This window comes from Brotaphodocola sp., assembly GCF_983179755.1.
The window spans coordinates 1-57671 of record NZ_CFAHBC010000004.1 but is presented as its reverse complement, the minus strand read 5'-3'; the positions used below and the strand labels follow the sequence as shown (position 1 = coordinate 57671).

The window sequence follows — 57671 nt, the reverse complement described above, 5'->3', positions numbered from 1 at the left end:
GATCGCAGACTGGAGGAGGGAAAATGTCAATCAGCTGATTCGCAGTGTCTATCAGACTGTGAAGTCCGTAAAACCGGCAGTTCAGTTTGGAATCAGCCCGGCGGGCAATCTCGAACATCTGCGGAGCAATGAACAGTACTTTACGGATATTGACACCTGGATGAGCCAGAGCGGATATGTGGATTATATCATGCCTCAGCTCTACTGGGGATTTGAGCAGAAACTCAAGAATGGTTCCCTTGCTCCTTATGCCTATACGGAAAACCTGAACAGCTGGATTGCGCTGAAAAAGAAGGGAAATGTGAGACTCTATCTCGGTCTTGCAATGTATCGCACCGGCACGGATTCCAAGGACAACAATACCGTTTCCGAGTGGTTGCGATCCGATGACATCATCGCGCGTCAGGTACAGGCGGGACGGACGAGTGGTCAGGTGGCGGGCTACTGTTTCTACTCCTATGCATCGTTTCAGGAGAGCACTTCCCAGAAGGAAGTTCAGAATCTGATGAAGATTTTGCAGTGATGGCAGTAATGCAAGAATCGATAAAGAAATCTGGTTTCACTAAAATTGGAAATATGAAAACGAAAAGAAAAAATTAAGAAAGAGAAGAGGAACGATAATGGCAAAAAAATTGGAAGAGTATGTAGTGAGCATTCCGGATTTTCCGGAGCCGGGAATTATTTTTCGTGATGTGACCTCGATCCTTCAGGACCCGGAGGGACTTCATCTGGCGATCGACAAGATCCTGTGCATGCTCGACGGTGTGGAGTTCGATGTGGTTGTAGGACCGGAGTCCCGCGGATTTATCTTCGGTGTGCCGGTTGCTTACGCAAAGAACAAGGCATTTGTGCCGATCCGAAAGAAGGGCAAACTGCCGAGAGAGACCGTGAGCGCAAGCTATGATCTTGAGTACGGCTCCGCAACGATCGAGATGCACAAGGATGCGATCAAGCCGGGTCAGAAAGTTGTCATTGTGGACGATCTGATTGCGACCGGTGGCACAACCGAGGCGATGGTCGGTATGATCGAACAGCTCGGCGGAGAGGTAGTCAAGATCTGCTTCGTGATGGAGCTTGCCGGACTCAAGGGAAGAGAGAAACTCAAAGATTATGAGGTGGAGTCCGCAATCGTCTACGAGGGAAAGTAGGAAAATTTGGACTTAAAATAAATCGTGGAAATGATTGACAAATCATTTGGAAAGTGCTAAGATTGCACCAACAATTAAATGAAAAAACCGATGAGAAAGAGTAAGTAGTCTGGATATTGGGAGACACAGAGAGTTGCCGGTGGTGGGAAGGCGATACTTGCAGACCAGATGAATGGACTTTTGAGGGCGCTCCGGAACAAGGAAATAGAGTATGGAGCGACGATAGCCACGATCGTAACAGGGTGGCGCATATGTTTGTATGCGGAGTGAGAGAGCCGTGAGGCTAAAGCGGGTGGTACCGCGGATATTGAGAATGATATTCGTCCCGGATGGAGAGTGATTTCTGTCCGGGGCGTTTTTTATTGTTCCAAGTGATGATTTTCTATCGCTTTACCGATCAGAAATGTGCAACTTAAGAAAATTCGATCAACACAGAAAGAGGAGGCAGACAGATGAAAGGATACAGCATTTATCTTCCAAGTTATACGATTGGAGAGGGTGTCTATGAGAGCATCGGATCAATCTGTACCCCGTATGGAAAGACGGCGGTTGTGATTGGTGGACATCGTGCGGTGGAGTCAGCGCGGAAGGCGATCTGCGAGGGTGCAGAGAGCGGAAAGATTGAGATTCTTGATTTTGTCTGGTTCGGCGGAGAGTGCAGTTACGAAAACCTTGAGCTTCTCAAGGCGAATGAGACGGTTCAGAAAGCGGACATGATTTTTGCAGTCGGTGGCGGAAAGGCGACTGACACGGCAAAGGCTCTCGCAGAGGAGACCCAAAAGCCGGTCTTCACATTTCCGACAATTGCTTCTAACTGTTCCGCATGCACGAGCGTTTCGATCATGTATCATGCGGATGGAAGTTTCTTAAAGCCGTATTTCTTAAAGAAACCTCCGGTGCATGCGTTCATTGATCTCGGAATCATTGCAAAGTCTCCCGAGCGCTACATGTGGGCGGGAATGGGCGATACTTACGCCAAGTATTTTGAGAGCACGGTTTCCTCGAGAGGAGAGCACTTGAACCACTATGTCGGACTCGGTGTAACGATCAGCCAGATGTGCTTAAATCCGATTCTTGAGTACGGTGAAAAGGCGATGGAGGACAACCGGGCAGGACGGGTTTCCGAAGAACTTGCTCAGACGGTTCTCGCGATTGTTGTGAGCACAGCGCTTACCTCGATTCTTGTGACTCAGGATCGAATCATTGACTACAACACGGGACTTGCCCATGCGATTTTCTACGCGCTAACCTCGTTCCCGCAGATTGAGGAGGGACATCTTCACGGCGAGGTTGTCGGCTTTGGCGTTCTGATCCTTCTCCTTGTGGATGGTCAGAAAAAGATGTTTGAGAAGATGTACGAGTTTAACAAGAGCATCGGTCTTCCAACCTCGCTTGCGGATGTGGAGATCACCGAGGAAGCACTTCCTCAGGTCATTGAGAAAACGATGCAGATGAAGGACATCGACCACAATCCGTATCCAGTCACCGCAGATCTGCTTGAGAAGGCATTTGCAGAGCTTGCAGAGAGAAACAAGAAAGAAAAATAGGAATCCATAAATCCAGTTTATATATAATTTCAGTTTATATGAGGAGGAAACAATTATGAGAAAGGCATTTATGAAACGTTCTTTGGCAATGGCAGTGACCGCAATGATGATGGGAGCACTTGCAGGTTGTGCTTCTGGAAGTTCTTCCCAGACGGAGAACGCACAGACAACGGCTCAGGCTTCTGAGGCAGAGAGCAAGGCAGACGGAGAGACAACGGCAGAGGGTGCTGTCTCTCCGAAGGATGGCAAGGCGTACAAGGTTGGCGTGATCCAGATGGTCGAGAATGGCGCATTCAACGATATGAGAGAGGGCTTCATCGAGGAGCTCCGCGCAAAGGGTTATTCCGAGTCGGATCTCGTAATCGATTACAAGTGTGCGCAGGGAGATGCGACAAACCTTCAGACGATCGCTCAGGGTATGGCTGGTGGAGATTACGATCTCGTTGCAACGGTTGCAACCCCGCCGACTCAGGCGATGGTGAACTTAAAGACGGAGACGCCGGTGATCTTCGTCGCTGTTTCTGCTCCGCAGGCAGCGGGTGTTATTACAGAGATGGAAAAGCCGGATAAGAATGCAACCGGTACTTCCAATGCGATTCCGGTCGGTGACATCTTCGCTCTGAGCGAGAAGCTGACACCGGATGCAAAGACATTTGGTCTTCTCTACTGCACGAGTGAGGTCAACTCCGTAAACACCGCAGAGTCTGCAAAGAAGTACTGCGAGGAGAATGGTCTTGAGTACAAGGAAGCAGTTGTGACGAACTCTTCTGAGGTTCAGCAGGCAGCACAGTCTCTCGCAGACAGCGTGGATGCAATCTTCATCCCGAATGACAGCGTGATTCAGTCTGCAATGCCTCTCGTAACGGAAGTTGCAAGAAGCGCGAAGATCCCGGTATATGGAAGCTCTGCTACGATGGTTGACTCCGGTGCATTTGCAACAATTGCAATCAGCGATAAGGAGATCGGCGCACAGTCTGCTGATATGGCAATCGAGTACTTAAGTGGAACTGCAATTGCAGACATCCCGGCAATCGTTGTTCCGGCAAGTGAGACCGTAGTCAACAAGACGACGATGGAAGCTCTCGGAATCGAGGTTGCAGAGGAAGACGGAATTCGTTTTGTGGAGGATAAGAACTAATGACATTACTGATTGGCTCTCTTCAGCTCGGACTGATTTACGGAGTCATGGTGCTCGGAATCTATATCAGTTTCCGCATCCTGAATATTCCGGATCTGACCGCAGAGGGAAGTTTTACATTCGGACTGGCGACGGCAGCGATTTTCACGACTGCCGGTCATCCGTTTCTTGGAATTCTTGCATCTCTCGTAGCGGGCGCACTTGCAGGCTGTGTGACCGGACTTCTCCAGACGAAGTTGAATATTCATCCGGTTCTGACCGGAATTCTGACGATGAGTGGTCTCTACTCGATCAATACCGTTGTACTCGGTGGAACGCCGAACCTGACGCTGATCGGAAAGGAGACGATCTTCACGCTCGCGCAGAGTGCATTTCCGATGCTTGAGAGAGAGGCAGTGAAGCTCTTGATGGCAGTTCTCGTTTCCGTGGTGTGCACAGTGGCGCTTGTTGCATTCTTCCGCACCCGACTTGGACTTTGCATCCGCGCAACCGGCGACAATACCGATATGGTCAAGGCTTCCTCGATCAATGTGGATCGGATGAAATGCATCGCGCTTGCACTCAGCAACGGACTGATCGCTCTGTGTGGTGGATTGATCGCCCAGTATCAGAGCTTTGCAGATATCAACTCCGGTGTCGGCATCCTCGTTGTAGGACTTGCATCTGTAATCATCGGGGAGGCATTCTTTGGAAAGCGCTCCGTGACGATCGGTTTTATCTCCGCAATTTTTGGCTCGGTGGTTTACCGCTACATCATCGCAATGGCGACGAAGGCAGACTGGTTCCCGGCTTACATGCTCAAGCTCGTGTCGGCAGTTATTGTTACGCTCGCGCTTGCGATTCCGGCGATCAAATCGATGATGGAAGTACAGAAAATTCGGAGAGGAGGGAAATAAAATCATGACATCCATGACACCAATGCTTGAAATTCAGTCGGCATGCAAGAAGTTCAGCAAGGGAACGCCGAATGAGCATACCGCTCTCGATCAGTTGAATCTGACGCTTGCACAGGGCGATTTTGTGACGGTTCTCGGCTCAAACGGAGCCGGAAAGTCAACGATGTTCAATGCCGTCTGTGGAAATTTCCTTCTCGATTCCGGAAAGATTCTTCTCGACGGGAAGGACATCACATTTGAGCCGGAGTACCGCAGAGCACTCAGCATCGGAAGACTGTTTCAGGATCCGATGAAGGGAACGGCGCCGAGTCTCACGATCGAGGAAAATTTAGCCCTCGCCTACTCAAAACAGAAGAAGCGCAGTCTCGCGTTTGCACTGACGAGAAAGGATCGGGATTATTTTAAGACAGAGCTTGAAAAGTTCTCGATGGATCTTGAAAACCGAATGAAGACGAAGGTTGGACTGCTCTCGGGCGGCCAGCGTCAGGTCGTGACACTTCTGATGAGCACACTCGTTCCGCCGAAACTTCTTCTCCTCGATGAGCACACCGCGGCTCTCGATCCGGCGACTGCCGAGAAAGTGATGGAGATCACGAATCGGATTGTGAAAGAAAACAAGATCACGACGATGATGATCACCCACAACATGAAGCAGGCGCTTGAGACTGGAAACCGCACGATCATGCTCGACTCGGGATCGGTGATGTTTGACATCGATGCAAGGCAGAGAGAAGAGCTGAGTGTGGAGCGTCTTGTCGAGATGTACTCCGAGAAGAAAAAGGAAGAGTTTGCGACGGATCGCGTGCTTTTATCTGTGTGACTTGGAATCACGCGCCAAGTCTTTGCGAGCGTCAACTTGAATTCAAAAAGATTAGAGAAAAAGTGGTCCGGCAGTTGTCCTTAGAAATTTTTTGTGTTCTGGGAGCGATTGCCGGATTTTTCATTTTTTGGGAGAAAAATTCGTGCGTACTTAGAAAAATATGAGAATTTTCGGAAACTTTGTCGAATGAGTGATTTACACCGGGCGGAAATTGTGGTACATTATTGAACGGTAGTGGCAAAGGGTGAAGTCTGTCTGCCTGTCGAAGAGGGCGCAGACAGGAATAAAACCGCCACGTACGAGGATTTATGTGAACAATCAGGAGGAAGAATCATGAAAAAATCGATTTCCAGAATTCTGGCTGCAGCTATGTGTATGACACTTGGACTGGCAGTAACCGGATGTGGAAGCAGTGCAGGCAACACGACAACAACCGCAGGAAATGACAGCGCAAATGCTGGCAGTGAAGCATCAGGAAATAAGGAAATCAAGAAACTGACCGTAGCTTTTGTACCGTCCCGTGATCCGCAGGATATCATCACGGCGACCGAGCCGTTAAAGGGTCTTCTTCAGACCGAGCTGGCTAACGAGGGATACGATGTAAAAGATGTAGACATCAGCGTAGGAACCAGCTTCGAGGCAGTTGGCGAGGCTCTTTCCGCAGGAACGACCGATGTCGGATTTATTCCGGGTGGTACCTATGTTCTGTACGACGACGGATGTGAGGCAATTGTAACCGCAACGAGAGACGGTCTTTCCGTTGACTCCGACGATCCGAAGGAGTGGAACGACAACGAGCCGATCGAGGGAACCGATAAGCAGGTAACTTTCTACCGCGCTCTGATCGTAGCTGGTCCGTCCGAGAAGGGTAAGGAGCTGGCAGAGAAGGTCAACGCAGGAGAGGAGCTGACCTGGGAGGATCTCGACAGTGCAAACTGGAGCGTAATGGGTTCTTCTTCTTCCGCAGGATATATTTATCCGTCTCTGTGGATGCTTGAGAACTATGGCAAGAACATCACAGATTTAAGCCATGCCGTTCAGTCTGATTCCTATGCAAGTGCATTTGCACGTCTGGCTTCCGGTCAGATTGATGTACTGTGCACCTACGCAGACGCACGCCGTGACTATGAGAGCAAGTGGAACGACGAGTATGCAATGAGCAACAGCATCTGGGAGGATACCGATCTGATCGGCGTAACTCCGGCGATCTACAACGATACGATCAGTGTCAGCAAGACTTCTCCGATCATGGATGATGATTTCAAGACAGCTCTGACAAACGCATTCATCAACATCGGAAACACCGAAGAGGGTAAGGAGGTCATCTCCATTTACACGCACCAGGGTTATCAGAAGGCAAAAGATTCTGACTATGATTCTGAGCGCGATGCACAGGAAATGATCAAGAAGCTCAACGGAGCGTCATAAGTAAGACATTACGGGAAAAAGAGATGGGCTGTTACATGGACAACAAGGAGCTGTTTATGTGGCAGTCCTTTTCTGCGCATGTGTGTATGAGCGTATCTGCAAAAAATCCGCAAAAATCCGTGAAAAAAGGCGGGAAAATATTGAGAAAGGAACGCTATTATAAGAAACAGAATTTATTATAATGGGGTTTATAATAGCAGAAAGAAATGATTGAGTTTAAAAATGTGGGAAAGAAGTATCCCAACGGCTTTGAGGGTCTGAAACATGTGAATCTGACGATTGATCAGGGAGAATTTGTTGCAATCATTGGCCTGTCCGGCGCAGGAAAGTCAACACTGATCCGCACCATCAACCGCATGCATGACATTACAGAGGGAACTCTGACTGTGAATGGAACTGATGTCATGAGTTTGCAGGGAAAGAACCTGCGCGCATTTCGTCGTAAGATCGGTATGATCTTCCAGTCGTTCAATCTTGTGACGAGAACAACGGTAATCAAGAACGTTCTGACTGCGTTTGTTCCGGATCTTCCGTGGTGGCGTGCTTTCTTTGGCGTATTCACAAAAGAGGAGAAGCTCAAGGCACTTGAGGCGCTCGATAAAGTAGGAATTCTTGACAAGGCATTTGTCCGCACCGATCAGCTCTCCGGTGGTCAGCAGCAGAGAGTTGCTCTGGCAAGAACGCTTGCACAGAATCCGGAGATCATTCTTGCGGATGAGCCGGTTGCAGCCCTTGACCCGGTAACTGCAAAGCAGGTTATGGATGACTTTGACCGCATCAACAAGGAGATGAAGATCACGGTTCTGATCAACATCCACCATGTCGATCTGGCACTCAAGTACGCTTCCCGTGTAATCGGTGTTCGCGCTGGTGAGGTGGTATACGACGGACCGTCTGCAAATGTGGATCAGGCTGTTCTGGATAAGATTTATCAGGGAAGACAGGAGATGGAAGCATGAGTATCTACGACAAGATTTTTCGACCGAAGACCTTCACGATCTCAAACGGAAAGAGCGTTTCCCAGAAGCGTTCCCGTGCTCCGCTTGCTGTGGTGATTCTTCTGGCGATGACGATCCTCTCCGTGAAGATCACTGGCTTTAGCATGGTGGTGCTCACGACGAGAATCAAGGAGTTTTTCGTTATTCTCGGACAGATGTTCCCGCCGAAGTGGGACTACATGCCGTCTGTATGGCAGCCACTGTTTGACACGATCAAGATGTCGCTTCTCGGCTCCTTTATCGGTTCTGTGCTGGTTGTTCCGTTTGCGATGCTCGCTTCGACAAACGTCATTCCGAGCCGTGTGATTGTCAGCCTGATGCGCCTGTTCTTAAGTATCGTGCGTACCCTGCCGACTCTGGTTACCGCGCTGATTGCAACTTACATTTTCGGACTCGGAACGCTTGCAGGTACGACCGCAATCGCAGTCTTTACGTTTGCATACATCGGAAAGATCCTCTATGAGGAGATCGAGACCGTGGATATGGGGGCATTTGAGGCGATGGAGGCAATGGGTGCGACGAAGGTGCGCGCATTCATCTCCGCAATCGTTCCGCAGGTTCTGCCGTCCTATCTGTCGAACTGCCTGTTCTGCTTTGAGGGAAATGTGCGTTATGCATCAATCCTCGGTTATGTAGGTGCAGGTGGACTTGGACTGATTCTGAATGAGAAGATCGGTTGGAGAGAGTACCCGAGCGTTGGTATGATCCTGATTGCCCTGTTTGTAACGGTATTTATCATTGAAACCATCAGCCGTGCAGCACGCCGGCATCTGGTATAAGGGAGGACCGAAAAACGATGAATAAGAGAATTGAAACTGCTTATGAGGCACGCCCGAAAAAGTGGATGTTTGAGCTTGCTGTCGCAGTCGTTGTCGTTGGACTTCTGATCTGGAGTGCCTCCGGTGTTGAGACGAGCGGAACGACTCAGAACGGCGGAAAGATTGCAATGAATATCTTATCCGGTATTTTTCATCCGGATACGGCGATGTTGTTTGGATTCACGACAAAGGGAGTTCCGTACCTCCTGCTTGAGACGGTCTGCATCGCCTTCCTTGGAACAATTGTCGGAGCGATCATCTCGATCCCGCTCGCTTTCCTGTCTTCTGTGAACCTGACTGGAAAAGTGATTGCCTTCATTGGTCGTATCATCATCATGATGATCCGTACTGTGCCGGCATTTGTCTATGGTCTGATGTTCATCCGTGTGACTGGACCGGGTGCATTCGCAGGTCTTCTGACGATGTCCCTGTGCTCTGTCGGAATGATCACAAAGATGTACACCGAGGCGATTGAGGATCTCGATACGAGAATTCTTGAGTCTCTCGACGCGTCCGGATGCACGACCTGGCAGAAGATCCGCTACGGAATTCTTCCGCAGTTACTGCCGAACTTTGCTTCCACTGCAATCTACCGCTTCGATATCAACCTGCGTGATGCGACCGTCCTCGGTCTTGTAGGTGCAGGCGGAATCGGTGCACCGCTGATCTTTGCGATGAACAGCTATCGTTGGAGTGAGGCAGGCGCAATCCTTGCCGGTCTGATTGCGCTCGTTCTGATCGTGGAGTTGATCTCCACCCAGATTCGTGTAAAGCTGACGAGAGGATAGGAGTGAGAGTAAGAAGGATGAAAAAACTGGAAATTATTTTCACATCCGATACCCACGGCCATATTTTCCCGGTCAATTATCCGGCAGGAAGAGCGGATGCATCCGGACTCTTAAATATGGCATCTCAGGTGGAGAAGGATGGAAATACACTGATGATCGATGGAGGAGATTCTCTTCAGGGAACTCCGTTCGTTCAGTATTACCGTGAGCATCAGCAGGAGTGCAAGGCTCTGCTTGCTGATGGCAAAGGCGGATTTTTCCACCCGGTTGCCGAAGCCTTCCGTGCACTCGGATGTGATTATTTTACACTTGGAAATCACGATTTCAATTTCGGATATGACTTTCTCTCTGAGTATGTGAATGCGATGGGAGTTCCGTGCATCTGTGCAAATGTCGAGGATCTCGGCGGAAAACTCCCGATTCAGAAAGAGGTTGTCCGCGTGCTTGCAAACGGTCTTCGCGTCGGAATCACCGGCATCGTCACGGACTGGGTCAAGATCTGGGAGAGAAAAGAAAATCTCGAATTTTTAAAAATCACAGATCCGATTGTGTCTGCAAGAGAATCGCTTGAGCGTCTCAAAGGCGTCTGTGATGTGACGGTCTGTGTCTATCACGGTGGATTCGAGGAGGATCTTGAAAACGGAAAACTTCTCTCCGACAGTGGAGAAAACGTTGCCTGCAAGATTGCGAGAGAGTTGAATTTTGACCTGCTTCTGATAGGTCACCAGCATATGCCGGTTGCAGGAAGAATGCTCTATGGAACATGGGCAGTTCAGCCACCGGCAGGAGCTTCCAAATATGTGCACCTCTATGCGGAGATCTCAGAGGAGGAGAAGATTTTTGCTTCTTCTCTGGAATCCGTGGGAGAAAAGCATCAGGAAGAGCCGTATGCAAAGCTCTATCCGCTTGAGCAGGCAGTCCAGACCTGGCTTGACGAGCCGGTCGGGGCACTCAGCAGTGCGATTGAGCCGGAGGATAAACTTCCGGCGGGGCGATACGGAAGCCGTCTTGCAGAGCTCTTTAACCAGGTTCAGCTTGAGCGCACCGGAGCCGATATCTCCTGTGCAAGTCTCGGAAACGATCCGGCAGGACTCAAGCAGAGCGTGACAATGCAAGACATTTGTGGCGCTTACCTGTTTGATAACACGCTTGTGGAGCTTGAAGTAAACCGCGAGGTTCTCAAACTGATGCTCGAGCGCTGTGCGTCCTACTTTGATCTGGTGGACGGAAAAGTCGTGATCTCGGAGCGCTTCTTAAAGCCGAAAATCGAACATTACAACTACGATTTCTTTTCCGGAATCCGCTATACCTTTGATCTGACCCGTCCGGTCGGAGATCGCGTGACCGAGCTTCTGCTTGCAGATGGAAGCGAGCTTGGCGACAAGTCCTACCGCCTTGTGACGAACAATTACCGTGCGACCGGTACCGGCGGATATGCGTTCCTTGCAGACTGCAAGGTACTCTGGCGCGGAACGGAGGAGATGCCGGAGATGCTTGCGAGATATATCGGAAAGCACAATCCGGCGGATGTGGAAGGCAGAGCGCTGATCACGGTTTTGCCGACGGATAAATAGAACACGCACAACAAAATTACCACAATATTTATGGGGGAAGAACGATGAAAACGATTCTGATTGGAATTGCAGGAGGAACCGGATCCGGAAAATCTACGTTTACAAATCGCCTGAAAGACCGGTTCGGCGATGACATTGATGTGATTTACCACGACAATTATTACCGCCGTCAGGACGATGTCCCGATGGAAGTGCGCCAGAAGCGCAATTACGATCATCCGGATGCACTCGAGACCGATCTTCTTGTGGAGCACTTAAAACAGCTCAAGGCAGGTCATGCGGTTGACGGTCCGGTGTACGATTACACGATGCACAACCGCTCCGAGAAGACGATGCACATCGAACCTCGCCGGATTATCATTGTAGAGGGCATTTTGCTTCTTGCAGACCGCCGTCTCCGCGACATGTTTGACATCAAGATTTATGTGGAGGCAGACGCGGATGAGCGTATCCTGCGCCGAATTGTGCGCGATGTTGAGGAGAGAGGTCGCTCTCTCGAGAACATCGTCGAGCAGTATCTGACGACGGTAAAGCCGATGCATTACCTGTATGTGGAGCCAACGCGCGCGAAGGCAGATCTTGTGATCAACAGCGGACTCAATGACGTTGCTTTTGACATCATGGCGACGAAGATCCAGAAACTTCTCGAGGAGGTCTAAGCCGGAGCTGTCATGTGAAGAGCTTGGGGATTGAGCGCATTTCGAATATTAGGACGCGGTTTTTTGCGTGAGTTCTTCTAATGCATGAAACGAGTAGCCCATCTCCTCCCATTTTGTGAGAAGTTCGTCAAGAATTTCTGCATTTGTGCGGGATGTGCTGTGTAAGAGCACGATCGCGCCGGGGTGGATGCGCCCGAGGAGTTTCTGAAAGGCTTCCTCGTGTGTGGGCTGGCGGTCTTCATACCAGTCGACGTAGGCGAGGCTCCAGAAGAAGGTGTGATAGCCGAGCTCCTTCGCCATCTGAAGGTTGGACTCGCTGTATTTGCCCTGAGGTGGACGGTAAAATCGTGTCATTGTCTGACCGGTTGTCTCTTCAAAAAGTTTCTCCAAGGATTCTAATTCCTCGGAGAAACTTTTTTTTGTTGCAATTTTTGACATGTCGGGGTGGTGAAACGTGTGGTTGCCGACGGTGTGTCCCTCCGCAATCATGCGTTTTACGAGATCGGGACTCGTCTGGATATAGTTTCCGACGATGAAAAACGTCGCGGGCGCATGATGCTTTTTCAGGGCGTCGAGAATTGCGGGAGTGTTGCCGTTTTCGTATCCGGCATCAAACGTCAGATAGAGGATTTTTTCGTCGGTATCGTCGGCGTAGTGGGCGTTGAACTGCTTGAGATAGTCGGAGGTTGCATTGGCGACCGGGGGCTTTCCCTCCTGCTGAAAGCTCAGCCCCCAGTTGCCTTCTGCGGAGACAGGGAGGGATGTGACCGGGGAGGAGCGTACGGCAGCTGAGGAAGCAGAGCCGGAACGTGCGCTTAGAAAACCTAAGAATCGCCCGGAGAAGAATGCGATAAGAAAGATGACGGCGACGACGGTGAAGCGTGTCAGAACGCGAGAGTGAGGAAAATGGAAAAAGCGCAGGTGTTTCATAAAGACGGATAACCTCCCGGAATAAAATTTGTGGTCTGCGTGCAGATGAGGATTTTTAGGGATCTGGGATCTCTCATATGATTACGATATGAAGGGAAGAGAGGAAACATTCAAAGAAGAAGGGAAACATTCGCACAGCGATGTAGTTCACAAAACCGTCGAATTTTAAGATCCCCTCCAAGAAGTTGTAAGAAAGTTGTTACATTTGCCAAATAGAAAGTGTGGTATACTGATACGAGCAGGAAAAGAGAAACGCAAGAGGAGAGGACAGACAATATTATGAAGAAAAACTGGAAGAGATTGCTGGCGATGGGAATCGGATTCACCCTTACCTTTGGTCAGATTACATATGGAACAATGATTTCGTCTCAGGCGAGTGTGACACAGTCGTCAGGGAGCACGCAGAGCGTCCTGAAAGAGCCGACGGTTTCCGCTCAGGGAGCTGTATTGATGGATGCGGCGACCGGACAGGTGTTGTTCGGAAAGAACCAGGATCAGCAGTTTTATCCGGCGAGCATCACGAAGGTCATGACGGCATTGCTTGTGCTTGAACATTGCAATTTAAGCGATGTCGTGACGTTCTCTAAGACTGCGACGACGAATCTGGAGTCAGGAGCGACTTCTCTCGGAATTGCGGAGGGCGATCAGCTGACCGTGGAGCAGTGTCTGTACGGACTTCTCTTGAAATCTGCAAACGAGATTGGAAATGGTCTTGCCGAGCATGTGTCGGGAAGCGTCAGTGCGTTTGCGGATCTGATGAACCAGCGCGCGGTACAGCTTGGATGTAAGAACACGCATTTTGCAAACCCGCACGGTCTGAACAATTCCACGCACAAGACGACTGCCTATGATATGGCGCTGATCATGCGTGCAGCGGTGCAGAATGACACGTTCCGAAAGATTGACACGACGACATCCTACAATTTCCCGGCGACAAAGAATTCCGGAGCGCGGACGATCACAATGGGGCACAAGATGATGTATCCGACTGATACCCGCTATTATGAAGGAATTATTGGCGGTAAGACCGGATATACTTCACTGGCGGGCAATACGCTTGTGACGGCGGTTGAGAGAAACGGCGTGCGCCTGATTGCAGTTGTTTTGAAGTCGGCCGGAACGCATTATACCGATACGAAGGCGATGCTCGACTATGGATTTGCAAATTATACGACACTGACCGGAAGAACCGGAAGCACGACGGCTGGAACAACGGGAACAACAGGTAGTCAGACTTCGAGTCAGCCGGGAACCTCTGGAACAGGAAATGCAACTTCCGGGACAATTACTTCGGGTGGTCCGGGCGTGGTTTCTGGAACGACAGGGACAACAGGAACGACGACTTCCACAACTCCGACGACGGGAAGTACGGAGACTTCAGGCACTGTGAATTCTGGAAACAGCAGTAGTTCGACAAGCGGAAGCACAGCAGGACCGTCTGGAAATGGAATTCCTGCTTCATCTGCTCCGACAGCCGGAACTCCTGAAGCCGGAGTCAGCACAGTGGGACCGGGAGGAACGATTCACACAACTGGAAACAGCGCGGGGGCGCCGGGAAGCACCTCCGGCACGCTGAGTCAGCCGGGAACTTCCTCAAGTTCTTTCTCTTCAAATGCATCGTCCGCTTCCCAGTCTTCGCCGGCGGATGGATCCTCCGATTCCTCTGCGGGCTGGAAACAGGGCTGGAATCAGGATCAGACAGGATGGTATTATATCAAGACTGCGACTGGCGCCCGTGCAGCCGGAGAATGGATGAATGTCGGCGGACAGCGTTACTGGTTTGACTCTAACGGATATATGGCAACCGGATGGCGCACGCTTTCTGATGGTTGGTATTACTTCCTGCAGGATACGGGATATATGCTGAAAAATAACTGGATGCAGACGAATGGGATCTGGTATTATCTCGGAAGCAACGGAGCGATGCTGACGAACACGATAACACCGGATGGCTACTATGTGGACGCAAGTGGAGCGTGGACAAAATAACGTGGAGAAGTAGAAAGACAAAAAGAAAAGTACAGAGCTGAGTGCATGGAAGTATGGGAATATAGGAACATAGAGATACAAAGTTAAAAACTTAAACGTGTAAGATCAGGCATAAGACATACAGATGTACAAAAACACAGGGGGAAGTTGGGGAAAAACGAATGAGAGAAAAACTGTATACGATTGAACTGACCGATGCGGTTAAGTCTGGCGATGAGTGTTGCTTTTGCTGGCTTGAACGCAAGATGGAGCAGGAGAACCTGGAATTCGTTCTGGGTTCTTCTTATATGGAAAGTGATGTGAGGGATCAGACAAGTCTGCACGGATTTTGCAGACATCACACAAAAATGATGTATGACTATGGCAATACGCTCGGGAATGCTTGGATTCTCAAGTCGAGAATGGAGAAGGTGAGAGCGGATCTTGCCGAGAAACTTGGCATGGAGTCGGCAACGTCTGCTGAGACAAAAAAGCGGCAGGATGGGATCTTGAAGTCATTATTTTCCGGAAAGACTGGGAAAAAGAAGTTGATCAGCGGGGAGGTTTCAGAAAGTCGCAGTCATGAAAATTGCGGCTGTTACATCTGCGAGCGCATGGATACGATTTATGCGCGGATGCTTGACACGTTTGCATGGATGCTCGAGCATGATCCGGACTTTGGAGAGACACTGATGAAGTCAAAGGGATTTTGTCTGCGTCATTTTGAGGAGGCAGAGGAGACCTGTGAGCGGACACTGAAAAGTGAGGTCTGGGAAGCATGGAAACCGAAATTAAACCGCCTGATGCTTGACAATCTCGACCGAGTGCAGGAAGATGTAAATTGGTTGATTGAGAAGTATGATTATCGCAACAAGGATGCGGACTGGAAAGAGTCGAGGGATGCCGTGCCGAGGGCGATGCAGAAGCTGGCCGGCACGCATCCGGCGGATCCGGTGTTCCGCGACAGACGGTAATTTGGATGGTTTACCCGGAGTGAGAGCGGGCGTAGCGGTGCATAAGGTTGCAAAATACGCAAACCCACCTGCTTATAGAGGAGGGAGACATTCACACTAAGTTATATCGTTATAAAGAGGGAGAGAAACACAATGACATTTGGAGTCAGACAGGTTCTGCCGTGGGCAGTGGCAGGTGTAGCGGGCGCGACAGCGGTTCTTGCGAGATCCCGCTACGAGAGAAATCATTTTGTGACGGAGGAGGTTACGATCGTCTCCCGGAAACTCGCGAGAGAGTGGACGGCAGTTTTTCTGTCTGATCTGCATGACAAGCAGTTTGGAGAGGGCAATCAGCAACTTGTCGAGGAGATTCGTCAGATTGAGCCGGATCTGATTTTGATTGGCGGAGATACGATGGTTGCAAAGGAGAAACTTGCAGATCTGACTGTGACGAGAGAGCTGATGGAGCAGTTGAGTCAGATTAAAAACTGTCGGATTTTCTATGGAAATGGAAACCATGAACAGCGTCTTTGCAGGGAATGGGAGACTTACGGAACGATGTACCGTGAGTTCCTGCATATTTTGAGGGAGTATGGGATCTGCTATCTGTCAGATCGCACACTTCATGTCGGAGAGGATCTTGCAATCAGCGGATTGAACATTGACCAGCCGTATTACCGCGATTTTTCACCGGCTAAGATGAGTGAGCGCTATGTCAAATATCATCTTGGAGAGGCAGATCCGCGCCGGTTTGAGATTTTGCTTGCACATTCCCCGCTCTTTTTTGATGCCTATGCACAGTGGGGAGCAGATCTTGCGCTCTGTGGTCATTTTCACGGTGGGACAATTCGCCTGCCATATCTCGGAGGAGTGATGACTCCGCAGTTTCAGTTTTTCCGCAAATGCTGTGCGGGAACGTTTGAAGAGAACGGTCATACAATGATTGTCAGCAGAGGTCTTGGGACTCATTCGATCAACCTTCGCCTTGGCAATCGTCCGCAGTTGATTGTACTGAAATTAAAACAACAAATAGGGGAATAAAACGAGAGAATTCGTGCAAAATAGGAAAAAGAAACAGAGTTATTGCGAAAAAATGCGCAGGTATGCCGATAGACAGTAAATTTAATTCATGGTAAATTAGTCGGAAATAAATCGAAGCAGAACACCGAACGTTATAAACGTAATCAGTGCTTGAACGGTCGTGGGATTGACTGGTTCAGAGAATTGAAAATGAGTACATAAGGTGAGAAGAGGAGAGATTGATTCCATGACGGATACCAGAAGAAAAGAATTGAAAGACAGAGAAGTTTGTGGCACTAGAATTTCGCATATGGATTCCAGTCTCTGGCTGGATGATTATGAGGTGTTTGATCAGGCAACTGAGCAGTTTTATCGCAGAGAGATTGATGCAAAGGCATACAAGGGGATTTCAGGTGGATTTGGAAGTTACGCGCAGAGAGGGGCAGAGGCGAATATGTTGCGTCTGCGTCTTCCGGGTGGACGAATCGACCAGAAAAAGCTCAAATTTCTTGCGGATTCCATAAAAAAATATCAGGTAAATAAAGTGCATGTTACGACATGTCAGACAGTTCAGTTTCACAATCTCTCGGGGGAGGATGTATGCGTGCTTGCGAGAGAGGCCGTACAAAATGGGGTGATCACGAGAGGTGGCGGTGGAGACTTTCCGAGAAACACGATGGTTTCTCCGCTCTCCGGTGTCGAAAAAGGCGAGTATTTTGATGTTTTGCCGTATGCGCTTGTGGTTTCCGATTTCCTGCTCGGTTACATTCATGGACCGAAGATGCCAAGAAAGCTCAAGGTCGGATTTTCCAATTCTCCGGCGAACCTGACGCATGCGACGTATCGGGATCTCGGGTTTGTCGCGAGGGAGGATGGGTGTTTTGATGTGTACAGTGCGGGCGGTCTCGGTCTGAATGCGAAGATCGGTGTGCGTGTCGCAGAACAGGTGAAACCGGATCAGATTCTCTACTATGTGGAGGCAATGCACGAGATGTTTTTGACTTATGGCAATTATCAGAATCGTGCGAAGGCGAGAAGCCGTTATATGCAGGATTCGCTTGGCGGACCGGAAGCATACAGGGATGCATTTGAAGAAAAGCTGAAGGCAGTTTATGAGTCGGGAAAAAATCTTGATTTGGTACTCAGTGAAAAAGAAAGGATGTTATTTGGAGAGAAGGCTCCGGATGGTGAGATTCCAAAATCAAAGAGAGTGATCGCACAGAAGCAGGACGGGCTCTGCGCAGTCTGGTATCACCCGGTCGGTGGATGCCCGAAACCAGAATTTTTTGAGCGCATTTATGAGACGGTTCGGGAGATGGATCAGGTTGAACTCAGAATCGCTCCGGATGAGAGCATTTACATCATCAACTGTACCGGAAAAGAAGCAGAGCGTGTGCTCGCGTGCACGGGTGACGGTGCCGAGACGGAATTTTCCAGTTCGGTGGCGTGCATTGGAAGTGCAATCTGCCAGCAGGGACTTCGCGATTCCCAGGCAATGCTTCGGAAACTTGTAGAGATGGAGGGCAGAGAGGGATTTGCCGACGGCGTTCTCCCGAAAATCCATATCTCGGGCTGTCCTTCGTCATGCGGAACGCATCAGACCGGAGTCGTCGGACTGCGCGGTGCGGGAAAGAAAGTCAATGGCGAGATGCAGATTGCCTTTCAGCTGACTTACGGGGGCTGTGACCGCCAAAACCAGGAGAAAATGGGAGATCTGCTCGGAGTTCTCTCGGAGGATCAGGTCCTTGCATTTTTTACAGAGCTTGGACATGAGATTGTGAAGTCCGGAATGACGTTTGAGGCATGGTGCGAAAAGAATCCGAGTCGTTTTGAGGAAATGGCGTACCCATATACAAAATAAAAAGAAAAAGAATCTGAATCAGGGAAACATCAAAAATCCTCCGTCTGGAAGTAGGAGAGGCATCAATTTGCGATGCCACTTATTTACAGAGCGGGGGTTTTTTGTTATACTTGGAAAGAAAATTTGTAACGGTTTCGCAGGTCTGAGCATTTATTGCTCTGACTGTAAAGACAGAAAAACGTTACGAAACTTTCCTATCTGAAAATGGGAAGGACACGTTGATGAAAAAGTGGGGAGAATATGGCGGGAATTTCATATAAACTGGAAAAATTTGAGGGTCCGCTTGACCTTCTGCTTCACCTGATAGAGAAAAATAAGATCGATATCTATGACATTCCGATTGTGGAGATTACGCATCAGTATCTCGCATATGTTAACCAGATGGAAGAGGAAGATTTAAATATTGTCAGCGATTTCCTCGTGATGGCGGCGACGCTTCTCGATATTAAGTCCCGGATGCTTCTGCCGGCAGATCCCAAGGAGGATGACGAGGAGGACGGAGAAGATCCGAGAGCAGAGCTTGTCCGTCGCCTGATGGAGTACAAGATGTACAAGATGATGGCGCAGGAACTCTCTGATATGGAGGAAGAGGCGGATGGAGTTCTGTTTAAGGGACCGACAATTCCGCGGGAGGTGGCAAAATACGAACAGCCCGTCGATCTCGATGAGCTTCTTGATGGTCTGACACTCGCAAAACTTCAGAGAATTTTTGAGTCCGTGATGAAACGGCAGAGAGACAAGGTTGATCCGATCCGAAGCAAGTTTGGAACAATCAGGAGGGAACCGGTCAGCCTCGAGCAGAAGGTGATGGAAGTCATGACCTATGCGAGAAAGCATCGGATCTTTCGTTTTCGCCAGATGCTTGAGGGACAGAACAGCCGAATTGAGGTGGTTGTGACGTTTTTGGCAGTTCTTGAGCTCATGAAGATTGGAAAGATTCATCTGACTCAGGAGTACGCATTTGACGATATGGATATTGAGATTCTCGAGGCAGAGGGAGAAGAGACTGCGATTGAGCTGAATGATCTGGAAGATAAATAGTTCGCCCCTTCTACGATGGAGATAGTTGCTTTGCGTTGTATGTGGGTAAGACGGATCAATCAGTGATGAATCATAATGGAAAGACAGATAAGACGAATAAAGAAATGAGAAGGAAACAGTATGGGAAGTCTTTTTGACGATGAGGATGATGACGAGGAATTTGATCTGGCGAAGATCGAGGCGCGTCATGAACAAATGGAAGCAGAAGCTCTTCTCGATGAGGAGGAGAAGCGCCTGGCGGAGCAGATTGCGCAGGAGCAGGCACAGGAAGTATCGGAAATACCGGAAGAGGAAGGTGAAGTCGAGGAAGAGCCGGAAGAAATCCCCGGGATTTATCCGGCGTCCGACTGGGAGGCGATCGTGGAAGCGGTGCTGTTCACGATGGGCAATTCGGTTCCGGTGGAACAGCTTGCGATGGCGATTGACCAGAGTGAGGCGATTGCAAAGCGGGTGGTGAGAAATTTACAAAGGCGCTACCAGCAGGAAAATCGAGGAATGCAGATTCTTGAACTGGAAAATGCCTATCAGATGAGCACGCGGGCGAAGTACTATGAGAATTTGATTCGTGTGGCATCTGCGCCGAAGAAACATGTGCTTTCCGATGTGCTGTTGGAGACGCTCTCGATCGTGGCATACCGCCAGCCTGTGACGAAGATTGAGATCGGACGAATCCGAGGAGTCTCCTCGGATCACGCGGTCAATCGTCTCGTGGAGTATGGTTTGATTTACGAGGCGGGTCGTCTCGATGCGCCTGGTCGACCGGCACTCTTTGCGACGACGGAGGAATTTCTTCGGAGATTTGGAGTCGGGACGATCACAGATCTGCCGACGATGAATCCGGAGCAGAAAGAAGAGATTATTCAGGAAGTCGAGGAAGAGCTTCAGCAGAAGGATAATCAGAAAAAGGATCAGGAAGAGACTGAAAAATAAGAAAAAAAGGATTGATAGAAAAAACCGGAACCAGAGAGAGCCGGAACTAGAAATGGCTGGAATTAAAGAAAGCCGGAACTAGACAAGAAATCTGTAATCAGAAATCGAGAGAGAAGGAGAAACGTGAAAACTATGAAAATCAGAATCAAATATTTTAAGGAAAACATGGAAAAGCTGACCTATGTGGATGGAAAGTCTGATTGGATCGATCTTCGATCTGCGGAGAATGTGACGATGAAAGCGGGGGAGTTTCGTCTGATTCCTCTCGGTGTGGCGATGGAGCTTCCGAAGGGATATGAGGCTCATGTTGTTCCGCGCAGTAGCACGTTCAAGAATTTTGGCATCATCCAGACAAATCATATGGGCGTTATCGATGAGAGTTATTGCGGAGACGGGGATCAGTGGTTTTTCCCGGCATATGCCCTGCGCGATACCGAGATTCACGAGGGCGACCGGATCTGTCAGTTCCGCATCATGGAGCATCAGCCACAGATCTGTTTTGAGGAGACGGATCAGTTGGGTCATGAGGATCGGGGCGGTCATGGAAGCACCGGAAGAAAGTAAGAGGCGAGAATTGTGGAGAGATATTCAGCAGAAGGTGTAAAGCGGAGAAAAGGAAGCATCATTGAACTGGAGAGTGCCAGAAAGATGAGTCGTTCAATCAATGGGGATGGAGATTCCAGGAGAGGGCGCTCAGGCGGTGCAAGACGGGGAATCAGTGAGCAGGAACGCAGGGAACAGGCAAAACGTGCTGAGATGGCAAGACGGATGGACGAGTCGAGGAGAGGGTCTGTCCGCAGAAAAGGTCCGTCGAGACGGCGCAGAAAGTCGAGCGGTGGCATTGGAATTCTGGTTGCACTGATTGCGATTGTCGTGGTCTGCTCTGGATTTGGACTTGTGCATTATAAGAATCAGAAGGAAGAACACCGGCTTGCCAGGGCGGGGGTGGAGTATCTGAACCAGGGCAACTATGAGGCAGCGGTTGAGACCTTGAATCAGGCAGTTCAGAAGGCCGGAAAACGCATGGGCGCTTATGAAAAGCAGGTGCTTGGAGCGAGAGCGGAGGCAGAGTACCGTGTTGGCGATTACGACACCGCACTTGAGACGTACCAGACGTTGAGAAAGGCGGACGCAGAGAATGAAACCTACAAGAAGGGCGTGGTTCTGTGTCTGATGGAAAAGAAGGAGTACAGTTCGGCGCTTGAGCTTGGGGTATTACAGGCTCAGATTTACAGTCGAATGGCGACCGATCAGATCGAGGCGAAGGATTACAACGGGGCGCTCACGTCTGTTCAGCAGGGACAGGCGGTAGTCGGAGATGACCAGAGAACCGCGAGAGAACTTGCCTATGATGAGGCAGTGCTCTGGGAATATGCCGGAGACTATGGAAAGGCACTGGAACTCTTCGAGGACTACGAGAAGACGTATGGAACGGACGATGAGGTCAGCCGGGAGATCACCTTCCTGAGAAGTCGCCAGGGAAACAATTAAAGTAAAAGAACTGGGAGTCAATATTAGTATCAGCAATCCATGTTAATTAGAATCCGTATAAAGAAGCAGCATGGAACATTGAGATCAATATTGAAATAAGGATTGGGATTAGCATTAGAGCTGACAGAGATCTGGAAAGAGAATAAGAGAATAAAAATATGGCAGATTTGATTGAATTAAAAGAAGTGGAGGAAAGGGTCATTCTGATCGCGGTGAATATCAGCGAGGAGGAAGATACCGAAGCCTCCCTCGACGAGCTCGAGGAGCTTGTCAAGACGGCGGGAGCGATCACCGTCGGCAAGATGATCCAGAACCGGGAGCAAATTCACCCGGGAACATATCTGGGAAAAGGAAAGATTGAGGAAGTCAGGGAGCAGATCGCAGTCCTTGGCGCGACCGGCGTCGTCTGTGACGATGAGCTCTCACCGGCACAGATGAGAAATCTTGAGGATGCGCTCGACACAAAGGTGATGGACCGAACGATGGTCATTCTCGACATCTTTGCCTCACGTGCGACGACGAGCGAGGGAAAGATTCAGGTTGAGCTTGCACAGCTAAAATATCGTTCTGCCCGCCTTGTCGGACTCAGAAGTTCGCTCTCCCGTCTCGGAGGCGGAATCGGAACGAGAGGACCGGGTGAGAAGAAGCTCGAGATGGATCGACGACTGATCCACGAGAGAATCGGTCAGTTAAAATCAGAACTTGAGGAAGTGAAGCGTCACCGCGAGGTAATCCGCCGTCAGAGAGAGAAGGCACACACTCCGGTTGCTGCGATTGTGGGATATACGAATGCCGGAAAATCGACACTCTTAAACCGACTGACTGACGCAGGAATTCTCGCAGAAGACAAGTTGTTTGCAACGCTTGATCCGACGACGCGCAGTCTCGAGCTCGATGGCGGACAGCAGATTTTGCTGACCGATACGGTCGGATTTATCCGCAAACTTCCGCATCATCTGATTGAGGCATTTAAGAGTACGCTTGAGGAGGCAAAATACGCGGACCTCATCCTTCATGTCGTCGACTGCTCGAATCTGGCGATGGATATGCAGATGCACGTTGTCTATGAGACGCTTCGAGAGCTTGAGGTCGGAGATAAGATCATGGTCACGATCTTTAACAAGACGGATCGGATGACCGGTGAGGAGATTCCGAGAGATCTTCGGTCAGATTACCAGATTCGGATTTCAGCGAAGACCGGCGACGGAATTGACCGCTTAAAAGACCTGCTCGGGCAGATTTTAAGAAGTCAGAAAGTGTATATGGAGCGCTTGTTCCCGTACAGCCAGGCAGGAAAAATCCAGACAATCCGCAAGTACGGAGAACTGCTCTCCGAGGAGTATGAGGCGGAGGGGATTCGTGTCAAAGCCTATGTACCGGCGGAGCTGTTTGCCGGACTGATGCAGGAATAAAAAGAAATGGATTTTGCTATTTGACGAATTTCGGCAAGAATTGCACTTGATTAATTTAAAAAAAAAGATATAATGGATAACGGTTAGCTGTTTTATATTTATGCATATATTCATTTTAAATGCATATATGCAAAATGAGGAGGAAAAACATTATGAAAAAGAGATTTCTGGCATTAGGCATGGCAGCATGCATGGCAGTTTCTTTAACTGCATGTGGCGGAAGCAGTGAAAAGGAGACTACCGTAGCTGAGACTGCTAAGGAAGAGACCACCACCGCAGAGGGCGAGTCCAAAGCAGAGGAGTCTTCCGCAGAGGAGAGCAAGGCAGATACCGCAGACATCGAGACGGTTACGGAGGGCACTCTGACCGTAGCAACCAGCCCGGACTTCGCACCGTATGAGTTCTACGCAATCGGTGAGGACGGAAAGCCTCAGCTGGCAGGTTTTGATATGTCTTTAGCTCAGTACATCGCAGATTACCTTGGTCTGAAACTTGAGGTCGTTACCGTTGACTTCGACGGCGTTTTAAGTGAGCTTCAGACGAAATCCGTAGATCTGGGTATGGCAGGTCTGTCTCCGGACCCGAAGCGTGAGGGTATCATGGACTTCTCCGACATCTACTATACCGGCGGACAGTCTCTCGTGACGGTAAAGGACAATGCAGATAAGTTCAACAGCTTTGAGGCAATCAACAAGTCTGATGTTTCCGTAGGTGCACAGACCGGTTCCATTCAGCTGGATCTGGCAAACACGAACAGCCCGGATGCAGATATTGTTTCCCTTCCGAAGGTAACCGATATCATCTCTGAGCTTCTGGCAGGCAAGCTGGATGCCGCTTACATTGAGACCGATGTAGCAAAGAGCTATCAGCAGAACTATCCGGAGCTTGAGATCGTTATGGATGTTCCTTACGAGAGCAAGGGATCTGCAATCGGTGTCAGCAAGGGAAATGAGTCTCTTATGGCAGGTGTCAATGAGGCAATTGCACAGGCAATCGAGGATGGTTCTATGGAGAAGTTTATCGCTGATGCAAACGAGCAGGCTTCTGGAAACACCTACGAGGGTCTTCTGGATTCTGAGGGAAACGTTCAGCAGTAAGCAATCGAACGGAGAGCTTTTCGGCTTTTTAGGATTCTTCAGAAAATCTGGAAATCTGGACAAAATCCGGATGTAAAATCAGAAATTCGCCAACCTTCCTCTCTTTTTGGGGGAGGTTGGCGGTTTTTGTACAAAACGATGTTATTCAAGTTATTGAAAAGGGATCAGAGAGATCCTTTGAAATCCCGCCGGGATAGAGCGTGCTTGAAAAATCCATTCAGGCGAAAATATCCCTAATGCATTTTTCAAACATACTCTGACCGAAAACACTCAGAGTAAGACAAAATCAGAAAGGAGTACCTTATGTTTATTCAGGCAGAAAATTTTGCAAAAATTGCGCCTTACACACAGCTGTTTATTCAGGGAATTCTGGTAACAGTTCTGTTATCGGTCTTCACCGTATTGATTGGTTTCTGTATCGCCCTCGTTTTGGCGCTGATGAGAATGTCAAACGTGTGTCCGTTCCGCTCCCTCGGATTGGATAAGGATGGTCATATGAGAGAAGAAGGATTTCTCCTGCTTTTAAGCCGGTTTAATCCGCTGTCCTTCCTTGCAACGGCATATGTCGAGATTCTTCGTTCGACTCCGGTTCTTGTACAGATCTTTATTATTTACTATGGAGTCTTCGGCATGGTGAAACTTCCGGGCTTTGAGATGTTCGGTTTCATCAAGTTCAGCCGTTTCTTCCCGGGTGTTGTAGCTCTCGGAATGAACTCCGGTGCTTACCTGTGTGAGATCATCCGTGCAGGTATCCAGTCGATTGATGGCGGACAGACGGAGGCGGCACGTTCTCTGGGTCTGTCTCAGGTTCAGAACCTGCGCTACATCATCCTGCCACAGGCATTGAAGAACATTCTGCCGGCGATTGCAAATGAGTTTGTCGTAATCATCAAGGAGTCTGCGATTACCTACACCATCGGTGTTCAGGATATCATGTCTGCGGTAAACGCAGTCAAGGGTGCGACGTTCGTCATCGTAGAGCCTCTGCTCGTGGCAACGGCGATCTACTTCTGCCTGTGCTTCCCGACTTCCAAGCTGATTGCATATTTTGAAAGGAGAATGAGCCGTGGCGACAAGAGATAGTTTGATTCAGGTAAAAAATCTGAAAAAGCATTATAATCATGGAGTGATCAAGGCGCTTGACGATGTGAGCGTGGACATCAACAAGGGCGATGTGATGGTTGTGATCGGACCGTCCGGATCAGGAAAGTCTACGTTTCTGCGCAGTCTGAACCTGCTCGAGGAGCCGACCGGAGGCGAGATCATCTTTGACGGAATCGATATCACGAAGAAGAAATACGAGGATGAGAACGGAAAGACGGTCAAACTCGATATCGACCATCTTCGCCAGAAAATGGGAATGGTGTTCCAGCACTTTAACCTTTTTCCGCATATGACAATTCTCGAAAATATGGTGCTTGCACCGATGAAAGTGCGCGGAATGAGCAAAGAGGAGGCGGAGAAGAAGGCGCTGGCGCTTCTCGACCGCGTCGGACTCAAAGATCGTGCAGGTGCTTACCCGATCCAGCTTTCCGGTGGACAGAAACAGCGAGTTGCAATCGTGCGTGCGCTGGCGATGGAGCCGGAGGTGATGCTGTTTGATGAGCCGACTTCTGCCCTTGATCCGGAGATGGTCGGAGAGGTTCTCGATGTCATGAAAGAGCTTGCAAATGAAGGGATGACGATGGTTGTCGTAACTCATGAGATGGGATTTGCCCGTGAGGTCGGAAACCGTGTGCTCTTTATGGCGGACGGAAAACTTCTCGAGCAGGGTACTCCGGAGGAGATTTTTGAGCATCCGAAGCATGTGAGACTTCAGGATTTCTTTGCGAAAGTTCTGTAAGATTTGAAGAGTTGAAGTCAGGGTGCGCATTTGTGTCTGCGGGGAGAGTGCAAGCTCAAGGTGCAAAGGGAATATTATGACAGAGAAAGGAAGCGTTTTAAGAGATGACAGAAGAAAAGAAGACGGCGCTTGCCGTGATTGAGGAGAAACGGGAGGAGATCATCGGGGTCTCAGACCAGATCTGGGAGTATGCAGAGTTGTCCTTGAAGGAGTTCCGGTCTGCCAATCTCTACTGTGAGACTCTTGAAAAAGAGGGATTTCATGTGGAGAAAGGCATCAGCGGAATTGAGACAGCATTTTCGGCAAGCTACGGAAGCGGACGTCCTCTGATCGGAATTCTTGCAGAGTATGATGCTCTTTCCGGACTTTCTCAGGTTGCTGGAAGCACGGAGCGGAAAGAGCGCGTTGCAGGTGGAACCGGTCATGGCTGTGGACACAATCTTCTCGGAGCCGGTGCTTTTGCGGCAACGCTTGCGGTAAAAGCATATCTCGAAAAGACAAAGACTCCGGGAACCGTCGTTCTCTACGGCTGTCCGGGCGAGGAAGGCGGAGCTGCGAAGGCATTTATGGCGAGAGATGGAGTCTGGAAAGACCTTGATGCAGCGCTGACCTGGCATCCGGAGGATGTCAATGAGGTCGCAACCGGCTCGTCGAACTCCTGCATTCAGGTACAGTACAAGTTTACCGGAATCGCTTCCCATGCGGCAGGAGCGCCGGAGCGCGGACGCAGTGCGCTCGATGCAGTGGAGCTGATGAATATTGGCGTGCAGTTCCTTCGCGAGCATATGAGCGATAAGGCGCGCATACATTATGCGATTACGGATGCCGGCGGATGCAGTCCGAACGTTGTACAGCCGAGAGCAAGTGTGCTCTACATGGTTCGCTCGAATCATGTCTCTGAGGCGATAGAGCTTCAGAAGCGTGTTGATCGGATTGCCGAGGGCGCAGCTCTGATGACGGACACGACGATTGAGCGCAAGTTCATTGACGGTCTGTCCGATACTGTCAGCAATTTCGCTCTTGAGCGTGTGTTGTACAAAAACTTCTCGGAGATCGGAGTTCCGACCTACACTGAGGAGGAGAATGCGTTTGCGGACGAGCTCGCAAAGACCTATGTCGGAAATGATTACGTTCCGGGGGTTGCAGCGGAAAATGACCCTGCGCTGAGAGAAGAAGTGATTGAGAAACGGGCTCAGGTTGGTCATGCAATGAATGCGTTTCTTGCTCCGCTCTATCAGGGTGAAGCATTTAAGGCGGGGTCGACGGATGTCGGGGATGTGAGCTGGCTGACGCCGACGGCACAGATCCATGTTGCATCCTGGCCGAACGGTTGTCCGGGTCACAGCTGGCAGAATGTCTCCTGTGATTGCACCGAGATCGGTCACAAGGCAGTGCTTTGTGCAGGAAAAGTGCTTGCAGGCACGGCGATTGATCTGTTTACCGATCCGGAGCTTTTGAGCGAGGCGCGCAGGGAGTTTGAGAAGCGGACGGCAGAGGGCTTTGTCAGCCCGATTCCGAAAGATGCGGTTCCGGTTGTTCCAGATCTTGGCTGAGACTGAGATCATTTACTGGAGGGTGACAGATTTTTAAAAGAAAGTTTATAAATTTTTAAGCGGGGCGAGGGTTTAAAATCCCTCGCTCTTGTTGTATACTAAACAGGAAAACATTTCTGACACTTTTGCCTGAAATGTGTCAAAAAGATTATGTCAAAAAAATTTGGTGACAGAATTCAGTGACAAAATTTGCTGGCATGGAAGACAAAGGATAAGGAAACAAACAGAAGGAGAAAAATCTATGGGTGTAAAGAATGATGGTCCAGGGCAGACTCCGTCAAAGAAACTGCTTTATTATTATGGAATCGTTCTTCTGATTACACTTTTGCTCAATGCCCTCGTAGTTCCAATGATGGTGGAGCGGAAAGTGACGGAAGTTCCATTTAATCAATTTTTACAGATGGTCAATGATGGGGAGGTCGCAAAAGTTGCGCGGGGAGACGGTCAGATCACGTTTCAGGCGAAGCCCTCGAATGGAGAGAAAGAGGGAGCGATCTACAAGACAGGTGACTGGCAGTATGATGATTTGACGCAACAGCTCCTCGACAGTGGGGTCGATTTTGCGGAGGATATTCCGACAAAGGCATCTCCACTTCAGAGTTTTATTTTTAACTGGGTACTTCCGATTATCATGTTCGTTGTGCTCGGACAACTGCTGAGTCGGATGATGACGAAGCGGATGGGCGATGGCATGGGCGGTGTGATGACATTTGGAAAGTCGAATGCAAAGATCTATGCGGAGGCAGACATTCACACGAATTTTGCGGATGTTGCTGGTCAGGAAGAGGCGAAGGATGCACTGAGGGAGATTGTGGATTTCCTGCACAATCCGAAGAAATACACCGATATCGGTGCAACTTTGCCGAAGGGTGTTCTGCTTGTCGGCCCTCCTGGAACCGGTAAGACCCTTCTTGCGCGTGCTGTCGCGGGTGAGGCGCATGTCCCGTTCTTCTCGATTTCCGGATCGGAGTTTGTCGAGATGTTCGTCGGCATGGGTGCGGCGAAGGTTCGCGATTTGTTTAAGCAGGCGAATGAGAAAGCGCCGTGTATCGTCTTCATCGATGAGATCGATACGATCGGAAAGAAGCGTGACGGCGGTGGATTTTCGGGAAATGACGAGAGAGAGCAGACGTTGAACCAGTTGCTCGCGGAGATGGATGGATTTGACGGACGCAAGGGTGTTGTGATTCTCGCGGCGACGAACCGTCCGGATTCTCTCGATAAGGCACTTTTGAGACCGGGGCGTTTTGACCGAAGAGTTCCGGTGGAACTTCCTGATTTAAAGGGTCGTGTGGCGATTCTGAAAGTTCATGCGAAGAAAGTCAAGATTTCCGATGACGTTGATTTTGAGGCGATCGGACGCGCAACGGTCGGAGCGAGCGGTGCAGATCTCGCAAATATTATCAATGAAGGTGCTCTGCGCGCTGTCCGTCAGGGACGCAGAATTGTAAGCCAGGCAGATCTTGAGGAGAGCGTGGAGGTTGTCATTGCCGGTTACCAGCGCAAGGATGCGAGCGTCTCCGAGAAAGAGAAGCGGATCGTCGCTTACCACGAGGTTGGTCATGCGCTTGTCGCAGCGTGCCAGAGTGAGAGTGCCCCGGTTCACAAGATCACGATTGTTCCGAGAACTTCCGGTGCCCTCGGTTACACGATGCAGGTGGAGGACGGAGAGCGTTTCCTTATGAGTAAGGAGGAGGCTCTGAACAAGATTGCGACTCTGACCGGTGGTCGTGCGGCGGAGGAATTCATGTTCCATTCGATCACGACGGGCGCTTCCAACGATATTGAACAGGCGACGAGAATGGCGCGTGCGATGGTTACCCGTTACGGAATGAGCAGTCAGTTTGGAATGGTTGCGCTTGAAACACTGACGAACCAGTATCTCGGCGGGGACACAACACTTGCATGTTCCCCGGAGACTTCCCGCCTGATTGATGAGGAAGTCATTCGTATTGTGAAAGAGCAGTATGAGAAGGCAATGGGCATTCTCAAAGAGCATGCAGGGAAGTTGAATGAGATTGCGGGCTATCTGCTCGAGCGCGAGAGCATCACCGGTGAGGAGTTTATGGAGATGCTGAATGAGGGACAGAAGGGTGCAGAGACGGATGAGAAATCTGGCGAGATAGAAGAAAAGGCAGAAACACCAACTGTTATGGAAACTGCAAATGCAGATGTAGATTCTAAAGATGCAGAGAGTGCAGAAAATGAATTTGTAGAGCCGAAGACGGTCGCAGAGAGCGAGAAAACCAGCGACGAAGAATAAAATTATTATGGTTCATGTATTCAGGTCTTTGTAAGCGTTGACTTGAATACATGAACAGGAACGTTGCAGAAGTTTTTGACAGAAGATCAATCGAACAAATGTTTGCAAAACACACAGGAATGTGATATAATTAAGAACACTTAGCAAGGAATTTCGAGCTTAGTGTTCTTAATTGTATAGGCGCAAAAGAAAAAGCGACCGGGGCGCGATGAGCGTCCGATTTTACAGAAAGAACCGTGGTGACTTGCACAACAGAAAGGTCTTTGAGCGATGGCAAAACAATATATCAAGATACGAGGTGCGAATGAGCACAATTTAAAAAACATTTCTCTCGACATTCCGAGAAATGAGCTTGTGGTTCTCACAGGACTGAGCGGATCGGGAAAGTCGTCTCTGGCATTTGATACGATCTATGCGGAGGGACAGCGACGTTATATGGAATCTCTGTCGTCTTACGCACGCCAGTTCCTTGGACAGATGGAGAAGCCGGATGTCGAGAGCATTGAGGGACTTTCCCCGGCGATCTCAATTGATCAGAAGTCGACGAACCGCAACCCGAGATCGACAGTCGGAACGGTCACGGAGATCTACGATTATATGCGTCTTCTGTATGCGCGAATCGGTATCCCGCATTGCCCGAAGTGTGGAAGGGAGATCCGGCGTCAGACAATCGATCAGATGGTCGATCAGATTATGGCACTGCCGGAGCGGACGAAGCTCCAGCTTCTCGCCCCGGTTGTCCGTGGACGAAAGGGCGAGCACGTTAAACTGCTCGATCAGGCGCGCAAGGGCGGTTATGTGAGAGTGCGGATTGATGGCAGTCTCTATGATCTGTCCGAGGAGATTCACTTGGAGAAGAACATCAAGCATACGATTGAGATTGTCGTCGATCGTCTCGTTGTGAAAGAGGGCATTGAGAAGCGTCTGGCAGACTCGATTGAGACGGTGATGGGACTTTCAGATGGATTGATGACAGTCGATGTGATCGGAGGAGAGCCGATTCAGTTCAGCACGAGCTTTGCGTGTCCGGACTGTGGAATTAGCATTGAGGAGGTAGAACCTCGCAGTTTCTCGTTCAATAATCCGTTCGGAGCATGCCCGGACTGCTTTGGTCTCGGATATAAGATGGAGTTTGATGAGGAGCTGATGATTCCGGATAAGTCTCTGAGCATCTCCCAGGGGGCAATCACGGTCATGGGCTGGCAGTCCTGCTCGGAGAAGGGCAGCTTCACTCATGCGATTCTCGAGGCGCTGGCAAGTGAGTATCATTTTGATCTCGAAACCCCGTTTGAGGACTATCCGAAGGAGGTCCACGATATTCTGATTCACGGAACGAATGGTCATGAGGTCAAGGTTCATTACAAGGGACAGCGAGGAGAGGGTGTCTATCCAATTGCGTTTGAGGGACTGATCAGGAATGTGGAGAGGCGGTACCGCGAGACGTTTTCAGAGACTTCAAAGGCGGAGTATGAGACATTTATGAGAATCACTCCGTGTAAGCTCTGTAAGGGACAGCGTCTGAAGGCGAGCTCGCTTGCAGTGACCGTCGGTGGCATCAACATCTACGAGGCAACGGAAATGTCGATTGCGAAATACCGGGATTTCCTTGAGACATTGACTCTGACTCCGATGCAGGAATCGATCGGAGCACAGATTTTAAAGGAGATCAAGGCGCGTCTGGATTTCCTGTTGAATGTCGGACTGGAGTACCTTTCCCTGTCGCGTGCAACTGGAACTCTGTCAGGAGGAGAGGCGCAGAGAATCCGTCTTGCGACTCAGATCGGATCGGGTCTTGTCGGGGTGGCGTATATTCTCGATGAGCCGAGTATTGGACTTCACCAGAGAGATAATGACAAGCTGCTTGCGACGCTGATCCGTCTGCGTGATCTTGGCAACTCGGTTCTCGTTGTCGAGCATGACGAGGATACGATGAGACAGGCAGACTGCATCGTCGATATCGGTCCGGGAGCCGGAGAGCATGGCGGAGAGGTTGTCGCGGTCGGCACGGCGGAGGAGATCATGAAGTGTGAGCGGTCGGTGACCGGTGCCTATCTGAGTGGCCGAATCCGGATTCCGGTTCCGTCAGAGCGCAGAAAGCCGACAGGATTTCTGACCGTGCGCGGGGCGAGCGAGAATAACTTAAAAAATATCGATGTAAGTTTTCCGCTTGGCGTGATGACCTGTGTGACCGGAGTTTCCGGATCAGGAAAGAGCTCTCTTGTCAATGAGATTCTTTACAAGGCGCTGGCGCGTAAGCTGAATCGCGCGCGGACGATTCCGGGCAAGTTTAGGAAGATTGAAGGCATTGAGCAGTTGGATAAGGTGATCGATATCGATCAGTCCCCGATCGGGAGAACTCCGCGGTCGAATCCGGCGACATACACCGGTGTGTTTGATATGATCCGCGATCTGTTTGCCTCGACCCCGGATGCGAAGGCGAAGGGATACAATAAGGGACGATTCAGTTTCAACGTCAAGGGTGGACGATGCGAGGCATGTAGCGGAGATGGAATCATCAAGATTGAGATGCATTTTCTTCCCGATGTCTATGTTCCGTGCGAGGTTTGCGGAGGAAAGCGTTACAATCGAGAGACACTTGATGTGAAGTACAAGGGAAAGAGCATTTACGATGTGCTGAACATGACGGTTGAGGAAGCGATGAAGTTCTTCGAGAATGTGCCGTCGATTTACCGCAAAATTGCGACGCTCAATGATGTTGGACTTTCCTACATCCGTTTGGGACAGCCGTCGACCCAGCTCTCAGGCGGAGAGGCACAGCGAATCAAGCTGGCGACAGAACTGAGCCGAAGAGGAACCGGAAAGACGATCTACATTCTGGATGAGCCGACAACAGGACTTCACTTTGCAGATGTTCACAAGCTCGTCGAGATTCTGCGAAGACTCTCGGATGGTGGCAATACGGTTGTTGTCATTGAGCATAATCTCGATGTGATCAAGTGTGCCGATTATCTGATCGATATCGGTCCGGAGGGCGGAGATCGCGGAGGTACGGTGATCGCCCAGGGAACTCCGGAGGAGGTTGCAGAGAATCCAGATTCTTATACCGGACAGTATGTGAAGAAATATCTGGCAAATGATTAAGAAGGATCAAATAAAAAATAAAAATCCCATTGCCGAAGACAATTTTCAATGGATTTTTGCTCGTGACGGTGAAGGTACTGAACCGTTACGAAATATTTAGATAGATACAGGAGGAGGCTAAGATGCTGAAGGCAGTGATTTTTGATATGGATGGAGTCATCATTGACAGCGAGATCGAGTATCTCAAAAGGGATCTGGAGTTTGCCAAGAAAAAGAATCCAGATGTGAAGATGGAAGATCTTCTCGGCATGGTGGGATCTTCGAGAGAAGATGCATGGCAGTGTATGGTGAAGGCAATCAAGAGTGACAAGACGTGGCAGGAAGTTCGAGATGAGTGTTATGCAAGCAGAACGAATTTCCCTGAGATGGATTACCGTGAGATCTTCCGTCCGGAGATCCCGGGAATCCTGCGATCTCTTCAGCAGATGGGGTTTCGCCTTGCGCTTGCATCGAGTACGCGCAAGGAATTGATTTTGCGGGTGCTTGAGGAGAATGGGATTCGCGATTACTTTGAGGTTGTTGTCAGCGGTGCTCAGTTTAAGCGGAGCAAGCCGGACCCGGAGATCTATCACTATACGGCAGAACAGCTTGGACTCTCTGAGAAAGAGTGTCTTGCGGTCGAGGACTCGACATTTGGAGTCACGGCTGCCTATCGCGCCGGTATGCCGGTGACGGCTCTGATCGATGAGCGTTTTGGCTTTGATCAGTCCCTGGCGGGATGGAGAATGCATAAATTAGAAGAGGTTTTGGAGATTGCGGAGAGCCTGCGCTAAACGTTAAACGTCGGAATGTAATGCTTTGTTTTGTATGGTGCCGTAACCAGCGGGTTCTTTGAAATTCTGAAAAATTTAAAAAATACTTGCAAAATAGGAACAATTCGTGTATGATAAAGGAGATGCGTCTGTAGCTCAGTGGATAGAGCAGTGGCCTCCGGAGCCGCGTGCGTAGGTTCGATTCCTATCAGACGCATTTTCTTTTTGCTGAAGAGCCCTATTGAGAGCCGGTGTGCCGAGAATAGGGCTCTTTTTCTTGCTTTTTGAAACGCATTTTGCTATGATAAGATGCGGATTGTCGGGATAAAAATCGGGCATCCAAAATTTTATTGTCCGGAATCTGAGACAGACTGGAGGGAATGACATTTAATATGGGACTTAATGATAAGAAAAAAAGCGGTTTTGAGCTGAGCAAAGATCAGAAAAAGATGTTGCCGGTGGTATTGATTCCGCTTGCAGTGATTGTGCTGATTATGTTTATCGTGCTTTCAGACAAAAAACAGGCAGAGCCGGCCTCTGCACAGTCGGAAACTGCGGTGGAGAGCGTGGAAGACGGAGCAGGCACGGACGATCAGGCAGAGGATTCTGATGGCGATGGAGAATCCACAGCAGATGAAGGAGAGAGTGCAGACGATCAGGAGAGCGCGGCTGAGGGGGAAGACGGTGAGACCGAGGCGCAGAATTTTGAAACCGAGGATCTGAAAAAAGATTCCGTTCCGGAGATTCTCAGCCTGATGAAGTCATATTTTCAGGCGCGTGCGAATGCGGATGCTTCCGCACTGAATCAGGTCTATGGTGGCAGTGAAAAGGAAGAATGGCAACTTCAGAAAGAGGCATCTAAACTGCGCAGTAATTCCAAGTATGTGCAGGGATTTGAAAATGTGACGACCTATGTGGCGGATGGACCGGAGAGCGACACCTGGCTGGTGTATGCCGTGGCAGATATCCGTTTCAATTCCGTGAAGACGACTGCTCCGATGATCATGTGGTGTTGTGTCCAGAAGGATTCTGAGGGGAATTACCACATTCTGAAAGATGATGCGATCTCAGATGAGATGCAGAAGTTTGTGGATACAGAGAATCATTCAGAGGGAGTGCGCCGTCTGGCATCGAGTGTCAATACAAAGCTCAAGGATGCGATTGAGTCAGATGAAGATCTTAAGACCGTTTATGGTGTCTTGAGAGACGGATCTCCGGTTTACGAAGGCAGTGAAAATCAGCAGAGTGTAGTTGTTGAGTCGGATAATCAGAGTACAGAGTCCTCCGAGAGTGGTGCAGATGCCACGGGAGATTCTGCCGGTGATGCAACGACCACAACAGATTCCGCTGCGAATTCTTCGGAGACGAGCGGTGCGGACAGCGCATCCGGCGAGGGCAGTGCAGAGAGTGGTTCTGCGCAGTAAAGTTGCATCCAAATCTCCGCGAGCGTCAATTTGAATCATACGCCGAGTCTTTTAGAACGTTGATTGGAACGATAAATCAAGAAAACGAGAGAAACTGGAAATAAGAACTAGAAATGTCAAGAAATGATAGATTTAAGAAATAAAGAATGAATGGAAAGTGTGACGAGAGAAATGGAAATGAAACAGGCAATGAATGTAACCGATTATAATTTTGATCTTCCGCAGGAGCTGATTGCTCAGGATCCGCTTGAGGATCGTTCTTCCTCCCGGCTTCTGGTTCTGAACAAGGAGACCGGTGAGATGGAGCACCGCGTTTTCCGCGATATTGTGGAGTATCTTCACCCGGGTGATTGTCTTGTCATCAATGATACGAAGGTAATTCCGGCGCGTCTGCTTGGCGTGAAGGAGGACACGGGTGCTCATGTGGAGGTTCTTCTCTTAAAGAGAAGAGAGAATGATATTTGGGAGACGCTTGTAAAGCCGGGAAAGAAGTGCCGTCCAGGTGCTGTTTTGAGCTTTGGAGATGGTCTGTTAAAGGGAACGGTTCTCGATGTCGTTGATGAGGGAAACCGTCTGATTCAGTTTTCCTACGAGGGAATTTTTGAGCAGATTCTTGATCAGCTCGGTCAGATGCCTCTTCCGCCGTACATCACCCATCAGCTCAAGGACAAGAATCGTTATCAGACTGTCTATGCGGTTCATGAGGGATCAGCAGCGGCTCCGACAGCAGGACTTCATTTCACGAAAGAGTTGTTAAAGCAGATCGAGGATATGGGAGTCAAGATTGCACATGTCACGCTTCATGTTGGTCTTGGAACGTTTCGTCCGGTAAAGGTGGACAACATTCTCGATCACCATATGCATTCCGAGTTTTACATGGTGGAGGAATCTGAGGCAAAAAAGATCAATGACACGAAGGCAGAGGGCGGACGCGTGATCTGTGTTGGAACGACGAGCTGTCGAACAATCGAGTCTGCGACGGATGAGAATGGTATTTTGAAAGCGGGAAGCGGTTGGACGGAGATTTTTATCTACCCGGGATACAAATTCAAGATTCTGGATTGTCTGATCACGAACTTCCATCTTCCGGAGTCCACTCTGGTGATGCTGGTATCTGCACTGGCAGGCAGAGAGAATATTCTCAATGCTTACCAGGAGGCAATCAAGGAGCGCTACCGTTTCTTCAGCTTTGGCGATGCGATGTTTATCAAATAAGATTTAAGATTGTCTATCAAAGTTTATCAAATAGGTGAAATGAGCTGTGTTTGAGATAAACAATCGAATGATGAATGATGGGGAAAAAACATGGAAGAAATCCGTTTAAATAAGTATCTGAGTGAGCAGGGAATCTGTTCGAGACGAGAGGCGGATCGTCTGATTGAGGCAGGAAAGGTTACGATTGACGGGCGCAAGGCGCAGACCGGAGAGAAAGTGACCGGTCACGAGAAGATTTTCTGTGATGGAAAACCGGTCGGAAGAGCTTCCGGTGGAAAGAAGGCAAAGCCGGTTCTTCTGGTTGTCAACAAGCCGAGAGGGATTGTGTGCACGACTTCGGACAAGGATCGTGCGCCGAATGTAATTGAGCTGGTGCATTATCCATCCCGTGTCTATCCGGTCGGACGACTGGACAAGGATTCGGAGGGACTTCTGCTTCTGACAAATCAGGGTGAGCTTGCCAATGAGATCATGCATGCGGGAAATCTGCATGAGAAAGAGTATCTGGTGACGGTGGATCAGCCGTTTAACTCAGCCTTTTTAAAGAAGATGCGCGAAGGCGTGGAGTTAAAGGAACTTGGAGTCACGACGAGACCGTGCCGGGTGGAGTCCGTTGGACCGAAGACGTTTCGGATTATTCTGACACAGGGACTCAATCGCCAGATTCGTCGGATGTGTGAGGAACTTGGCTATCATGTTGTAACACTCAAGCGAGTGCGTATTATGAACATCCTTCTGGGCAAATTAAACACAGGAGATTATCGCCGTGCAACGCCGAAGGAGATGGAAGAACTTGAGCGTGCACTTGAGCAGGCAAGGGAACTTCGCGAAGGGCAGGACGAGGAGATGACCGAGTAGGGCAGATCCGTGAGTGATTGGTGGTTTGTAGGCAGAATCCTTGCTTTATCGTCAGCATCATTCGAGCAGAGCGGAGGTCTGGAATGTGTTGCGAATGTTGCGAAATCGGTTTGAGATATTTTGTGTGAAAACGGAGAAGAGGGAGAAGACGGGAGCGGAATATGGGACAGAATCAGGATGAAAAACTTTTGCGAATGAAGGAGCTGACGGCGAGACTGTCGGAGGCATCGAAGACCTACTATCAGGAGAGCCGGGAGATCATGAGCAATTTTGAGTATGATAAGCTCTACGATGAGCTTCTCGCACTTGAAGCGGAGACCGGCGTGGTGATGGCGGGAAGTCCGACTCAGAAAGTCGGTTATGAGATTCTCAGTGAGCTTCCAAAGGAGGCGCACGAGGCACCGATGCTCTCCCTCGATAAGACGAAGGAGGTCCGTGTTCTTCAGGAATGGCTTGGAGATCAGGAGGCACTTCTGTCCTGGAAGCTCGACGGTCTCACGATTGTGCTGACGTATGAGGGAGGAGAGCTTGTGAAGGCAGTGACCCGTGGAAATGGAGAGATCGGTGAGGTCATCACGAACAATGCCCGCGTCTTTGCAAATGTTCCGCTTCGGATTGCCTACAAGGGACAGCTGATTCTCCGCGGAGAGGCAGTGATCCGTTACTCGGATTTTTATCAAATCAATGAAGAGATTGAGGATGTCGATGCAAAGTACAAGAATCCGCGCAATTTGTGCAGTGGATCGGTGCGCCAGCTGAATAACCAGATCACGGCTCAGCGAAATGTAAATTTTGTGGCTTTTATGCTTGTGCGCGCGGATGGAGTGGATTTCCACAATTCCAGACGGGAGCAGTTTGAGTGGCTGAAAACGCAGGGCTTTGAGGTTGTCGAGTACCGGATGGTAAAGAGAGCGAGCCTTCCGGAGAATGTTCAGTATTTCTCTCAAAAGATTGCCGATTATGACATTCCGTCCGATGGTCTTGTGCTTCTGCTCGATGATATTGCTTACGGAGATTCTCTGGGGCGGACTGCGAAGTTTCCGCGCAACTCGATCGCTTTCAAGTGGGAGGATGAGATTCGCGAGACTCACCTTCTTGAGATCGAGTGGAGTGTATCGAGAACGGGACTGATCAATCCGGTCGCAATCTTTGAACCGGTGGAGCTTGAGGGAACGACGGTCAGCCGTGCGAGTGTCCATAACCTCAGCATCATGGAAGGACTTCAGCTTGGAATTGGGGATACGATTACAGTTTACAAGGCAAATATGATCATTCCACAGATCGCGGAGAACCTGACGCGAAGTGGAAAGATGGAGATCCCGAAGATCTGTCCGGTCTGTGGAGGTGCGACGGAGATTCGCCAGATGAACGATGTCAAATCTCTCTACTGTACCAATCCGGACTGTCAGGCAAAAAAGATCAAGAGTTTCTCTCTCCTCGTCAGCAGAGATGCCCTGAATATTGATGGACTTTCAGAGATGACACTCGAGAAATTCATCGGCAGTGGACTGATTCACACTTACGCAGATATTTTTCATCTGGACCGCCATCGCCAGACGATCGTGGAGATGGAGGGATTCGGAGAAAAGTCGTATGAGAAGCTGACGACCGCGATCCGGCTGGCATCCCACACGACACTTCCGCGCGTGATCTATGGTCTCGGAATCGCGGGGATCGGTCTGGCAAATGCAAAGATGCTCTGCCGTCAGTTTGACTTTGATTTTGAGAAGATGCGCCATGCATCCGAGGAAGAACTGACTGCGGTCGATGGCATTGGAACCGTCCTTGCGGATGCATGGATCTCATATTTTGAGTCTGAGAAGAATAACCGACTTGTGGACGATCTGCTTGCAGAGCTGACGATTGAGCAGGAGAGTACAAGTGCGGAGACCGCGATTTTTGCGGGAATGACGTTTGTAATCACCGGCTCTGTGACACATTTTGCGAACCGGAAGGAGCTTCAGAGTGTGATTGAGGCGAGAGGTGGAAAGGCGACCGGCTCTGTGACCTCAAAGACGACGTATCTGATCAACAATGATGTGACCTCCAACTCGTCAAAAAACAAAAAGGCAAAAGAACTTGGCATTCCGATTCTCTCCGAGGAGGATTTTCTGAAGCTCTTAGAGTGATCTCCTGACAAACGGGATCAGCTCAAATCGAAACTGGAATGAGGATTCATCAAACTGGTATTCCTTTAAGACAGTCGGTCCACAGCTGTTTGATCCGATTCCATTCTGTGCGTAATCAAGACAGAAGACAAGGCTGTCGGATTCTGTCAGTTCATAATTGTGAGCCGTTTTTTCGAGTTCTTCCTGTGTGTAACAGGAGGCATTGAAGGAGAACGGCTCTTCTGAGACAGCGGTGATGCCAAACTGGGAAGCGGATAATTCCACAAAATCACAGTCGAAGTGACTTCCGTTTTCCTGAGGACGGATATAATCCTCATGCAGATCTTTCACATTTGCGTGGTATAAGCCGTGGCTTGCCCCCTGATGCTTATCTCGGTAGCTTTCCTGCGGTCCGAACCCAAAGAAGGAGACATTTTCCAATTTCTTGTTTAAGAACATCCGCAGTCCAAAGCGGGGAAGAACAGGAAATTCCGTGTCCTTGGTCACCGTGAGGATGGCGCAGATCTTTCCATTGCCGTCAATTTTCCAGAGAATGTTGACATTCAGGATTTTCTGGATCGAGTTGGCGACAATGGCGGTGTGGGCGATGAGGAAGACTCCGTACATATTCTGAAGAATTTCCACCTGATAAGCGCGGGTATATGCCCTGTCAAAGCGCGCTTTCTTCCATTCTGATTTGAGGTACATATCGTTATCGGTAGGTGCTCTCCAGATGTTGAGCTCCATGGGATGATTCAGATACTCTCTTCCGGCAAACAGAAGCTGGGAAAAAAGACCAGTTCGTTTATCGAGTGTGTAAGTAAAATCTTTTGCTTTCAGGATAACAGCTTGATCCGTTTCCTGAACAACGATCTCATTGGTCTCTGCGGTTCGGTTGATCCAGCTGAGTGCTTTCTGGTTTCGCCCGTCCTCATTATCAAGGAGAATCTCATCAAAACCGAGAGGATATCCGGGATTCATCAGAGGAAGTTCCTTCTTCAGGAGATAGGTGAGCTTGAGATAAATTTTTCCCGTCTCTGGAACCGCAATCTTTAATTCTATTTTTCCGTGATCGTGTGGTCGGACGGAAAACGGGGCGAGTCGTCCGCTCTGAATGGACAATCCGTCTCTTGTCACTTCAAAAAGAATCTCCACATAGTCTTTTAAATCATCAAAATCCATGTAGTTGTGTAAAATCAGTTCTCCGCTTGCTGGATCGTAGGATACGACTCTTGCAGGGCGGTAGACATTCTTGTACTCCAAAATTCCAGTGTGAGGGGTGCGATTCGGGTAGACGAGTCCATCCATGCAGAAGTTTCCGTCATGGAGTTCTTCTCCGTGATCTCCACCGTAGGCGTATCGCATTTTTCCATTTTCCGCTCTGCCGTGCGCAATGGCATGGTCACACCACTCCCAGACAAAACCGCCACACATCCGGTCATCACTTTGAATCATCTGGAAATAATCTTCGAGATCTCCAGGGCCGTTTCCCATCGCATGACAGTACTCGACGAGAAGAAACGGCTTGCTTCCATCTTTTTTGAGATATTCTTGAATTTCTGTGAGTGCAGGGTACATCCGGCTGTACAAATCCAGATTTTTGTAGTCGTAAGTTACATCGTAGTTGCGGTAGCGGGCGCTTTCATACTGGGTGATTCGATCAGGATCGAACTCCTTCGTCCATCTCAGCGCATTCTCGAAATTACATCCGTATGCACTCTCGTTTCCCATTGACCACATGATGATGCAGAAGCGGTTCTTGTCGCGCTCCACCATTCGCTGAACGCGGTCAAGGATTGCCTGCGCCCATGCCGGGTCATCGGCGATTTTCTCATTCCAGCGTTTGAAACGATTATAGTCGGTATCTTCTTTGCGGTACAACATAAATGGTCCATGCGCTTCTAAATCTGCCTCATCGATGACCAGGAAGCCGTAGCGGTCACACATCTGATAAAAATAAGGGGCGTTCGGATAGTGACTTGAACGGATCGAATTAAAATTATGTTGCTTCATCAAGGTGAGGTCTTTTTTGATCTGTTCCACACCGACGGTGAATCCGGTAACCGGGTCAGAGTCGTGACGGTTGACTCCGCGAAATTTAATTTTTTCTCCGTTAAAGAGAAGTACACGGTCGCGGATTTCGATTGTGCGGAGTGCAAGTTCGTCGATGATCGTTTCATATTCCGTCTGAAGTACGATCGTGTAGAGGTAGGGGTGCTCTGTGTTCCAGAGGATCGGATTTTCAAGCTCAAACTTTACTTGTCTAGGCTCCGAGACCGTCTCTTCTGCGAGGAGTGTGCCATTCGGATCTTCTATGCGGATGGATGTGAGAACCGGATGATAGAACTCCATATTGAGGTGGATGGTTGCACGATTTTCCTGGATCTTAGTTGTGATGTGATAGTCCCAGATTGCATGCTCAGGGCGTTTTAAGAGATAGACATCGCGGAAAATTCCGCTCATGCGAAACTTGTCCTGATCCTCCAGATAAGAGCCGTCACACCATTTTAGAACGAGAACTGCGAGGGTATTTTCCCCCTCATTTAAAAGATCGGTGACATCGAACTCGGCAGTTGCATGGGAAACCTGACTGTATCCGACATAAATTCCGTTGATCCAAACGTAGAAACAGCTGTCGACACCCTCAAAGTTCAAAAAGGCTTTCTTTGCAAGCGCATCTTTCTGATACAAAAACGTTCGGACATAAGCGCCACAGGGGATGTCCTGAGGAACGTAGGGCGGATCAAACGGAAACGGATAGCGAATATTGGTGTACTGGTTTGAGTCGTATCCAGCTGTCTGCCATACGCTAGGAACGATGATCTCATCAAACTCTTTTGTGTCATAGTCGGACTGATAAAAGCGATCATGAAGTTCATAGATGCTCTTGTAATATTGGAATTTCCATGTGCCGTTTAACAGTTGAAAACGATCGGAATCGCCCCGGTGCTCAACCAGAGTATTCATCCGTTTGGATGCCGGGATGTAATAAGCTCTCATCGGCATGGTGTGGTCATGTAAGACGTTTAAATCTTCATAATAGCGTGGAATAATCATTCATAAACCCTCCTGATAGGCAATGCGTTGATATATATTTTTTTGTTGTGTCTGATGTTTGTCTTGTGTTTGAAGTCAAACGAGAAAACGGTCCGACTAACTTGAAAATATTTTGTTTTCTAGGGATATTTTACAGAAATGCGTTCTGCCTGTCTATGAATAGAAATAGACGAAATATGCACAAAATGATATAATATAAAATATGGTTTATAATGCAGTTTATAATGCAGTTCAAATGCAGTTTGGAATACTTTTTAGAAGAGCATACGGGATGACAGGGGGAAGGACAGATGTATATCAATACCGGATATCTGAATCAGTCACACAAGGACTTTAAGGACAAACGTCAGCCACTGATTGTGGGCAGTTGTGGAAATTACCGCCTGTCTTCGTATCCGAAAATGCCGACTTATCGTCCGAGAGGACGGTTGGATTATCAGATCATCTATATTGCGTCGGGAAAGGCATATTTTCATTTTGATACGCCGGAGAATGAGACGATTGTGCCGGCTGGAAATGTTGTGCTGTTTCGGCCGAAAGAACTTCAAAAATATGAATATTACGGGAAGGATAAGACGGAAGTATTCTGGATTCATTTTACGGGAAGTGATGTGAAAAATATACTCAGAAAATATGGGTTTGCGGACAAGCAGAGAGTGTTTTCGGTTGGAACATCGCTGGAATATGAGCGCATTTTCAAGAGAATCATCAGCGAACTGCAAAAATGTCAGAGTGATTATGAGGAGATGCTGATGCTTCTTCTGCGTCACCTGCTGATTGTATTTAACCGAGAACTTACACGAGAACACGTTCTGAAAAACGAATATATGGATCGAGAGATGGAGCTGACGGTCTCTTATTTTAGCACGAATTACAATCTGGACATCAATATTGAGGAGTATGCATCCTCGAAGGGGATGAGTGTCAGCTGGTTTATCCACAATTTTAAGAAATATACCGGGGAGACTCCAATGCAGTTTCTCACTTCCATTCGCATTACGAATGCCCAGATCTTGTTAGAGACCACGACCTACTCAGTCAATGAGATCTCACGAATTGTCGGGTATAACAATCCTCTGTATTTCAGTCGTATTTTCCATAAAAGAAAAGGATATTCACCTCAGCAGTATCGAAAGAGAATGATGGAGACGGAAGAATGAGCAAGTCCCCTCTTTGTCGGATAAAAGGGCAGGTTCACAGTATGATAGATACCTGTTAAACGGCAAAGAGGGGATTTTTATGCTCTTTTTTAACAGTATGATTTTGTGCATATTCTGTGTAACTTCATTCATCGACAAATGCTAAAGAAAAACGTATGATAGGGACTGTTGAGGGACGAAATGAATAGAAAAAAATACATATTTTTATTTGGATTTTCATCTCTTGGCGGGGAACTGAAAATGGGGGATTGCGTAAAGGAGAGGGATACCCGGTATGGAAGAAAAGAAATATTTAAAGTGGTACAACAAGGTTGGTTACGGTTCAGGGGATATTGCGGGAAATGTGGTGTATGCATTTCTCACGTCTTTTGTCATGGTCTATCTGACGGATACGGTTGGATTGACCGCGGGAATTGTGGGGACGCTGATTGCTGTCTCAAAGATTTTTGACGGATTTACGGATATCTTTTTTGGCTCGATGATTGATAAGACGCATACCAGACTTGGAAAGGCGCGTCCGTGGATGATTTATGGATATATCGGTTGCGCCGTGACACTGATCGCCGTGTTTGCAGTGCCGATGAATCTTGGCAATTCCGCAAAGTATGCGTGGTTTTTTATCGCCTATACGTTGTTGAACGGTGTTTTCTATACGGCGAATAACATTGCTTACTCGGCGCTGACCTCGCTTGTCACGAAAAACAGCAAGGAACGCGTTCAGATGGGCTCATACCGGTTTATTTTTGCATTTTCTACGAGTCTTCTGATCCAGTCGATTACGGTTGGGTTTGTTGATCGCCTTGGCGGGGATGCAGGTGCATGGAGAACGGTGGCAATTATTTATGCAGTGGTGGGACTGATTGTGAACACGATCTCCGGTCTTTCTGTGAAGGAGCTTCCGGAGGATGAGCTGAATGAAGGCGAGGAGAAGACGGAGAAAGAGGAATATGGACTTGTTCAGGCGTTTCACCTGCTCATAAAAAATAAATATTATCTGATGATCTGTGGCACTTACATTTTACAGCAGTTGTACGGTGCGATGATCGGAGCCGGCATTTATTATATGACTTGGGTCTTAAAAAATAAAAATTTGTTTGGTCAGTTTGCGTGGGCGGTAAATATTCCGCTGATCGTTGCACTGATTTTCACGCCAACCCTTGTCGGAAAATGGAAGGGAATGTATAAGCTGAACTTAAGAGGATATATCCTGGCAGTCATTGGAAGAGCGTTTGTTGTGGTAGCGGGATATATGGGAAGCATTTCTCTTATGATGGCATTTACTGCGCTTGCGGCGCTTGGTCAGGGACCGTGGCAGGGAGATATGAATGCAGTGATTGCATCCTGCTCAGAGTATACTTATCTGACACAGGGAAAGCGGGTCGATGGAACGATGTATTCCTGTACTTCGCTTGGCGTAAAACTGGGTGGAGGAATTGGAACGGCTGTGGTTGGATGGCTGTTGGAATTCAGTGGTTACGTTGGAACCAATTCTGTACAGCCCCAGTCAGCGCTTGATATGATGCAGTTTATGTACCTGTGGCTTCCTCTGATTTTTGATGTTCTGATTATGTTTGTTCTCTCAAAGATGGATGTGGAGACGGCAAATGAGAAATTAAAGGCAGAAAAGGGAATGATCTCGGATGAGGTCACAGATTATGTACAATACTGATTCAGAAGTTGACTGGTTGGAATGAGGTTATGAACCTTTATTTTTAGTAAAACTTGTTTCTCAAAAAACTTATTTCCGAGATGGCATCTCGACTATTGCCTCTTCTTGTGATATACTACAAAGCGTATATTTGCGAGAAGAGGCATTTTTATTGATAAATAATAGGTAAATATAGGTAATTGAGTAAAAAGTTCATGTAAATAAGAACATGAAGATTTTTGTTGAGATTTTGCATCGAGATTAATCGATTGGGGGAGAAAATTATGCCAATTAAAGTACAGAATGAACTTCCGGCGCGTGCTATTCTTGAGTCGGAGAATATCTTTGTGATGGATGAAGACCGTGCCTTAAGCCAGGATATTCGTCCGCTTCAGATTTTGATCCTGAATTTGATGCCGTTGAAGGAGGATACGGAGACTCAGCTTCTTCGTGCGCTCTCCAATACGCCGCTTCAGGTGGACTGCACCTTTTTGATGATGTCCTCTCATGTGTCGACGCATACGTCTGCAAGCCATTTAAATAAATTCTATGTCACCTTTGATGAAGTTAAGAGAAAGAAATTCGATGGTCTGATTATCACCGGTGCTCCGGTTGAGAATATGGAGTTTGAGGAAGTCAATTATTGGGAAGAACTCAAGACGATCATGGAGTGGTCAAAGACTCATGTTCATTCCACCCTGCATATCTGCTGGGGAGCACAGGCTGGTCTGTACTATCATTATGGAATTCCGAAATATATGAGAAAATCCAAGCTCTCCGGAATTTATCGTCACCGAATTCTTGACCGCAAGGTTCCGCTTGTGCGCAGTATGGATGACTATGTGATGGCACCGCATTCCCGCTACACCGAGGTGCGCCGTGAGGATATTGAGAAACATCCGGAACTTCAGATTGTCGCAGAGTCGGATGAGGCAGGCGTTTTTCTGGTGCTTAATCGGGATGGAAGTCAGATCTTTGTTCAGGGACATCCGGAGTATGACCGCATGACATTGAACAATGAGTATCACCGTGATCTGAAAAAGGGACTGAATCCGGAACTTCCGTGCAATTATTATGAGAACAACGATCCGTTCAGCGTTCCGGTTTTGACATGGAGAAATCTCTCCAACACGCTCTATGCAAACTGGCTGAACTTCTATGTATACCAGACAACCGATTACATTCTGGATGCAGAAGAGTAGGAGAATCCGGGGAAACTTAGAAAGAATTTTGAATCGAAACACAGATCGGAATCGAAATAGAAACCTGGATCGAAAATGGGCGATACAAGAGACAGACGAGACGAATAACAGGAAACAGGAGAAACACTGGAAATGAAAAAAGTAATTCTTGCATCTGCGTCCCCGAGGCGCAGAGAGCTTCTGCATCAGGTTGGAATTGAGCCGGAAATTGAACCGAGCCATGTCGAGGAAGTGATCACGACGACAGTTCCGGCGGATGCGGTGATGGAGCTGTCAGCACAGAAAGCCGGAGATATTGCGAAGCGCCATGAAGGAGAGCAGGTGATTGTCATCGGGGCAGACACGGTTGTGTCGGCGGATGGAAAAATTCTCGGAAAACCTCACGATGAGCGCGAGGCATTTGAGATGCTCAGCATGCTCAGTGGACGGAAACATCAGGTCTACACGGGAGTGACGATGGTTTCTTGCGAGACAGGAAAGACCTGTACATTTGCGGAGAAGACGGATGTGGAGGTTTATCCGATGACGGAGGAGCAGATTCGCGCTTATATTGCGACCGGAGAGCCGATGGACAAAGCCGGAGCTTATGGAATTCAGGGACGCTTTGCGATGCATGTAAAGGGAATTTGCGGAGATTACAACAATGTGGTGGGACTTCCGGTTGGAAGACTCTGTCAGGAGCTTTCTAATAAGTTATCAGAAAATAAATAAGATTTTTCGCTTACAAATTAACCAGAAATTGATCAGAGGTTAAAAAATTAGCGGGAGAGTTCGTTTTGAGCTCTCCCGTCTTTCTTATACTTTTGTTTCATAAAATTTTGTAGAAGATTTTATTTTGTCCTCTGGAATAAAAACATAAGAGTAAATGTTTCCAAAAGGGAATAAAGAGAAAAATTTATGCCAGCGGTTTTCCGCTGAATACCGGGAAAATGTTGAAATCACCGTAATCTGCGATATGCTCCATGTGCATCAGAGTCTCCATATCTGCGTCGGAGATCACGAAATCGACGTTGGCATTGTCTGCCATGTGATCCGGGTTTGCAGTCTTTGGAAGTGCCACGGTGCCAAGCTGGATGACGTAGCGGATGCAGAGCTGAGCAGGAGTGACATGGTACTTTTTGGCCATTTCTGTGATTGCCGGGTTCTTGAGCGCCTCGCCGTGAGCGATCGGAGAGTATGCTTCCACTAAAATGTTCTGGGACTTGCAATAATCAACGAGCGCAAGATCGGTGTTGCTGATATGAAGCAGAATCTGGTTTACCATCGGCTTTACATGACAATCAGAGAGCAGGTTTTCCAGATCATCTTTCAGGAAGTTGGAGACACCGATGACACGGATCTTTCCGGCTTTCTGGGCATCCTCAAGTGCGCGCCACACTTCCTTGTTCTCCTCAAAGTAGCGCTTCTCCACGCGGAACTCCGTCCAAGGCTGTGGGGAGTGAATGATCATCTGATCGAGATAGTCAAGCCCCATTTTCTCTAAAGTTTCATCGATGGACTTGGAAGCCTCCTCATAGGTCTTTAATTCGGCAGCAACCTTGCTGGCAACAAAGAGTTCCTCACGCGCAATGCCACAACTGCGCACGCCCTCTCCGACACCGCGCTCATTGCCGTAAGCCTGTGCGGTATCGATGAGGCGATAACCGAGTTTTACTGCGGATTTGACGGCATCGCTTGCCTTGCCATCCTCGATGAACCAGGTGCCAAGTCCGAGTTTCGGGATTTTTATGCCATTTGCCAGAGTGTAAGTCTCGTCAAAAATCATAGTGATTTCCTCCTTATTATAGAAAAGTTTTTGGTGTCATTTTTGGAAAATGCCCTGCGCGGTCATGCGATTATGTATGCTGTCTTAGTGTTGCATTCATTGTCCTTGCGCTGTGTTTAGATGAAGCGCGGAAGTGTTCATTCGTTTAGTGTTAGAAACTTGTAGCAACCTTTAGAAACTTGACATGGAAGGCATTTAACGATATGCTTGCATTAAAGCTTAGCTATACTGTACAACTTGAAGTACACTTTAAGTCAAGAGTTTACTGCGATTTTTGACGGGATTTTGTGCGGACTTGAGGGAGAATTTTTCGCAATAAGAGTAATAGGAGTAAGAAGAGCAAGAAAGTAGGAGATACAAGAGTCTAAGAGTAAGCAAATTAGAAAATAAGCAAATCAGAAAATGAGAAAATAGGAACGATTCAGATTGAAAAAATGTTGGAGGGATTGGGATATGATTTACACAGTGGGAGAAACAGCGAAATTGCTGGGAGTGACGGCTTCGACTCTGCGATACTATGACAAAGAGGGACTGTTGCCGTTTGTGGAACGCTCGGCTGGGGGAATTCGGATGTTCAAGGAGTCTGATTTTGAGTGGCTTCAAGTCATTGGTTGTATGAAGAAGGCAGAAATGTCGATCAAGGATATTCGTCAGTATATCGAGATGGCTTTGCAGGGGGATGACACGATTGAAATGCGCCTTGAGATGTTTCGCCACCAACGGGAGGAGCTTAGAGAACAGATGGAGGAGCTTGAGCACACGATGGAGATGGTGGAGTACAAATGCTGGTATTATGAGACGGCAAAGAAGGCAGGAACGATCGCAGTTCCGCGAGATATGAAAGTAAATGAAGTTCCAGAGCGTTTTTGCAAGATTCTTCGTGAACTTCGAAAAGTTCCGGAAGCATGAATTATCATGTCTGAAGTTTTCATTTCTGAGGCTATCAGGTATGATAACTTGGAGTGGGTGCAAAGTGCCAGTGGCGCTTGTTATGCACCAACTGCAATGAAACGAAGAAGTGCAATGATTCTGATGGGAAGATGTAAGCAGAGCGGACCGGAATCACGCGCCAAGTCTGCGCGAGCGTTGACTGGAATTTGAATTAGGTGTGGCACAGCGCTCTGCGATTTTGATCGAAAAAACTCCGATGTGAAATATCACACCGGAGTTTTTATTCTGTATGACCTCATCGGGAATCGAACCCGAGTTTACGCCGTGAGAGGGCGTCGTCTTAACCGCTTGACCATGAGGCCATGATCGATATTATGTTGTGTCGCTTGACTCGTTTCTGTGAGTGACTTGTCATCAGCGAACTCCTATATTCTATCGTGTTTGTTGCAAAAAAGCAAGTGGAAATTTCACTTTTTTTTATAAATGGCAAAATAGCTAATAAAATGGCAAAAAATAGAGATACTCATGTATCATACGCACAAGAAAAAGGGACAAAAATGGAAAAACAAAACGAAAAAAGGGAAATCGGAAAACGGAGGGGGAGTTTCATCCCCCTGTTCGATTTCCATTTTTGTTTAAATGTGATTGTGTGATTGCAGTTTTTAGATGATGAACCAAGGATCATCGTTGCGACGGCGATGAAGGATGGGTACATGTTTTATTTATGTATGCTTATTGATGCACGCGTTATTGGTGCACACGATTTTCGTTACAACCGGTGGTCACATAGTGCTCGTAGTAGGATTTGAGATTATCTCCGTAGGCATTTTTGAGATCCTCATTATTTTCCTTGTAGACGTTCACGTCAAAGGACTCGCATCCCTTTCTTCCCTCTGCCATTCCATTTGTGTAGAAATGCTCAAACAGCTTCAAACTATTGCGACCGATAGCAGACTGGAGATCCGGGTTGGCGTTGTAGTAATAATCTGCGTCAAAAACAGCCTGATAGGAATTCATCAGTTCTGTGGTGATCGTCGTCTTTGATGTCTGGGACGAAGTACTCTTGGAACTGGATGAAGAGGAAGACGAGGATTTGGATGAGGAGGAGCTGTAAGGGCAAACACCGTTTGGATGAAGATGAGCGGGCATGCCGTGGTGGTAGTGGTAACTTCCAAGTCCACTTTTGTTTTGATAGTCATGGTGTCCACCGCTCGAGTCAGTTCTTCCGGAGTGTGCTTCCGCCACGATCGTGAATGGATGAAGGACAGGTGTCGTCTGTGCGGAGAGCATAAGTCCGGATAAGAGGATAACGCCTAATTTTTTAATGTGGTTGCATTTTTTCATAATGATGATACATACCTCCCTGCGTAAACTGGGGTTTGTATATCTACCCCTATATTAAGAAGATACGTTTTTTATTGCAAAATACAACGAAAAATGTCAAAAAAATAAAAAATGAATGCGAATACATGGTGAATTGCGTTTGCGTATTTATTTGAATATAAATAACATTACAGAGAAAAAGAAAACAAAGAAAATAGAATAAAGAAAATAGGGGGAACGCGCGATGAGAGATATCACTCTATGTCATCCACGCCTTCAGAAATTGGCAGTTCAGCTGGTGGAATCGGCGAATAGACAGAATCTTAAAATTAAAATTGGAGAGACATTTCGGACTGTGGCGGAGCAGGATGCTCTGTATGCACAGGGGCGTACAAAGCCGGGGAAGATTGTGACAAACGCACCGGGAAAAAATTACAGCTCTTACCATCAATGGGGAACTGCATTTGACGTTTATCGCGATGACGGTCATGGGGCGTATAATGAGAGTGGGAAATTTTTTGAGCGCGTTGGGGCGATTGGAGTCTCTTTAGGCTTGGAATGGGGTGGAAATTGGAAGACGATCGTGGATAAACCGCATTTTCAGTTGCCGGACTGGGGGAGCAGTACGAGTGGGATCAAGAATGTGTATCGGAATCCGGAAGAATTTATGAAGACCTGGTATTTAGAGCATATTCCGGTGGGGTGGAAAAAAGAGGATGGAGGATGGCGCTTTTATTACCGGGATGGAAGAGGGCGATATGTCCGCAATGATTGGTACTGTGACAATGGAGTCTGGTACTGGTTTGATGGTGCTGGACATATGGTAACAGACACTTGGTATCGCTACAAGAATCATTGGTATTATTTAGGAGAAGATGGGAGTATGCGGACGGGACAGATCACCGTGGATGGAAAATGGTATTGTCTGGACTTAGAAGGGCGCATGATGACAGAGCCGGTTGTTCTCACACCTGATCAGAATGGAGCACTTTGGATGCCTGGGATTGCAAAATGCAAATGAAAATGGTATGAAAATAATATCAATAGGGTTTAGATTTGGATATGGAAAGATTAAAAAAAGAAAAGTCGGGGCAACAAGATTTGAACTTGCGACCTCTCGGCCCCCAGCCGAGCGCGCTACCAAGCTACGCCATACCCCGACGTTTTAACAACATTAGTAGTATATCATGAAAAGAAAAATTTGAAAAGTATTTTTTGAGAAAAGGTTTTTGAGACGAGTTGCTCAATGCCTTTTCTTTTTCTTATTTTGTTTGTCTTTTCTGAAAATGCCAGTCCATCTGCTTGCGGAATGATTGCTAATTTGCTATGATAAAAGACGTGTGTAAGACAGAAAAAGAATTCTGAGAGTAAGGAATTCTGATTGGACATTTTTACGCGTAGCGAAAAGAATAAAATAACGATGTTTATTGAGTAAGTAAATGAGTAAGTAAAGGATGCGAAAAAACGAATGAAGGAGACTATGAAGGACAAAAAGAAAGGAATTGTCAGTTTTGACATGGATATGACGCTTCTGGATCATGCAGATTACAAGATTCCGGAGAGTGCAAAGAAAGCCGTGGAGCTTTTGCGTGAGCATTATTATATTGTGGTTGCGACTGGACGAGATCTGGACAGTCCTTTCAGCGCAGGGCTGAAAGAAATGGTGGAGCCGGATGCAGTGATTCATCTGAACGGAACGAAGATTACGGTCGGGGACACACTGATTTATGAACATCTGATGGATCATGCTCTGGTGGAGCGGATGTTGCGCTTTGCAGAGGGAAAAGAGTTCTCGATCGGAATGAGCAGTGGAACGGAGGACTATTATGTCAATCCGAAGTTTGTGGAGCATCATGATATCAAGAGATGGGGCGTGACGGAGAGAAATTTCCAAGACCCGTGGAAACTTCTTGAGATTCCGGTGAAAACGCTGACTTATATCGGAGGAGAGGCAGGCTGTCATGAGGTGGAAGTGGCATTTCCGGAGGTGAAACTGCCGATGTTTTCAAGCCGTGAGGGTGCGGATATCGTGGAGAAGCAGTCCTCAAAAGCGGAAGGTCTTAAGCGTCTTTGTGCGTATTATGACATTCCGCTTGAAAATACGGTGGCATTTGGAGACAGCATGAATGATTATGAGATCATCCAGACGGCAGGAATCGGTGTGGCAATGGGAAATGCGATTGAGATCCTGAAACAAACGGCGGACTATGTGACGGATGAGATCGGAAAAGATGGAGTCTGGAATGCCTGTGTGAAATTGAATCTGATTCAGCCGTAGAGCTGAAAAAATATGGTCTTTGATTGGTATTTAACAGAACAGAAGGAAAGAAGGCTAAGAAGAATACAATGGAAACGGTAACAGAGAGAATTCAGAGACTTCGGGAGAAGATGGCGGAACATCAGATGGATGCATACCTCGTTCCGACATCGGATTTCCATGAATCTGAGTATGTGGGAGAGTATTTTGCGTGCAGAAAATATATCACCGGGTTTACCGGTTCGGCTGGACAGGCAGTCATTACAAAAGACTGGGTCGGACTCTGGACAGATGGAAGATATTTTGTTCAGGCATCCGCAGAGCTTGCAGGATCTGGAGTAGAACTCATGAAGATGGGCGAGCCGGGAGTTCCGACTGTGGAAACGTATCTGCAACAGCATTTGCCAGAGGGCGGAGTGCTCGGATTTGACGGTCGTGTGATCAACAGCATGATGGGCGAGCGACTCAGAGATCTGCTCGGAGCAAATCGGGTGAGCGTCGAGAGTGGATATGATCTTGTCGGAGAGATCTGGGAAGATCGCCCGGAACTTTCCTCAGAGCCGATCTGGGTGCTCGATGAGAAATATGCGGGCAAGTCGGCAAAGGAGAAGATTGCTGATCTTCGTGCACAGATGGAGCGGGCAGGAGCAGATACCCATATCCTGACAACGCTGGATGATATTGCGTGGCTTTTAAATATTCGTGGAAATGATATTCCATGCAATCCGGTAGCGCTGTCTTATCTGGCAGTGACAAAGACGGATCTGATTTTGTTTATTGATGCAAAGGCAGTGTCGGATGAAGTAAGAGAGTATTTGAGTGCTCAGGGTGTTAAGACTCAGCCGTATGATGCAATTTATGAGTATGTTCGTCAGATTCACTATGCGCGCGTTCTGTTAGAGAAGGCGAAGGCAAACGATGCGATTTTGAACGGACTCGATGACACGAACAAGGTGATTGACCAGATGAATCCGACTGTGATGGCAAAAGCAGTGAAGAATCCGACGGAAATCGAGAATATGAAGAAAGCGCATATTCTTGATGGCGTAGCAATGACGAAGTTTATTTATTGGCTCAAGAAAAATGTGGGAAAGATTCCGATGACGGAGTACAGTGTTTCCGATTATCTCGAAGAACTGCGAAAAGAGCAGGGGGCACTGGATCTGAGCTTTACGACGATTTCCGCGTATGGGGCAAATGCCGCAATGTGCCATTACCATGCACTCCCTGAGACCTGTGTCGATCTGCATCCAGAGGGTCTGTACCTTGTTGATTCGGGCGGTCAGTATTTAGAGGGAACGACTGACATCACGAGAACCGTTGCACTTGGACCGGTGACGGAGGAGGCAAAAAAGCATTATACGCTTGTGCTGATCAGCATGCTTCGCCTTGCTCACACGACGTTTATTCAGGGGGCAAGCGGAATGACGATCGACTATGTGGCGCGGGAGCCGTTCTGGAAAGAGGGGCTTGACTTTAATCATGGAACGGGACATGGAGTTGGTTATCTGCTGAATGTGCATGAGAGACCGGTTGGAATTCGCTCGAGAGTGGCAGCGGGTCGCCGTCCGGAAGTCGTTCCGTTTATGCCGGGAATGGTATGTTCCGATGAACCGGGACTTTATATCGAAGGAAAACACGGAATTCGCACCGAGAATCTGATGTATTGCCTGAAAAAGAATAAGACAGATTTTGGTCAGTTCTTGGGATTTGAGTATCTGACCTGGGTTCCGATTGATCTTGAGCCGGTGGAAGTTTCGATGATGACGGATGAGGATCTTGGATTTTTGAATGAGTATCACCAGACAGTGTATGAGAAGATTTCTCCGTATCTGAGTGGAGACGAGTTAGAGTGGCTGCACCAGGTGACAAGACCGTTGAAGAAGAATGCATAAGCGCCGATAGTGCATCTCCCGTCAACCGACACGATCAGACGGGGGATGCGTGAAAAGGTTGTCATTGTATTTGTATTATAGGATTATATTTACTCTTCCCACGGAAGTTCCACGATAATGGGTTCATGGTGGACAGCAGGAAGAAAATGATCCAAAATATCGCGTGTGCTGATTTTCAGGCTTGAGGTGTTGATGCATGGATGACAGCCGATAAATGCATGGTGATCGATGACATCGCGATCAATCAGGAGCTGTACGCGATTTTCCGGGTCATTCATCAGTCCAAGCACGCTCACAGAACCGGGAGTCAGATCGAGAAGTCGTTCCATATCGTCCGGTTTGCCAAAAGAGAGGCGGGCACTGCCGATTTGTTTGGAGAGTTTGGAGGTCTTGAACTTCTTTTCGCCGGGCATCATTAACAGGTAAAATGCAGTTTTCTGCGCATTGCACAGAAAGAGATTTTTGCAAATGTCAATATCGAGAAGTTTGTCTACATCATGACAGGCTTCGATTGTCGGCATGGCACTGTGATCCACACGGATATAGGGAATATGGAGCTCGTCAAGAAGGTCATAAGTGCGGCTCTCTTTTGTAAGACGTAAACTTTCATCTTCAGGGCGACCGTGATAACAGGTCGGATCAATGAAATAGGATGGATCAGAGGAAGAAGCGGAGTTTGGTATAGTTGGTGTATGGGAAATATTGAAATTTTGATTCATAAAAGCTCCTTTCATAAAGAAATGTAATTTTTGTAACAGAGTTTATGTGGCGTTTTACTCACAGAGTAATTATACGGGAGAAGCGTCAAAATTCAAGTATTTTAGTATTTTCTGCGCTGTTTTTGTTTGGGTGGCAAGATAGAGAATAGAAAGAAGATAGAATTATTCATGAGAGAGACAGAGAAAAATAAGAAAAAGCGCATGGATACGGATGCGAGATCTTCCAAACCAGTGCGTAATGGAAAATCGTTTGGTGATAAATCGGAACGAAGGGTATTGAAGGAATCAAAATCATTAAAAGCGTCAAAACCATTAAAGGCATCAAAAGAATTAAAAGAATCAAAGGAATCAAAGGGATCAAGGGGATCAAAAGAATCAGAGCGTTATCGGGGCTATCAATCTGATAAGCCTTCAAAAATCTTAAAAGAGATTGGTAGAGATAAAGCGAAGGATAAAGAAAAGGATAGAGAAAAGAATAAAGAGAAGAACACAAAAAAATTAAAGAAAAAGAGTCTCTGTCCGGTTTCTGCGCGTTGTGGCGGTTGTCAATATCTGGATATGCCGTATGAGGAACAGCTGAAATTAAAGCAGGCACAGATGCAAAAACTTTTAGGAAAATTCTGTGGCGTGCATCCGATTCATGGGATGGAAAATCCGTTCCACTATCGTAACAAAGTTCATGCAGTATTCGGTCACCGCAAAGGCGAGCCGGTATCCGGTGTTTATGAGGAGGGCACACACAATCTTGTTCCGGTGGAGAGTTGTCTGATTGAGGACCAGAAGGCAGATGAGATCATTGGGACGATTCGCGGAATGCTCAAGTCATTCAAAATCCGCACTTATGACGAGGATACGGGCTATGGTCTTTTGCGCCATGTGTTGATCCGCCGTGGATTTACAACAGGAGAAATCCTTGTGGTTCTCGTGACGGCATCTCCAGTATTCCCATCTAAAAATAATTTTGTCAAGGCATTGAGACAGAAGCATCCGGAGATCACAACGATCGTCCAGAACATCAATGACCGAGGAACAAGCATGGTGCTTGGCGACCGTGAGCATGTGTTGTATGGAAAGGGATATATAGAAGATGAGCTTTGCGGCTTCCGTTTCCGCATCTCCCCGAAGTCCTTCTATCAGGTAAATCCGGTCCAGACAGAATATCTCTACAATAAGGCGATTGAGCTGGCTGGTCTTACCGGAAAAGAGACGGTTCTGGATGCCTACTGTGGAATCGGAACAATCGGAATTACCGCATCCGCTCATGCTGGTCAGGTAATCGGTGTGGAGTTGAATCCAGATGCAGTGCGCGATGCTGTCCAGAACGCAAAATGCAACAACATCAAAAATATTCGTTTTTACTGCAATGATGCCACAAAGTTTATGACGCAGATGGCAGAAGCAGGGGATGGAGTCGATGTAGTGCTGATGGACCCGCCAAGATCTGGAAGCACAGAAGAGTTTATCCGTGCAGTTGCATCTGTAAAGGCAAAGCGAGTTGTCTATGTCTCCTGCGGACCAGATACCCTTGCACGCGATTTGAAAGTGTTTAAGAAGTATGGATATCAGGCAAAGAGCGCATGGCCAGTGGATCTCTTCCCCCAGACTTACCATGTGGAGACGGTTGTCTTGCTTTCCAAGGGTGAGGTCGACTCGAAAAAGATTCGGGTTGAGTTCTCTTTGGAAGATATGGATATGTCCGAATTTCAGGATGGGGCAACCTACACCCAGATCAAAGACTATGTGCTGGAGCATAGCGGGTTAAAGGTATCCAATCTTTATATCTCACAGATTAAGAGGAAATGTGGGATTGAAGTTGGCAAGAATTACAATTTGCCGAAGTCCGAGGATTCCAGACAGCCCATGTGTCCGCCGGAAAAAGAGAAAGCAATCCGAGAAGCATTCAAATATTTTGGGATGATCTAACATCCCGCAAAATGGAGGTTTCTTATGGATAGATTGATTTCTTGTGAGTTTAACATGGATACCGCTTGTGTGGAACTGAAATTTTTAGATGGCAGCATGATTGCCATTGATACCATCGCCGTGGAGAATGAGGTTGCCGATAATATGTATCAGCGGTCAGAACTGGACTATCTGATCTACAATGATCCGATTGGAT

48 protein-coding genes, 3 tRNA genes and 1 other annotated feature (1 of these 52 running past the window's edge) are annotated in these 57671 nt (G+C 48.1%); of the genes, 44 read left to right on the top strand and 7 right to left on the bottom strand.

The genetic code is table 11. From position 1 onward, the window contains the following. The 12 genes from AC4EVX_RS02935 to udk form a co-directional block, all read left to right on the top strand. Window positions 1-523 carry the final stretch of a glycoside hydrolase family 10-like protein gene (locus AC4EVX_RS02935; protein ID WP_490159532.1) on the top strand. 746 nt of this gene lie to the left of the window's left edge, so only the last 523 of its 1269 coding nucleotides appear in the window; its start codon lies off the left edge, out of view; the stop codon is at window positions 521-523. Window positions 524-620: 97 nt separating this feature from the next. Continuing rightward, on the top strand, window positions 621-1148 hold the full coding sequence (locus AC4EVX_RS02930; RefSeq protein ID WP_177978623.1) for an adenine phosphoribosyltransferase: 528 nt from the start codon (window positions 621-623) through the stop codon (window positions 1146-1148). A gap of 81 nt (window positions 1149-1229) precedes the next feature. Continuing rightward, window positions 1230-1479 (top strand) — a binding site (T-box leader). A gap of 121 nt (window positions 1480-1600) precedes the next feature. Continuing rightward, complete coding sequence (locus tag AC4EVX_RS02925) at window positions 1601-2695, top strand: iron-containing alcohol dehydrogenase family protein (protein WP_490159531.1); 1095 nt, start codon at window positions 1601-1603, stop codon at window positions 2693-2695. A gap of 55 nt (window positions 2696-2750) precedes the next feature. Beyond that, entirely contained in the window at window positions 2751-3833 is a 1083-nt protein-coding gene (locus AC4EVX_RS02920; RefSeq protein WP_490159530.1) for an ABC transporter substrate-binding protein, read from the top strand. Continuing rightward, the gene (locus AC4EVX_RS02915) at window positions 3833-4729 is read left to right on the top strand and encodes an ABC transporter permease (RefSeq protein ID WP_177977173.1); all 897 of its coding nucleotides are present in this window, start codon (window positions 3833-3835) and stop codon (window positions 4727-4729) included. The genes AC4EVX_RS02920 and AC4EVX_RS02915 overlap by 1 nt, the downstream gene beginning before the upstream one ends. A 22-nt stretch (window positions 4730-4751) precedes the next feature. Beyond that, window positions 4752-5549, top strand: coding sequence for an ATP-binding cassette domain-containing protein (locus AC4EVX_RS02910; protein WP_177977178.1), 798 nt, complete (start codon window positions 4752-4754; stop codon window positions 5547-5549). Window positions 5550-5882: 333 nt separating this feature from the next. Then, the gene (locus tag AC4EVX_RS02905; protein WP_177977172.1) at window positions 5883-6977 is read left to right on the top strand and encodes a PhnD/SsuA/transferrin family substrate-binding protein; all 1095 of its coding nucleotides are present in this window, start codon (window positions 5883-5885) and stop codon (window positions 6975-6977) included. 206 nt (window positions 6978-7183) lie between these two features. Further along, on the top strand, window positions 7184-7936 hold the full coding sequence (gene phnC / locus AC4EVX_RS02900) for a phosphonate ABC transporter ATP-binding protein (RefSeq protein WP_177977171.1): 753 nt from the start codon (window positions 7184-7186) through the stop codon (window positions 7934-7936). Beyond that, window positions 7933-8754, top strand: coding sequence for a phosphonate ABC transporter, permease protein PhnE (phnE, locus tag AC4EVX_RS02895; protein WP_177977170.1), 822 nt, complete (start codon window positions 7933-7935; stop codon window positions 8752-8754). Before phnC ends, phnE (AC4EVX_RS02895) begins: the two co-directional genes overlap by 4 nt. 17 nt (window positions 8755-8771) lie before the next feature. Beyond that, window positions 8772-9581, top strand: a complete 810-nt coding sequence (phnE, locus tag AC4EVX_RS02890) for a phosphonate ABC transporter, permease protein PhnE (RefSeq protein WP_177977169.1) — start codon at window positions 8772-8774, stop codon at window positions 9579-9581. 17 nt (window positions 9582-9598) lie between these two features. Beyond that, the gene (locus AC4EVX_RS02885) at window positions 9599-11155 is read left to right on the top strand and encodes a bifunctional metallophosphatase/5'-nucleotidase (RefSeq protein WP_490159529.1); all 1557 of its coding nucleotides are present in this window, start codon (window positions 9599-9601) and stop codon (window positions 11153-11155) included. A 44-nt stretch (window positions 11156-11199) separates the two neighbouring features. Next, a complete protein-coding gene (gene udk, locus AC4EVX_RS02880; RefSeq protein ID WP_177977167.1) occupies window positions 11200-11814 on the top strand; it encodes a uridine kinase in 615 nt (204 codons plus the stop codon). Between the two features lie 48 nt (window positions 11815-11862). Here udk and AC4EVX_RS02875 read toward each other — a convergent pair whose 3' ends face one another. After that, on the bottom strand, window positions 11863-12744 hold the full coding sequence (locus AC4EVX_RS02875; RefSeq protein WP_177977166.1) for a polysaccharide deacetylase family protein: 882 nt from the start codon (window positions 12742-12744) through the stop codon (window positions 11863-11865). Window positions 12745-13101: 357 nt separating this feature from the next. On the opposite strand from AC4EVX_RS02875, the gene AC4EVX_RS02870 reads away from it, so the two are divergent. From AC4EVX_RS02870 to ligA, 21 genes are all read left to right on the top strand, one after another. Then, window positions 13102-14733, top strand: coding sequence for a D-alanyl-D-alanine carboxypeptidase family protein (locus tag AC4EVX_RS02870; RefSeq protein WP_490159545.1), 1632 nt, complete (start codon window positions 13102-13104; stop codon window positions 14731-14733). A gap of 161 nt (window positions 14734-14894) precedes the next feature. Continuing rightward, on the top strand, window positions 14895-15686 hold the full coding sequence (locus AC4EVX_RS02865; protein WP_177977164.1) for a DUF6062 family protein: 792 nt from the start codon (window positions 14895-14897) through the stop codon (window positions 15684-15686). Between the two features lie 132 nt (window positions 15687-15818). Next, the gene (locus tag AC4EVX_RS02860; RefSeq protein ID WP_308450475.1) at window positions 15819-16706 is read left to right on the top strand and encodes a metallophosphoesterase; all 888 of its coding nucleotides are present in this window, start codon (window positions 15819-15821) and stop codon (window positions 16704-16706) included. Between the two features lie 226 nt (window positions 16707-16932). Next, a complete protein-coding gene (locus AC4EVX_RS02855; RefSeq protein ID WP_490159528.1) occupies window positions 16933-18546 on the top strand; it encodes a nitrite/sulfite reductase in 1614 nt (537 codons plus the stop codon). A 240-nt stretch (window positions 18547-18786) separates the two neighbouring features. Continuing rightward, the gene (locus AC4EVX_RS02850) at window positions 18787-19587 is read left to right on the top strand and encodes a segregation/condensation protein A (protein WP_177977162.1); all 801 of its coding nucleotides are present in this window, start codon (window positions 18787-18789) and stop codon (window positions 19585-19587) included. Between the two features lie 120 nt (window positions 19588-19707). Further along, entirely contained in the window at window positions 19708-20517 is an 810-nt protein-coding gene (gene scpB / locus AC4EVX_RS02845; RefSeq protein WP_490159527.1) for an SMC-Scp complex subunit ScpB, read from the top strand. A gap of 132 nt (window positions 20518-20649) precedes the next feature. Next, a complete protein-coding gene (locus AC4EVX_RS02840) occupies window positions 20650-21081 on the top strand; it encodes a dUTP diphosphatase (RefSeq protein ID WP_177977161.1) in 432 nt (143 codons plus the stop codon). A gap of 12 nt (window positions 21082-21093) precedes the next feature. Further along, the gene (locus AC4EVX_RS02835; protein ID WP_177977160.1) at window positions 21094-22008 is read left to right on the top strand and encodes a tetratricopeptide repeat protein; all 915 of its coding nucleotides are present in this window, start codon (window positions 21094-21096) and stop codon (window positions 22006-22008) included. A gap of 158 nt (window positions 22009-22166) precedes the next feature. Beyond that, window positions 22167-23420, top strand: coding sequence for a GTPase HflX (gene hflX, locus AC4EVX_RS02830; protein WP_177977159.1), 1254 nt, complete (start codon window positions 22167-22169; stop codon window positions 23418-23420). A gap of 152 nt (window positions 23421-23572) precedes the next feature. Next, window positions 23573-24517 carry a transporter substrate-binding domain-containing protein gene (locus AC4EVX_RS02825; RefSeq protein ID WP_177977158.1) on the top strand — a complete coding sequence of 315 codons (945 nt, stop codon included), beginning with the start codon at window positions 23573-23575 and terminating at the stop codon, window positions 24515-24517. Window positions 24518-24820: 303 nt separating this feature from the next. Further along, entirely contained in the window at window positions 24821-25600 is a 780-nt protein-coding gene (locus AC4EVX_RS02820) for an ABC transporter permease subunit (RefSeq protein WP_177977157.1), read from the top strand. Continuing rightward, window positions 25584-26360 carry an amino acid ABC transporter ATP-binding protein gene (locus AC4EVX_RS02815; protein ID WP_308450482.1) on the top strand — a complete coding sequence of 259 codons (777 nt, stop codon included), beginning with the start codon at window positions 25584-25586 and terminating at the stop codon, window positions 26358-26360. The genes AC4EVX_RS02820 and AC4EVX_RS02815 overlap by 17 nt, the downstream gene beginning before the upstream one ends. Before the next feature lie 104 nt (window positions 26361-26464). Beyond that, entirely contained in the window at window positions 26465-27913 is a 1449-nt protein-coding gene (locus AC4EVX_RS02810; protein WP_177977156.1) for an amidohydrolase, read from the top strand. 241 nt (window positions 27914-28154) lie between these two features. Further along, window positions 28155-30176: an ATP-dependent zinc metalloprotease FtsH gene (ftsH, locus tag AC4EVX_RS02805; RefSeq protein WP_490159526.1), complete on the top strand. Its 2022-nt coding sequence runs from the start codon at window positions 28155-28157 to the stop codon at window positions 30174-30176. Window positions 30177-30446: 270 nt separating this feature from the next. After that, on the top strand, window positions 30447-33278 hold the full coding sequence (gene uvrA, locus AC4EVX_RS02800) for an excinuclease ABC subunit UvrA (RefSeq protein ID WP_490159525.1): 2832 nt from the start codon (window positions 30447-30449) through the stop codon (window positions 33276-33278). Window positions 33279-33400: 122 nt separating this feature from the next. Beyond that, window positions 33401-34051 carry an HAD family hydrolase gene (locus tag AC4EVX_RS02795; protein ID WP_177978892.1) on the top strand — a complete coding sequence of 217 codons (651 nt, stop codon included), beginning with the start codon at window positions 33401-33403 and terminating at the stop codon, window positions 34049-34051. 124 nt (window positions 34052-34175) lie between these two features. Next, a tRNA-Arg gene (locus AC4EVX_RS02790) sits at window positions 34176-34247 on the top strand. A gap of 175 nt (window positions 34248-34422) precedes the next feature. Continuing rightward, the gene (locus AC4EVX_RS02785; protein WP_177978890.1) at window positions 34423-35454 is read left to right on the top strand and encodes a hypothetical protein; all 1032 of its coding nucleotides are present in this window, start codon (window positions 34423-34425) and stop codon (window positions 35452-35454) included. A gap of 189 nt (window positions 35455-35643) precedes the next feature. Beyond that, on the top strand, window positions 35644-36669 hold the full coding sequence (queA, locus tag AC4EVX_RS02780) for a tRNA preQ1(34) S-adenosylmethionine ribosyltransferase-isomerase QueA (RefSeq protein ID WP_177978898.1): 1026 nt from the start codon (window positions 35644-35646) through the stop codon (window positions 36667-36669). A gap of 90 nt (window positions 36670-36759) precedes the next feature. Next, complete coding sequence (locus tag AC4EVX_RS02775; protein WP_177978888.1) at window positions 36760-37527, top strand: pseudouridine synthase; 768 nt, start codon at window positions 36760-36762, stop codon at window positions 37525-37527. Window positions 37528-37688: 161 nt separating this feature from the next. Beyond that, window positions 37689-39656, top strand: coding sequence for an NAD-dependent DNA ligase LigA (gene ligA / locus AC4EVX_RS02770; protein WP_490159524.1), 1968 nt, complete (start codon window positions 37689-37691; stop codon window positions 39654-39656). Here ligA and AC4EVX_RS02765 read toward each other — a convergent pair. Further along, window positions 39648-42692 (bottom strand): glycoside hydrolase family 2 TIM barrel-domain containing protein, encoded by a 3045-nt coding sequence (locus AC4EVX_RS02765; RefSeq protein ID WP_177978886.1) that lies wholly within the window; start codon window positions 42690-42692, stop codon window positions 39648-39650. The genes ligA and AC4EVX_RS02765 overlap by 9 nt on opposite strands. Before the next feature lie 290 nt (window positions 42693-42982). On the opposite strand from AC4EVX_RS02765, the gene AC4EVX_RS02760 reads away from it, so the two are divergent. From AC4EVX_RS02760 to AC4EVX_RS02745, 4 genes are all read left to right on the top strand, one after another. After that, window positions 42983-43852, top strand: coding sequence for a helix-turn-helix domain-containing protein (locus AC4EVX_RS02760; protein WP_177978884.1), 870 nt, complete (start codon window positions 42983-42985; stop codon window positions 43850-43852). Between the two features lie 274 nt (window positions 43853-44126). Next, window positions 44127-45521, top strand: a complete 1395-nt coding sequence (locus AC4EVX_RS02755) for a glycoside-pentoside-hexuronide (GPH):cation symporter (protein WP_177978882.1) — start codon at window positions 44127-44129, stop codon at window positions 45519-45521. A 263-nt stretch (window positions 45522-45784) separates the two neighbouring features. Then, entirely contained in the window at window positions 45785-46702 is a 918-nt protein-coding gene (gene metA / locus AC4EVX_RS02750) for a homoserine O-acetyltransferase MetA (RefSeq protein WP_177978880.1), read from the top strand. Between the two features lie 132 nt (window positions 46703-46834). Further along, window positions 46835-47413 (top strand): Maf family protein, encoded by a 579-nt coding sequence (locus AC4EVX_RS02745; protein WP_177978878.1) that lies wholly within the window; start codon window positions 46835-46837, stop codon window positions 47411-47413. A gap of 184 nt (window positions 47414-47597) precedes the next feature. On the opposite strand, the gene AC4EVX_RS02740 is transcribed toward AC4EVX_RS02745, so the two are convergent. Continuing rightward, window positions 47598-48467, bottom strand: a complete 870-nt coding sequence (locus tag AC4EVX_RS02740) for an aldo/keto reductase (protein WP_490159523.1) — start codon at window positions 48465-48467, stop codon at window positions 47598-47600. 453 nt (window positions 48468-48920) lie between these two features. On the opposite strand from AC4EVX_RS02740, the gene AC4EVX_RS02735 reads away from it, so the two are divergent. Continuing rightward, window positions 48921-49376 (top strand): MerR family transcriptional regulator, encoded by a 456-nt coding sequence (locus tag AC4EVX_RS02735; RefSeq protein ID WP_177978876.1) that lies wholly within the window; start codon window positions 48921-48923, stop codon window positions 49374-49376. Between the two features lie 6 nt (window positions 49377-49382). Further along, a complete protein-coding gene (locus AC4EVX_RS02730; protein ID WP_490159522.1) occupies window positions 49383-49568 on the top strand; it encodes a hypothetical protein in 186 nt (61 codons plus the stop codon). An 80-nt stretch (window positions 49569-49648) separates the two neighbouring features. On the opposite strand, the gene AC4EVX_RS02725 is transcribed toward AC4EVX_RS02730, so the two are convergent. Both AC4EVX_RS02725 and AC4EVX_RS02720 read right to left on the bottom strand, forming a co-directional pair. After that, window positions 49649-49720 (bottom strand) — tRNA-Glu (locus AC4EVX_RS02725). 385 nt (window positions 49721-50105) lie between these two features. Next, complete coding sequence (locus tag AC4EVX_RS02720) at window positions 50106-50702, bottom strand: YHYH domain-containing protein (RefSeq protein ID WP_177978874.1); 597 nt, start codon at window positions 50700-50702, stop codon at window positions 50106-50108. A 223-nt stretch (window positions 50703-50925) separates the two neighbouring features. Here AC4EVX_RS02720 and AC4EVX_RS02715 point away from each other — a divergent pair, with 223 nt between their 5' ends. Next, window positions 50926-51702, top strand: a complete 777-nt coding sequence (locus AC4EVX_RS02715) for a M15 family metallopeptidase (protein WP_177978872.1) — start codon at window positions 50926-50928, stop codon at window positions 51700-51702. Window positions 51703-51767: 65 nt separating this feature from the next. Here AC4EVX_RS02715 and AC4EVX_RS02710 read toward each other — a convergent pair. Continuing rightward, window positions 51768-51841 (bottom strand) — tRNA-Pro (locus AC4EVX_RS02710). A gap of 308 nt (window positions 51842-52149) precedes the next feature. On the opposite strand from AC4EVX_RS02710, the gene AC4EVX_RS02705 reads away from it, so the two are divergent. Continuing rightward, window positions 52150-52959 carry an HAD-IIB family hydrolase gene (locus AC4EVX_RS02705; protein WP_490159521.1) on the top strand — a complete coding sequence of 270 codons (810 nt, stop codon included), beginning with the start codon at window positions 52150-52152 and terminating at the stop codon, window positions 52957-52959. A gap of 68 nt (window positions 52960-53027) precedes the next feature. Further along, on the top strand, window positions 53028-54833 hold the full coding sequence (locus AC4EVX_RS02700) for an aminopeptidase P family protein (RefSeq protein WP_490159520.1): 1806 nt from the start codon (window positions 53028-53030) through the stop codon (window positions 54831-54833). 89 nt (window positions 54834-54922) lie between these two features. Here the strand turns inward: AC4EVX_RS02700 and AC4EVX_RS02695 are convergent, their stop codons facing one another. Continuing rightward, entirely contained in the window at window positions 54923-55552 is a 630-nt protein-coding gene (locus AC4EVX_RS02695) for a YbaK/EbsC family protein (protein ID WP_177978866.1), read from the bottom strand. A gap of 168 nt (window positions 55553-55720) precedes the next feature. On the opposite strand from AC4EVX_RS02695, the gene rlmD reads away from it, so the two are divergent. Together rlmD and AC4EVX_RS02685 are read left to right on the top strand one after the other, a co-directional pair. Beyond that, complete coding sequence (rlmD, locus tag AC4EVX_RS02690; RefSeq protein WP_490159519.1) at window positions 55721-57475, top strand: 23S rRNA (uracil(1939)-C(5))-methyltransferase RlmD; 1755 nt, start codon at window positions 55721-55723, stop codon at window positions 57473-57475. A 24-nt stretch (window positions 57476-57499) separates the two neighbouring features. Then, a partial coding sequence (locus tag AC4EVX_RS02685; protein WP_474100763.1) for a DUF6061 family protein occupies window positions 57500-57671 on the top strand: 172 nt, incomplete at its 3' end.

What these genes read in the sequence shown, in the direction of transcription:
- AC4EVX_RS02930 (WP_177978623.1), top strand. Translation starts at nt 621, where the DNA reads ATGGCAAAAAAATTGGAAGAGTATGTAGTGAGCATTCCGGATTTTCCG.
- AC4EVX_RS02925 (WP_490159531.1), top strand. Translation starts at nt 1,601, where the DNA reads ATGAAAGGATACAGCATTTATCTTCCAAGTTATACGATTGGAGAGGGT.
- AC4EVX_RS02920 (WP_490159530.1), top strand. Translation starts at nt 2,751, where the DNA reads ATGAGAAAGGCATTTATGAAACGTTCTTTGGCAATGGCAGTGACCGCA.
- AC4EVX_RS02915 (WP_177977173.1), top strand. Translation starts at nt 3,833, where the DNA reads ATGACATTACTGATTGGCTCTCTTCAGCTCGGACTGATTTACGGAGTC.
- AC4EVX_RS02910 (WP_177977178.1), top strand. Translation starts at nt 4,752, where the DNA reads ATGCTTGAAATTCAGTCGGCATGCAAGAAGTTCAGCAAGGGAACGCCG.
- AC4EVX_RS02905 (WP_177977172.1), top strand. Translation starts at nt 5,883, where the DNA reads ATGAAAAAATCGATTTCCAGAATTCTGGCTGCAGCTATGTGTATGACA.
- phnC (WP_177977171.1), top strand. Translation starts at nt 7,184, where the DNA reads ATGATTGAGTTTAAAAATGTGGGAAAGAAGTATCCCAACGGCTTTGAG.
- phnE (WP_177977170.1), top strand. Translation starts at nt 7,933, where the DNA reads ATGAGTATCTACGACAAGATTTTTCGACCGAAGACCTTCACGATCTCA.
- phnE (WP_177977169.1), top strand. Translation starts at nt 8,772, where the DNA reads ATGAATAAGAGAATTGAAACTGCTTATGAGGCACGCCCGAAAAAGTGG.
- AC4EVX_RS02885 (WP_490159529.1), top strand. Translation starts at nt 9,599, where the DNA reads ATGAAAAAACTGGAAATTATTTTCACATCCGATACCCACGGCCATATT.
- udk (WP_177977167.1), top strand. Translation starts at nt 11,200, where the DNA reads ATGAAAACGATTCTGATTGGAATTGCAGGAGGAACCGGATCCGGAAAA.
- AC4EVX_RS02875 (WP_177977166.1), bottom strand. Translation starts at nt 12,744, where the DNA reads ATGAAACACCTGCGCTTTTTCCATTTTCCTCACTCTCGCGTTCTGACA.
- AC4EVX_RS02870 (WP_490159545.1), top strand. Translation starts at nt 13,102, where the DNA reads ATGATTTCGTCTCAGGCGAGTGTGACACAGTCGTCAGGGAGCACGCAG.
- AC4EVX_RS02865 (WP_177977164.1), top strand. Translation starts at nt 14,895, where the DNA reads ATGAGAGAAAAACTGTATACGATTGAACTGACCGATGCGGTTAAGTCT.
- AC4EVX_RS02860 (WP_308450475.1), top strand. Translation starts at nt 15,819, where the DNA reads ATGACATTTGGAGTCAGACAGGTTCTGCCGTGGGCAGTGGCAGGTGTA.
- AC4EVX_RS02855 (WP_490159528.1), top strand. Translation starts at nt 16,933, where the DNA reads ATGACGGATACCAGAAGAAAAGAATTGAAAGACAGAGAAGTTTGTGGC.
- AC4EVX_RS02850 (WP_177977162.1), top strand. Translation starts at nt 18,787, where the DNA reads ATGGCGGGAATTTCATATAAACTGGAAAAATTTGAGGGTCCGCTTGAC.
- scpB (WP_490159527.1), top strand. Translation starts at nt 19,708, where the DNA reads ATGGGAAGTCTTTTTGACGATGAGGATGATGACGAGGAATTTGATCTG.
- AC4EVX_RS02840 (WP_177977161.1), top strand. Translation starts at nt 20,650, where the DNA reads ATGAAAATCAGAATCAAATATTTTAAGGAAAACATGGAAAAGCTGACC.
- hflX (WP_177977159.1), top strand. Translation starts at nt 22,167, where the DNA reads ATGGCAGATTTGATTGAATTAAAAGAAGTGGAGGAAAGGGTCATTCTG.
- AC4EVX_RS02825 (WP_177977158.1), top strand. Translation starts at nt 23,573, where the DNA reads ATGAAAAAGAGATTTCTGGCATTAGGCATGGCAGCATGCATGGCAGTT.
- AC4EVX_RS02820 (WP_177977157.1), top strand. Translation starts at nt 24,821, where the DNA reads ATGTTTATTCAGGCAGAAAATTTTGCAAAAATTGCGCCTTACACACAG.
- AC4EVX_RS02810 (WP_177977156.1), top strand. Translation starts at nt 26,465, where the DNA reads ATGACAGAAGAAAAGAAGACGGCGCTTGCCGTGATTGAGGAGAAACGG.
- ftsH (WP_490159526.1), top strand. Translation starts at nt 28,155, where the DNA reads ATGGGTGTAAAGAATGATGGTCCAGGGCAGACTCCGTCAAAGAAACTG.
- uvrA (WP_490159525.1), top strand. Translation starts at nt 30,447, where the DNA reads ATGGCAAAACAATATATCAAGATACGAGGTGCGAATGAGCACAATTTA.
- AC4EVX_RS02795 (WP_177978892.1), top strand. Translation starts at nt 33,401, where the DNA reads ATGCTGAAGGCAGTGATTTTTGATATGGATGGAGTCATCATTGACAGC.
- AC4EVX_RS02785 (WP_177978890.1), top strand. Translation starts at nt 34,423, where the DNA reads ATGGGACTTAATGATAAGAAAAAAAGCGGTTTTGAGCTGAGCAAAGAT.
- queA (WP_177978898.1), top strand. Translation starts at nt 35,644, where the DNA reads ATGAATGTAACCGATTATAATTTTGATCTTCCGCAGGAGCTGATTGCT.
- AC4EVX_RS02775 (WP_177978888.1), top strand. Translation starts at nt 36,760, where the DNA reads ATGGAAGAAATCCGTTTAAATAAGTATCTGAGTGAGCAGGGAATCTGT.
- ligA (WP_490159524.1), top strand. Translation starts at nt 37,689, where the DNA reads ATGGGACAGAATCAGGATGAAAAACTTTTGCGAATGAAGGAGCTGACG.
- AC4EVX_RS02765 (WP_177978886.1), bottom strand. Translation starts at nt 42,692, where the DNA reads ATGATTATTCCACGCTATTATGAAGATTTAAACGTCTTACATGACCAC.
- AC4EVX_RS02760 (WP_177978884.1), top strand. Translation starts at nt 42,983, where the DNA reads ATGTATATCAATACCGGATATCTGAATCAGTCACACAAGGACTTTAAG.
- AC4EVX_RS02755 (WP_177978882.1), top strand. Translation starts at nt 44,127, where the DNA reads ATGGAAGAAAAGAAATATTTAAAGTGGTACAACAAGGTTGGTTACGGT.
- metA (WP_177978880.1), top strand. Translation starts at nt 45,785, where the DNA reads ATGCCAATTAAAGTACAGAATGAACTTCCGGCGCGTGCTATTCTTGAG.
- AC4EVX_RS02745 (WP_177978878.1), top strand. Translation starts at nt 46,835, where the DNA reads ATGAAAAAAGTAATTCTTGCATCTGCGTCCCCGAGGCGCAGAGAGCTT.
- AC4EVX_RS02740 (WP_490159523.1), bottom strand. Translation starts at nt 48,467, where the DNA reads ATGATTTTTGACGAGACTTACACTCTGGCAAATGGCATAAAAATCCCG.
- AC4EVX_RS02735 (WP_177978876.1), top strand. Translation starts at nt 48,921, where the DNA reads ATGATTTACACAGTGGGAGAAACAGCGAAATTGCTGGGAGTGACGGCT.
- AC4EVX_RS02730 (WP_490159522.1), top strand. Translation starts at nt 49,383, where the DNA reads ATGTCTGAAGTTTTCATTTCTGAGGCTATCAGGTATGATAACTTGGAG.
- AC4EVX_RS02720 (WP_177978874.1), bottom strand. Translation starts at nt 50,702, where the DNA reads ATGAAAAAATGCAACCACATTAAAAAATTAGGCGTTATCCTCTTATCC.
- AC4EVX_RS02715 (WP_177978872.1), top strand. Translation starts at nt 50,926, where the DNA reads ATGAGAGATATCACTCTATGTCATCCACGCCTTCAGAAATTGGCAGTT.
- AC4EVX_RS02705 (WP_490159521.1), top strand. Translation starts at nt 52,150, where the DNA reads ATGAAGGAGACTATGAAGGACAAAAAGAAAGGAATTGTCAGTTTTGAC.
- AC4EVX_RS02700 (WP_490159520.1), top strand. Translation starts at nt 53,028, where the DNA reads ATGGAAACGGTAACAGAGAGAATTCAGAGACTTCGGGAGAAGATGGCG.
- AC4EVX_RS02695 (WP_177978866.1), bottom strand. Translation starts at nt 55,552, where the DNA reads ATGAATCAAAATTTCAATATTTCCCATACACCAACTATACCAAACTCC.
- rlmD (WP_490159519.1), top strand. Translation starts at nt 55,721, where the DNA reads ATGAGAGAGACAGAGAAAAATAAGAAAAAGCGCATGGATACGGATGCG.